This is a genomic window from Streptomyces sp. WAC03905 (assembly GCF_057371075.1).
This window is the reverse complement of record NZ_JBXYDZ010000003.1, coordinates 2,282,616-2,327,500: the sequence shown is the minus strand read 5'-3', so window position 1 is coordinate 2,327,500 and position 44,885 is coordinate 2,282,616. Positions and strand designations below refer to the sequence as shown.

Here is a 44,885-nt window from a genome sequence, read left to right as displayed (position 1 = left end):
AAAGGTCCGGCGTAGAGGGTAAGACCCCCGTAGACGAAACATCAGCGGCTTGCTTGCTCATCTCCCAAGTAGCACGGGGCCCGAGAAATCCCGTGTGAATCTGGCGGGACCACCCGCTAAGCCTAAATATTCCCTGGTGACCGATAGCGGATAGTACCGTGAGGGAATGGTGAAAAGTACCGCGGGAGCGGAGTGAAATAGTACCTGAAACCGTGTGCCTACAAGCCGTGGGAGCGTCGCTGTATGTGCTTGCACATGCAGTCGTGACTGCGTGCCTTTTGAAGAATGAGCCTGCGAGTTAGCGGTGTGTAGCGAGGTTAACCCGTGTGGGGAAGCCGTAGCGAAAGCGAGTCCGAACAGGGCGTTTGAGTTGCACGCTCTAGACCCGAAGCGGAGTGATCTAGCCATGGGCAGGTTGAAGCGGAGGTAAGACTTCGTGGAGGACCGAACCCACCAGGGTTGAAAACCTGGGGGATGACCTGTGGTTAGGGGTGAAAGGCCAATCAAACTCCGTGATAGCTGGTTCTCCCCGAAATGCATTTAGGTGCAGCGTCGTGTGTTTCTTGCCGGAGGTAGAGCACTGGATAGGCGATGGGCCCTACCGGGTTACTGACCTTAGCCAAACTCCGAATGCCGGTAAGTGAGAGCACGGCAGTGAGACTGTGGGGGATAAGCTCCATGGTCGAGAGGGAAACAGCCCAGAGCATCGACTAAGGCCCCTAAGCGTACGCTAAGTGGGAAAGGATGTGGAGTCGCAGAGACAACCAGGAGGTTGGCTTAGAAGCAGCCACCCTTGAAAGAGTGCGTAATAGCTCACTGGTCAAGTGATTCCGCGCCGACAATGTAGCGGGGCTCAAGCGTACCGCCGAAGTCGTGTCATTGCAGCAATACTCCCAACGGAGGCTGTGATGGGTAGGGGAGCGTCGTGTGCCGGGTGAAGCAGCAGCGGAAGCTAGTTGTGGACGGTTCACGAGTGAGAATGCAGGCATGAGTAGCGATACACACGTGAGAAACGTGTGCGCCGATTGACTAAGGGTTCCTGGGTCAAGCTGATCTGCCCAGGGTAAGTCGGGACCTAAGGCGAGGCCGACAGGCGTAGTCGATGGACAACCGGTTGATATTCCGGTACCCGCTTTGAAACGCCCAATATCGAATCAGGCGATGCTAAGTCCGTGAAGCCGTTCCGGACCCTTCGGGGAAAGGAAAGTGGTGGAGCCGACAAACCAGACTTGTAGTAGGTAAGCGATGGGGTGACGCAGGAAGGTAGTCCAGCCCGGGCGGTGGTTGTCCCGGGGTAAGGGTGTAGGCCGAGGGGTAGGCAAATCCGTCCCTCATACAAGGCTGAGACCTGATGCCGAGCCGATTGTGGTGAAGTGGATGATCCTATGCTGTCGAGAAAAGCCTCTAGCGAGTTTCATGGCGGCCCGTACCCTAAACCGACTCAGGTGGTCAGGTAGAGAATACCGAGGCGTTCGGGTGAACTATGGTTAAGGAACTCGGCAAAATGCCCCCGTAACTTCGGGAGAAGGGGGGCCATCACTGGTGATCGGACTTGCTCCGTGAGCTGGGGGTGGCCGCAGAGACCAGCGAGAAGCGACTGTTTACTAAAAACACAGGTCCGTGCGAAGCCGTAAGGCGATGTATACGGACTGACGCCTGCCCGGTGCTGGAACGTTAAGGGGACCGGTTAGTGACCTTTCGGGGTTGCGAAGCTGAGAACTTAAGCGCCAGTAAACGGCGGTGGTAACTATAACCATCCTAAGGTAGCGAAATTCCTTGTCGGGTAAGTTCCGACCTGCACGAATGGCGTAACGACTTCTCGACTGTCTCAACCATAGGCCCGGTGAAATTGCACTACGAGTAAAGATGCTCGTTTCGCGCAGCAGGACGGAAAGACCCCGGGACCTTTACTACAGTTTGATATTGGTGTTCGGTTCGGCTTGTGTAGGATAGGTGGGAGACTTTGAAGCCCCAACGCCAGTTGGGGTGGAGTCGCCGTTGAAATACCACTCTGGTCGTGCTGGATGTCTAACCTCGGTCCGTGATCCGGATCAGGGACAGTGTCTGATGGGTAGTTTAACTGGGGCGGTTGCCTCCCAAAGGGTAACGGAGGCGCCCAAAGGTTCCCTCAGCCTGGTTGGCAATCAGGTGTTGAGTGTAAGTGCACAAGGGAGCTTGACTGTGAGACCGACGGGTCGAGCAGGGACGAAAGTCGGGACTAGTGATCCGGCGGTGGCTTGTGGAAGCGCCGTCGCTCAACGGATAAAAGGTACCCCGGGGATAACAGGCTGATCTTCCCCAAGAGTCCATATCGACGGGATGGTTTGGCACCTCGATGTCGGCTCGTCGCATCCTGGGGCTGGAGTCGGTCCCAAGGGTTGGGCTGTTCGCCCATTAAAGCGGTACGCGAGCTGGGTTTAGAACGTCGTGAGACAGTTCGGTCCCTATCCGCTGTGCGCGTAGGAATATTGAGAAGGGCTGTCCCTAGTACGAGAGGACCGGGACGGACGAACCTCTGGTGTGCCAGTTGTCCTGCCAAGGGCATGGCTGGTTGGCTACGTTCGGGAGGGATAACCGCTGAAAGCATCTAAGCGGGAAGCCTGCTTCAAGATGAGTATTCCCACCTCCTTGAGAGGGTAAGGCTCCCAGTAGACGACTGGGTTGATAGGCCAGATGTGGAAGCCCGGTAACGGGTGAAGCTGACTGGTACTAATAGGCCGAGGGCTTGTCCTCAGTTGCTCGCGTCCACTGTGTTAGTTCTGAAATAACGAACAGCTGTGATTACACACCAGCGTTCAAATTTCATAGTGTTTCGGTGGTCATAGCGTTAGGGAAACGCCCGGTTACATTCCGAACCCGGAAGCTAAGCCTTTCAGCGCCGATGGTACTGCAGGGGGGACCCTGTGGGAGAGTAGGACGCCGCCGAACAACCCGCCCTTTTAGCTCAGTCGGTAGAGCGTCTCCATGGTAAGGAGAAGGTCAACGGTTCGATTCCGTTAAAGGGCTCCAATGAAAAGGCCCCCGCCATTCGGCGGGGGCCTTTTTGCGTTCTCGGGGCTCAGTAGTAGCCCTTCTCGCCGTCCGCCAGTTCGCGGATCGCGTCGAGGTGGCCGGCATGGCGGGCGGTCTCCTCGATCATGTGGAGGAGTACCCAACGCACCGAGGCGGCACCGGCCTTGAACTCCGTGTTGCGGCCCGTGTCGTCCAGGGACAGCGCGGCGACGATCTCGTTGGACACCGCGCACTGCCGGTCGTACTCCTCCAGCAGCCGGCCCAGGGGGATGCCGTCGACCTGCATGTCCGCGTCCTCCACCTCCCCGAACTGCGGGTTGGTGTCAGTGGGCCGGTCCAGCAGCATCACCTCGAACCAGCAGTGCTCCACCCAGCGCATGTGCGAGACGAGACCCGCCGCCGTCATCAACGGGGAGGACGGCAGGACGGGGCGGTGGGCGTCCTCCTCGGAGAGGCCCTCGCACTTCCAGCGGATGATCGAGCGCTGCATGTCGAGCCAGCCCAGGAGCTGGGTGCGTTCGTCGGCGGTGTAGTCAGGACGCTTACGAGAAAGGGGAGTCGGCATGGGCGCCGAGGCTAGCCCAGAGCGCGGCCGACCGCACCGCGATTAATCGCCCGCCCGCGGATGGGGCACCCGGAAGGCCAGGATCGCCATGTCGTCCGAGGCGGGCTCGGCCGCGAAGCGTTCCACAGCGCGCAGGACACGGGAGGCGACCGCACCGGCGGTCAGCCCCGTACAGGTCGTCAGGACCTCCGTGAGGCCGTCGTCCCCGAGCATCCGGCTGCCCTCGCGGCGCTCCGTCACACCGTCCGTGACGCACAGCAGGACGTCGCCCGGGTCGAGGGTGACGGTCTGCTCGTACAGGTCCAGGTCCTCGATCACACCCAGCAGCGGCTGCGGTTCCGCCGCCGCGTCGACCATGCCGTTCGGCCGCAGACGGAGCGGCAGCGGATGGCCGGCGCAGACCACCTTCATCAGCGCGCCGCCGTCCGGCTGGGGGTGGAGCTCGCCGTAGAGGAGGGTGAGGAAGCGGCTGCGGGCGCCCTCGTCGAGGATGGCCGCGTTGAGGCGCTCCAGGACGGCCGGCCCGCCGAGGCCCTCGCGGGCCAGCAGGCGCAGGGCGTGCCGTGCCAGGCCGGTCACGGCGGCCGCCTCCGGGCCCGTGCCGCAGACGTCGCCGATGGCGAAGCCGTACGCGCCGTCGCGGATCGGGAAGACGTCGTAGAAGTCGCCGCCCACCTCGTTGCCCTCGCCCGCGGCGCGGTAGATGACCTCGACCTCCATCCCGGGGATGGCGGGGGAGCCGGGCGGCAGCAGGCTGCGCTGGAGCGAGCGGCTGATCGCGGTGCGCTCCGAGTAGAGGCGGGCGTTGTCCAGGGCGAGGGCGGCCCGGCGGGAGAGGTCCTCGGCGAGTTCGAGGATCTCCTGGCGGAAGTGCTCCTCCCGCGGCTTGCCGAGGGTGAGCATGCCGATCACGCGGTTGCGGGCGAGGAGGGGCAGGACCACCGTCTCACCGCCGACCGCGAGGGCGGCTTCCGGCCAGGGGCGGGCGCCGGCCTCGCGGACCGGTTCCGGCGGACTGACCCTCGACAGCAGCGCCTTGAGGCCGTCGATGCGGTCCTCGTCCTCGTGGAGCACGTAACTGAGGTACGGGTCCGAGGACTGGTCGGCGATGGTGTAGACCGCGCACCAGGTCGCCAGCGTCGGGACGGTCATCTGGGCCATCAGCGCGAGGGTCTGGTCTCGGTCCAGGGTGCCGGCCAGCAGGTCGGAGGCCTCGACGAGGAAGGACAGCGAGCCGCGGCGCAGCCGTTCCAGTTCGCCGAGGCGGGCGGACTCCACCGCCAGCGCGATGCGGTCGGCGGCGAACTGGAGGTGGAGCGCCTCCTCGTTCGAGTAGCGGCCGGCGGCCTCGGCCGCGACGCCGAGGGATCCCGTGAGGCGGCCCTCGACCTTGAGGGGGACGGTGACCGCGGAGCGCATGCCGGTGGCCTCGAGGAGCGGAACGGCTCCGGGGACGGCGACGAGGTCGTCGTGGACGGCGGGCATGCGGGCGGAGCCGTAGCGGTTGGTGCCGGCCTCGACGGGGACGCGGGCGAAGCGCTGGCGGGTGGAGGGCAGGCCGGTGGTGGCCCGGACCTCCAGCTCGGTCTCGTCGTCGGTGGCGAGCAGCAGGAAGGCGGCGTCGGCGTCGAGGAGGTCGCGGGCACGCTCCACGGTGCGCTGGAGCAGGCCGTCGAGGTCGTCGGGGGCGGGGGAGCCGATGAAGACCTCGAAGGGGTCCGCGGCCCGGGGCTCGGTGAAGTGGCCGCTGTCCGCGGAGGGGACCCGTACGGGGCTCTGGAGGAGGGCGCGCTCGTCGTCGTGGACGAGCAGGCAGACGGTGGACGGCTCGCCGTGGGCGTCGCGGACCCGCAGGTGGGAGGCGTAGACGGGGATGACGCGCCCGTCGGCGCCGCGGACGCCGTAGCTGCCCTCCCAGCGGGACAGGCGCAGGGCCTCGGCGATGCCGGTGCCGGTGCCCGGGGTCTGCGGCCAGGCGGCGAGCTCGGCCAGCGGGCGGCCCACGGCCTTCTCGGCGGGGTGGCCGAAAATGTGCTCGGCGTCCTCGTTCCAGGCCGAGACGGCGTCGGCCGAGTCGATCTGGAGGACGGCCACGCGGACGCGGCTGTCGGCGAGGGGGAGCAGCCGGTCGGGGACGACGGGTCCGGCCGAGCGCGTACCGACCGGCCGGTCCGGCAGGTCGAGGCGGAACCAGACGTGCTTGTGGGTCGCGGTGTACTCCACTCCCCAGCGGGTGGCCAGCGCGGCGCAGAGCATCAGCCCGCGGCCGTTCTCGCGGTCGGGGTCGGCGTAGGGGCGCTCGCCGGGGTGCGCGAGCGGCAGCTCGCGCTCCGGGTAGCGGTCGGCGACCTCGACGCGGACGCCGTCCTCGGTGCGCAGGCAGAGCACTTCCGCCCGGGTGCCGGCGTGGACCACGGCATTGGTGACGAGCTCGCTGGTGAGGACCACCGCGTCGTCGACGATGTCCGCGAAGCCCCAGCCCTGCAGGGTGTCGCGGACGAACGCGCGAGCGGCGGCGACCGAGCGCCCGAGGGGGTCGAAGCTGGCAGCCGCCCGTGCCGTGATCACGAATCTCCTTCGACGCGGTTGGACATCGGTTGCCAGGTTACTTACCTTCGCGGACGGCATGGTGCGCTCGTCCGGGAATCCACTCGCAGGGTACGGCGGGTGTGCGATGGTGCCGAAGTGTTATGGCCGGGTTCGGCCAGGGTGAAACACTGGGCAGGCTTGCAGTGCCGGCTTGTGATGAGTCAGGTGTCCGGTGGAACAGCGGTCGACCCTTTCGGGAGGGACACGGTGGAGTCTGGCGCAGTGGTGCGGCGTACGGGAACGCGGCCGAAGGGCGGGCGGTCCCGGCGCGGCGGCACGACAGAGGTCGATACCGCCGCTCTGAACCGGCTGCTCACGGCCCTGGTGTCGATGCGGGACGGAAACTTCCGCAAGCGGTTGACGGTGTCCGGCGACGGCGTGATGGCGGAGATCGCCGCCGTCTACAACGAGGTCGCGGACCGCAATCTGCACCTGACCGGGGAACTGTCCCGGGTCCGGCGGATGGTGGGCCGCGAGGGGAAGCTGAGCGAACGGCTGGAAACGGGTGCCTGCGAGGGCTCCTGGGCGGCCGCGATCGACGCCTCGAACCAGCTGGTCGACGACCTGGCCCGGCCGGTCTCCGAGGTGGGACGGGTGCTGTCGGCGGTGGCCGAGGGTGATCTGGACCAGCGGATGGACCTGCGGACGCAGGCCGCCGAGGGGGCCGGGCATCCGCTGCGCGGCGAGTTCCTGAAGGTCGGGCGTACGGTCAACAACCTGGTCGACCAGCTGTCCGCGTTCACCGACGAGGTGACGCGCGTGGCGCTGGAGGTGGGCACCGAGGGCAAGCTCGGCGGGCAGGCCCAGGTGCGCGGAATGTCCGGTTCCTGGAAGGATCTGACCGACTCCGTCAACACGATGGCGTACCGGCTCACCGCGCAGGTGCGTGACATCGCTCTCGTCACGACGGCCGTCGCCAAGGGCGATCTGTCGCGCAAGGTCACCGTGCACGTGGCCGGCGAGATGCTGCAGCTGAAGAACACCGTGAACACCATGGTGGACCAGCTGTCGTCCTTCTCCTCCGAGGTGACGAGGGTCGCCCGCGAGGTGGGCACGGAGGGCGAGCTGGGCGGCCAGGCCAAGGTGCCGGGCGTCGCGGGTGTGTGGAAGGACCTGACCGACTCCGTCAACACCATGGCCGGGAACCTGACGGCCCAAGTGCGCGGGATCGCGCAGGTGACGACGGCGGTCGCCAACGGCGACCTGTCGCAGAAGGTGCGGGTCAGCGCGCGCGGCGAGGTCGCGCAGCTGGCCGAAACGATCAACCAGATGACGGAGACCCTGCGGACCTTCGCGGACGAGGTCACGCGCGTGGCCAGCGAGGTCGGGGCCAAGGGCCTGCTCGGCGGGCAGGCGCAGGTGCCGGGCGCGGCGGGCACGTGGAAGGACCTCACCGACTCGGTGAACACGGTCTTCCGCAACCTCACCACGCAGGTGCGGGACATCGCCCAGGTGACGACCGCGGTGGCCAACGGCGACCTGTCGCAGAAGGTCACCGTCGACGTGGCCGGCGAGATGCTGGAGCTCAAGAACACCGTCAACACGATGGTGGACCAGCTGCAGTCCTTCGGTGCGGAAGTGACGCGCGTGGCCCGTGAGGTCGGCGTCGAGGGCGAGCTGGGCGGCCAGGCGCAGGTGCCGGGAGCGGCCGGGACGTGGAAGGACCTCACCGACTCGGTGAACACCGCCTTCCGCAACCTCACCGGGCAGGTGCGCAACATCGCCCAGGTGACCACGGCCGTGGCCAACGGCGACCTGTCGCAGAAGGTCACCGTCGACGTCTCCGGCGAGATGCTCCAGCTGAAGAACACCGTGAACACGATGGTCGACCAGCTGTCGTCCTTCGCGGACCAGGTCACGCGGATGGCGCGGGACGTGGGTACGGAGGGCCGCCTCGGCGGTCAGGCCCGGGTGGAGGGGGTGTCGGGCACCTGGAAGGAGCTGACCGACTCCGTCAACTTCATGGCCGGCAACCTGACCTCGCAGGTGCGCCAGATCGCCCAGGTGACCACGGCGGTGGCGCGCGGTGACCTGTCGCAGAAGATCGACGTGGACGCCCGGGGCGAGATCCTGGAGCTGAAGAACACCATCAACACGATGGTCGACCAGCTCTCCGCCTTCGCCGAGCAGGTGACCCGGGTGGCCCGGGACGTGGGTACGGAGGGCCGCCTCGGCGGCCAGGCGCAGGTGCCCGGCGTGGCCGGCGTGTGGCGCGACCTGACGGATTCGGTGAACGGCATGGCCGGGAACCTCACCTCTCAGGTGCGCAACATCGCCCAGGTCGCCACGGCGGTGGCGCGCGGTGACCTGTCGCAGAAGATCGACGTGGACGCCCGGGGCGAGATCCTGGAGCTGAAGAACACCCTCAACACCATGGTCGACCAGCTCTCGAACTTCGCGGAGCAGGTGACCCGGGTGGCCCGGGAGGTGGGTACCGAGGGCATCCTCGGCGGTCAGGCCGAGGTCAAGGGTGTCTCCGGCACCTGGAAGGACCTCACCCAGTCCGTCAACTTCATGGCGAACAACCTCACGTCCCAGGTGCGCAACATCGCCGAGGTGACGACGGCGGTCGCCATGGGCGACCTCTCCAAGAAGATCACCGTCGACGCCAAGGGCGAGATCCTCGAACTCGTCACGACCGTCAACACGATGGTCGACCAGCTGTCCTCCTTCGCGGAGCAGGTGACGCGGGTGGCCCGCGAGGTGGGCACCGAGGGCATCCTCGGCGGCCAGGCCCGGGTCCGCGGGGTCACCGGCATCTGGAAGGACCTCAGCGACAACGTCAACACGATGGCCGGGAACCTGACGGCCCAGGTGCGCGGGATCGCCCAGGTCTCGGCGGCCGTCGCCAACGGCGACCTGACGAAGAAGGTCACCGTCGAGGCGCGCGGCGAGGTCGCGCAGCTCGCCGACACCGTCAACACGATGGTGAAGACCCTGTCGTCCTTCGCCGACGAGGTCACGCGTGTGGCCCGTGAGGTGGGTACGGAGGGCCGGCTGGGCGGACAGGCGCACGTGCCCGGGGTCTCGGGGACGTGGAAGGACCTCACCGACTCGGTGAACTTCATGGCCTCCAACCTCACCGGTCAGGTGCGGCAGATCGCCATGGTCACGACCGCCATCGCCAAGGGCGACATGACCAAGAAGATCGACATCGACGCCCGGGGCGAGATCCTGGAGCTGAAGACCACCATCAACACCATGGTCGACCAGCTCTCCTCCTTCGCCGACCAGGTGACCCGGGTGGCCCGGGAGGTGGGCACCGAGGGCATCCTGGGCGGCCAGGCGCGGGTGCGCGACGTCGACGGCACCTGGCGGGACCTCACGGAGTCCGTGAACGAGATGGCCGGGAACCTCACCCGGCAGGTGCGCGCGATCGCGGCCGTGGCCACCGCGGTGACCCGCGGCGACCTCAGCCTGAAGGTCGACGTGGACGCGGCGGGCGAGATCCAGGTCCTCCAGGACAACATCAACACGATGATCGTCAACCTGCGTGACACCACCCTGGCCAACAAGGAGCAGGACTGGCTCAAGGGCAACCTGGCCCGCATCTCCGCACTGATGCAGGGCCGCCGCGACCTCGACGACGTCGCGTCGCTGATCATGAGCGAGCTGACCCCGGTGGTCTCCGCGCAGCACGGCGCCTTCTTCCTGGCGGTGCCGGCCGGCGGCACCACCGAGATCGGGACGGAAGGCGGCGCGGACGGCTCGTACGAGCTGCGGATGCGCGGGAGCTACGCGTACGCCGGCGGCCAGATGCCCATCTCCTTCCGGCCGGGGGAGGGGCTGATCGGGGCGGTCGCCGAGGAGAAGCGGACGATCCTCGTCGAGAACACCCCGCCCGGCTACCTGAAGATCTCCTCGGGCCTCGGCGAGGCACCGCCGGCGCACGTCATCGTGCTGCCGGTGCTGTTCGAGGGGAAGGTCCTCGGCGTCATCGAGCTGGCCTCCTTCACGGGCTTCACGCAGATCCAGAAGGACTTCCTCAGCCAGATCGCCGAGATGATCGGTACCAGCGTCAACACCATCAGCGTCAACTCCAAGACGGAGATGCTGCTGAAGCAGTCGCAGGAGATGACCGAGCAGCTGCGCGAGCGTTCCGACGAGCTGGAGAACCGGCAGAAGGCCCTGCAGGCCGCCAACGCGGAACTGGAGGAGAAGGCCGAGCTGCTGGCCCAGCAGAACCGGGACATCGAGGTGAAGAACACCGAGATCGAGGAGGCGCGGCAGGTCCTGGAGGAGCGTGCCGAGCAGCTCGCCGTTTCGATGCGCTACAAGTCCGAGTTCCTGGCGAACATGTCGCACGAGCTGCGCACCCCGCTCAACTCGTTGCTGATCCTGGCCAAGCTGCTCGCCGACAACGCGGACGAGAATCTGTCGCCGAAGCAGGTGGAGTTCGCCGAGACCATCCACGGCGCGGGTTCCGACCTGCTGCAGCTGATCAACGACATCCTCGACCTGTCGAAGGTCGAGGCGGGCAAGATGGACGTCTCGCCGACCCGGATCGCGCTGGTCCAGCTCGTGGACTACGTGGAGGCGACCTTCCGGCCGCTGACGGCGGAGAAGGGCCTGGACTTCTCGGTCCGGGTCTCCCCGGAGCTGCCCGCCACCCTGCACACCGACGAGCAGCGGTTGCTGCAGGTGCTGCGCAACCTGCTGTCGAACGCGGTGAAGTTCACCGACACCGGCGCGGTGGAGCTGGTGATCCGGCCCGCCGGGGCCGACGTGCCGACGGCGATCCGCGAACAGCTGCTGGAGGCCGGCTCGCTCCGGGAGGCGGACGCCGACCTGATCGCCTTCTCGGTCACCGACACCGGCATCGGCATCGCGGCCAGCAAGATGCTGGTGATCTTCGAGGCGTTCAAGCAGGCCGACGGGACCACGAGCCGCAAGTACGGCGGCACCGGGCTGGGGCTTTCCATCAGCCGGGAGATCGCCCGCCTGCTGGGCGGCGAGATCCACGCGGCCAGTGAGCCCGGCCGCGGCTCCACCTTCACGCTGTACCTGCCGTTGCACCCGAGCGAGCTGCCGCCGCAGGGGTACGCGCCGCCCACCCCGGGGGGCGCCCGCGGTGAGCTGTACCGCCGGTCGCTCGACGGGGCGCGCCCCGGGCTGCCGGTGCTGCCGGCCGGGCCGTCGGACGTACCGGCGGCGCCGGCGCAGCCCGCGCGGTCCGCGTCGCCGGAGCCGTCGGCGGCCGGAGCGGGACAAAGCGGCGGGACCGGGCTGTTCCGGCGCCGGCGCAAGGCCCTCAGCGACCTGGAGCCGCGTACGGCGGTGCCGGGGCAGCCGAACGCGACGGGGGCCGAGGACGGCTGGGACAACGCCGAGGAGGAGCTTCCGGCGGCGGCGCGGACGTACGACTTCCGCGGCGAGCGGGTGCTCATCGTCGACGACGACGTCCGCAACGTCTTCGCGCTGACCAGCGTGCTGGAGCAGCACGGGCTGGCGGTGCTGTACGCGGAGAACGGCCGGGAGGGCATCGAGGTCCTGGAGCAGCACGACGACGTGAAGGTCGTGCTGATGGACATCATGATGCCCGAGATGGACGGGTACGCCACGACCTCGGCGATCCGGCGGATGCCGCAGTTCGCGGGCCTGCCGATCATCGCGCTGACGGCGAAGGCGATGAAGGGGGACCGGGAGAAGGCGATCGACTCCGGTGCTTCCGACTACGTCACCAAGCCGGTCGACCCCGACTACCTGCTGTCGGTGATGGAGCAGTGGATGCTCGGGAAGTGACGGGAGGGAGGGCGGACGGGCGCCGTTCGCTGACGCACTGTGGCCGGAGCGGTGTGGGACAGCGGTAAACGGGGAACCTTCTGCTCTCCCACCACGTTTCTGCTTCGTGCACAGTGACATCCTGGTGACAGGGTGTGGCGATCTCGGGACTGGGGCTACGATGACCGGCACAAGGACGGACGGCGCACGGGTGTCGTCCCTTGGGGCGGGGCCCGGCGCACAGGCCGGTGCCAAGAGCCGGGGAGGCCCCGTGCCGGGGCGAGGAGGACAGGGCATGGTGCAGAAGGCCAAGATCCTCCTGGTCGACGACCGGCCGGAGAATCTGCTGGCGTTGGAGGCCATCCTCTCCGCGCTCGATCAGACACTGGTCCGGGCGTCGTCGGGTGAGGAGGCGCTCAAGGCGCTGCTGACGGACGATTTCGCGGTCATTCTGCTGGATGTGCAGATGCCGGGCATGGACGGGTTCGAAACGGCCGCGCACATCAAGCGGCGCGAACGCACCCGGGACATTCCGATCATCTTCCTCACCGCGATCAACCACGGTCCGCACCACACCTTCCGCGGTTACGCGGCGGGTGCGGTCGACTACATCTCCAAGCCGTTCGACCCGTGGGTGCTCCGGGCCAAGGTCTCCGTCTTCGTGGAGCTGTACACGAAGAACTGCCAACTGCGCGAGCAGGCGGCCCTGCTGAGGCTCCAGCTGGAGGGCGGCGGATCGAACGGCATGGACGCCGGCAAGGAGACGGCGGGCCTGCTGGCCGAGCTGTCCGCCCGGCTCGCGGCGGTCGAGGAGCAGGCCGAGGCGCTGACCAAGCAGCTCGGTGAGGATTCCGCCGACGCCGGCGTCGTCGCGACCGCGGCCCATCTGGAACGCAAACTCACCGGACTGCGACGGGCACTCGACGCGCTGGAGCCCGGCAGCGCCGGAGGCGCTCCCGCCCTGCCCTCCCAGAACTGACCGCGCGGGCGTCCGGCTTGGCGGAGCGTCACGACATCCGCTCCTGCGGCGACACGAACGGGTGAAGGGGTGGGCACGCGTGTCCACCGGCGTGCGCACCGGTAACCTCGGGCCCATGGCCTCACGTACGTCCGGCAAGGGTTCCCCGAGCACCGCGGGCACCGCGAAGGGCCGCACCGGCCGTACGGCGGCGCCCGCCAAGAAGGCGGCGCCCGCACGCAAGCCCCCGGCGAAGAAGGCCGCGGCGGCGAGGCGCGCCCCGGCGAAGAAGGCCGCGGCCAGGCCCGCGCCGTCCCCGACGAGCGGCGTGCTGCGACTGGTGCGGGCCCTGTGGCTCGGGTGCGCGCACGCGGTCGGCGCCGTCTTCCGCGGGATCGGCCAGGGGGCCAGGAACCTCGACCCCGCCCACCGCAAGGACGGCCTGGCACTGCTGCTGCTCGCCCTCGCGCTGATCGTCGCCGCCGGTACCTGGTCGAACCTGAGCGGTCCCGTCGGGGATCTGGTGACCATGCTGGTCACCGGTGCCTTCGGACGACTGGACCTGCTCGTCCCGATACTGCTCGGCGTCATGGCGGTACGTTTCATCCGCCACCCCGAACAGGCCGACGCCAACGGCCGGATCGGCGTCGGACTGTCCGCCCTCGCCATCGGCGTCCTCGGGCTGGTCCACATCGCCTGCGGGGCGCCCGGCCGGGACGAGGGCACCACCGCCATGCAGAACGCGGGCGGGCTCATCGGCTGGGGCGCCTCCAAGCCGCTGATCTTCACCATGGGGGCGCCGCTGGCGGTGCCCATGCTGGTGCTGCTCACCGTCTTCGGCCTGCTCGTCGTCACCGCGACCCCGGTCAACGCGATCCCGCAGCGGCTGCGCCGGCTCGGCATCCGGCTCGGGATCATCGCCCCGAACGAGTACGACGAGGGCTACGGGGAGGACGGGGGCGCCGCCGCCCGGCACGACCCCGAGCAGTGGCGGGCCCGGACCGGGGCCGGAGCGGGCTCCGGGGACCCCGCGGACGCCGCCGAGGAGGAGGCCCTGGCCCGGCGGCGCCGGCCGCGCAAGACCGCCGCCCGACCCGAGATGGACCGCGGGATGGACGCCGTCGACGTGGCCGCGGCGGCCGCCGCCGCGCTGGACGGGGCGGTCTACGGCGGCATGCCGCCCTCCCCGCTCGTCGCGGACCTCACGCACGGGATCTCCGCCGAGCCCGACGGCGTCGAGGTCACCGCGCCGGTGCCGACCGCCCGGGGCGGCCGGCCCGCCGCGAAGACCGCCATCGAGGTACCCGGGGCGCCCGAAGCGCCCACCGTGGCCGCCGTGCCGCCCGCGGCCGGGACCGGCGCGGAGCCCGCCGAGCAGCCGCACGCCACCACCGCCGCGGCCTCCGGGACCCTCGCGGTGCCCGACCTGACCAAGGCCGCGCCCGAGGCCCAGCCGCTGCCGCCCCGCGCCGAGCAGCTCCAGCTGCGCGGGGACATCACGTACTCCCTGCCCTCGTTGGACCTGCTGGAGAAGGGTGGGCCCGGCAAGACGCGCAGCGCCGCCAACGACGCCGTGGTCGCCTCCCTGCGCAACGTGTTCACCGAGTTCAAGGTGGACGCCGACGTCACCGGCTTCACCCGGGGCCCGACCGTCACCCGCTACGAGGTCACCCTCGGCGCGGCCGTCAAGGTCGAGCGGATCACGGCCCTGACCAAGAACATCGCCTACGCCGTGGCCAGCCCCGACGTGCGGATCATCAGCCCGATCCCGGGCAAGTCCGCGGTCGGCATCGAGATCCCCAACACCGACCGCGAGATGGTCAACCTGGGCGACGTCCTGCGCCTCGCGGACGCGGCCGAGGACGACCATCCGATGCTGGTCGCGCTCGGCAAGGACGTCGAGGGCGGCTATGTCATGGCCAACCTCGCCAAGATGCCGCACGTACTGGTCGCCGGCGCCACCGGCTCCGGAAAGTCCTCCTGCATCAACTGTCTGATCACCTCGATCATGGTGCGGGCCACCCCGGAGGACGTCCGGATGGTCCTCGTCGACCCCAAGCGGGTCGAGCTGACGGCGTACGAGGGCATCCCGCACCTGATCACGCCGATCATCACCAACCCCAAGCGGGCCGCCGAGGCCCTCCAGTGGGTCGTGCGCGAGATGGACCTGCGCTACGACGACCTGGCCGCCTTCGGCTACCGGCACATCGACGACTTCAACCGGGCCATCCGGGACGGGAAGATCAAACTCCCGCCGGGCAGCGAGCGCGAGCTCAACCCCTACCCGTACCTGCTGGTGATCGTCGACGAGCTCGCCGACCTGATGATGGTGGCCCCGCGCGACGTCGAGGACTCCATCGTCCGCATCACCCAGCTGGCCCGCGCCGCCGGCATCCACCTGGTGCTCGCCACCCAGCGGCCCTCGGTGGACGTGGTCACGGGCCTGATCAAGGCGAACGTGCCCTCGCGCCTCGCCTTCGCCACCTCCTCCCTCGCCGACAGCCGGGTCATCCTCGACCAGCCCGGCGCCGAGAAGCTCATCGGCAAGGGCGACGGGCTGTTCCTGCCGATGGGCGCGAACAAGCCGGTCCGCCTCCAGGGCGCCTTCGTGACCGAGGAGGAGATCTCCGGGATCGTCCAGCACTGCAAGGACCAGATGGCGCCGGTCTTCCGGGACGACGTCACGGTCGGGCAGAAGCAGAAGAAGGAGATCGACGAGGACATCGGCGACGACCTGGACCTGCTGTGCCAGGCGGCCGAGCTGGTCGTCACCACGCAGTTCGGCTCCACCTCCATGCTCCAGCGCAAGCTGCGGGTGGGCTTCGCGAAGGCCGGCCGGCTCATGGACCTCATGGAGTCGCGGGGCATCGTCGGCCCGAGTGAGGGTTCGAAGGCGCGCGACGTCCTGCTGAAGGCGGACGAGCTGGACGGGGTGCTCGCGGTCATCCGCGGCGAGACGCATTCGTAGCCGTTTGGCGGGCAACCGTTTCCCTTGGGGCCGCGTCAAGTTGAAGAGAGGTGGCGGGACCGCGCACGACGTCTTGTACGGCGTGGGTCCGCCGCGCCGGAGGGGCCCCGCCCACGCCATTCGGATGGCGTAGGAAGAGCACCCTCCGGTTGCTCCACCCTTTCGTCACCCCCCTAGACTGGACTTCCAGCAGGTGGCTACACGCTCGAAAGGCGCCCTTGTGTCCATCGGCAACTCCAACTCCCCCGAAGAAGAGCGGTCTTCGACCGACGACCGGTCCGAGGACCGTCTCGTCGAACGTTCCGTCGAAGAGCCGTCCATCGGGACGGCCCTCAAGAAGGCCCGGATCGCCGCCGGGCTCACAGTCGACGAGGTCAGTTCCCTCACCCGCGTGCGCATCCCGATCGTGCACGCGATCGAAGAGGACGACTTCACGCGGTGCGGCGGCGACGTCTACGCCCGCGGCCACATCCGTACGCTCGCCCGCGCCGTCCACCTCGACCCGGCACCCCTGGTCGAGAGCTACGACGCGGCCCACGGCGGCCGGCCGGCACCCACCCCCGCCGCGCCGATGTTCGACGCGGAGCGGATCCGCCCCGAGCGGCAGCGGCCCAACTGGACCGCCGCCATGGTCGCCGCGATCGTCGCCGTCATCGGCTTCGTCGGCTTCACCGCCTTCGGCGGCGACGGCGAGAAGGAAAAGCGCCCGATGGCGGAAGGTTCCGCCTCCCCCAAGCCCGCACCCAAGCAGACCGGCGGCAAGCCCGCCGCGCAGCCCTCCCAGGTCCCGCCGGCCGCCAAGCCGGAGCCCTCGGACAGCGCCATCGCCGCCGCGCCCAAGGACCTCGTCACGGTCGTCCTGACGGCCGACACCGGCGAGAGCTGGATCTCCGCGAAGGACTCCACCGGCCGGCTCCTCTTCGACGGCACCCTCGTGCAGGGCGAGTCGAAGACGTTCACGGACAAGGAGTCCGTCGACCTCGTGCTCGGCGACGCCGGGGTCGTGAAGCTCTTCGTGAACGGCAAGGAGATCAAGGACGACTTCCAGCCGGGTCAAGTGGAACGCCTCACATACACCAAGGAAGACCCCTCCCGGGACCAGCCCCAGGCGGGCTGACCGAGGGGCCGCCCCAGGGCGGAAGGCGTGGACCGGGATCCCCGGGGTGCTGCTCGCACCCCGGGGATCCCGGCGTACGGGGACGTGCGGCCGGGGCCGACGCCGGGACGAAGTAGTCTTGAGTCCATGCCCGAACGCCGTACCGTCGCCCTTGTCACTCTTGGCTGCGCCCGTAACGAGGTGGACTCGGAGGAGCTCGCAGGCCGCTTGGCGGCGGATGGCTGGGAGCTCGTCGAGGAAGCCGCTGACGCGGACGTAGCCGTCGTCAACACCTGCGGCTTCGTCGAAGCCGCCAAGAAGGACTCCGTAGACGCCCTGCTGGAAGCCAACGATCTCAAGGACCACGGCAGGACCCAGGCCGTCGTCGCCGTCGGCTGCATGGCCGAGCGCTACGGCAAGGAGCTCGCCGAGGCCCTTCCCGAGGCCGACGGAGTCCTCGGCTTCGACGACTACGCCGACATCTCCAACCGCCTCCAGGTCATCCTCAGTGGCGGCAGCGTCGAAGCGCACACCCCGCGCGACCGCCGCCAGCTGCTGCCCATCAGCCCCGCCGCCCGCCAGGCCGCCGACGTCGCCCTCCCCGGGCACGCCCAGGCGCCCGCGGAGGCCCCCGCCGACCTGCCCGAGGGCCTCGCGCCCGCCTCCGGCCCGCGCGCCCCGCTGCGCCGCCGCCTGGACAAGAGCCCGGTGGCCTCGGTCAAGCTGGCCTCCGGCTGCGACCGGCGCTGCTCCTTCTGCGCCATCCCGTCCTTCCGCGGCTCCTTCATCTCCCGCCGTCCCAGCGACGTGCTGGGCGAGACCCGCTGGCTCGCCGAGCAGGGCGTCAAGGAGATCATGCTGGTCTCCGAGAACAACACCTCGTACGGCAAGGACCTCGGCGACATCCGGCTCCTGGAGACGCTGCTGCCCGAGCTCGCCGCCGTCGACGGCATCGAGCGCGTCCGCGTCAGCTACCTCCAGCCCGCCGAGATGCGCCCGGGCCTGATCGACGTACTGACCTCGACCCCCAAGGTCGTGCCGTACTTCGACCTCTCCTTCCAGCACTCGGCCCCCGACGTGCTGCGCGCCATGCGCCGCTTCGGCGACACCGACCGCTTCCTGGAGCTGCTGGACACCATCCGGTCCAAGGCCCCGCAGGCCGGTGTCCGCTCGAACTTCATCGTCGGCTTCCCCGGCGAGTCGGAAGCCGACTTCGCCGAGCTGGAGCGTTTCCTCACCCACGCCCGCCTCGACGCGATCGGCGTGTTCGGGTACTCGGACGAGGACGGCACCGAGGCCGTCACCTACGAGAACAAGCTGGACGAGGACACCATCGCCGAGCGCCTGGCGCACATGCAGCGGCTCGCCGAGGAGCTGACCGCCCAGCGTGCGGAGGAGCGGATCGGCGAGACCCTGGAAGTGCTCGTGGAGACGGTCGTCCCGTTCGACGAGGCCGAGGACGGCGAGGGCGCCTACGGGCGCGCCGCCCACCAGGCCCCCGAAACGGACGGCCAGGTGGTCTTCACGGACGGCACCGGCCTGGTCCCGGGGCGTATCGTCACGGCGAAGGTCGTCGGCACCCTGGGAGTGGACCTGGTGGCCGAGCCCCTGGACATGGACTTTGAGGAGGCGACCGGATGACCGGTGTCCCGGCATCTGCGGCGGGCGGGACCGGCCGCCGGCCCGTACCCGGCGCGAAGCTGGGGGCCGCGGCGGTCGATCAGGCCAGCCTGTGGAACATCGCCAACATCCTGACGATGATCCGGCTCGTGCTGGTGCCGGGGTTCGTCCTGCTGCTGCTCGCCGACGGCGGGTACGACCCCGCCTGGCGGGCGTGGGCCTGGGCGGCGTTCGCCGTGGCCATGATCACGGACATCTTCGACGGGCACCTGGCCCGGACGTACAACCTGGTCACGGACTTCGGCAAGATCGCCGACCCCATCGCCGACAAGGCGATCATGGGGTCGGCGCTGATCTGCCTGTCGTGGCTGGGTGACCTCCCGTGGTGGGTGACCGGGGTGATCCTCGGACGGGAGCTCGGGATCACGCTGCTGCGCTTCTGGGTCATCCGCTACGGGGTGATTCCGGCCAGTCGCGGCGGCAAGCTGAAGACGCTGGCCCAGGGCACGGCGGTCGGCATGTACGTCCTCGCGCTGACCGGTGCGCTGGCGACGATGCGCTTCTGGGTGATGGCGCTCGCGGTCGTGCTGACCGTCGTCACCGGTTTGGACTACATCCGGCAGGCGGTCGTGCTGCGCCGCCAGGGACTGGCCGCGGAGCGGGCCGCGCGGTGACGTACGGGGCGGGGGATTCTCCGGTGGCGCGGGGGCGCTCCGGAGCGAGCGAGGGGCGCACGGCCGCTGCGTACGCGCTCCAGCTGCTCGCGGAGAGTGACCAGACCGTCGCGGTCGCCGAATCCCTGACGGGCGGCTTGGTCGCGGCCGAGCTGACGGCCGTCCCCGGAGCCTCCCGGTCGTTCCGCGGATCGGTCACGGCGTACGCGACGGAGATCAAACACCTGGTCCTCGGAGTGGACGCGGACCTGCTCGCGGCCGAGGGGGCGGTGAACGCCCAGGTGGCCGCCGAGATGGCCGCCGGGGTGCGACGGGTGATGGGCGCTTCGTGGGGGATCGCGACGACCGGGGTGGCCGGTCCGGAGCCCCAGGACGGCCGGCCGGTGGGCACGGTTTTCATCGCCGTGGACGGTCCGGCGGGCAGGAAAACGGCCCAGCTGCGGTTGAACGGCTCCCGGGCGGAAATTCGTAGGGAGAGTGCACGCACAGTGCTCGGGCTTCTCGCGGACGAACTCCGGGAGAATGCGCGGGGGCAGGATACGGAACAGAACGGGGGGATTTGATGTTTGCAGCCCTGAGTGAACACGACATCGCTCCCCGCACGGCCGCGGCGCGAGGCGGTACGGTGGGGCGTGAAGGATGCGGCTACACGGTCAGAGGAGGGAGCCACCGATGATTCTGCTCCGTCGCCTGCTGGGTGACGTGCTGCGTCGGCAGCGCCAGCGCCAGGGCCGTACTCTGCGCGAAGTCTCCTCGTCGGCCCGAGTTTCGCTCGGCTATCTCTCCGAGGTGGAGCGGGGGCAGAAGGAGGCATCCTCCGAGCTGCTCTCCGCGATCTGCGACGCGTTGGACGTACGGATGTCCGAGCTGATGCGCGAAGTCAGTGATGAACTGTCGCTGGCTGAGCTGGCGCAGTCGGCCGCGGCAAGCGAACCGGTCACCGTACCGGTCCGCCCGATGCTCAATTCGGTTTCGATGGCGTCGGTCGCGGGTCCGGAACGGGTGACCATCAAGGCGCCTGCGGAAGCGGTGAATGTAGTAGCCGCCTGAGCGAGCACGCGCGTGTCAGAGCTTGGCCGGAGCCCCGGCCGGTGCGTGGAGCACCGGCCGGGGCTCCCGGCCGTTCTGGGTGCGGGGGCGGGGGGCGTACGAGACGATGGGGCCGTCCGGGTCCCGGCCCCTGGAGGTGGCAGTGCGGACGTCGCTGCGCATACCCGTGCTGTCGGCCCTCGCGCTGACGGTGGGGGCCCTGTGGTGGTGGGCCGTGCTGCGGCTGGTCCTGGCGCCCGCGGAGTCGGGAGCCGTGGAGGGCGCGGTGGCGGTGGGCGGCTGGGGACTGGGGCTGCTGCCGGTGCACTGCGTGCCGGCGCCGCTGCGCAGGGCGCGGGGCCGGCCGCCGGCGAGGACGCGGCACCGCCCGGACCGGGGGCGGTCACCAGGGCATCGACACTCCGCCGTTCGGACGCAGGATCTGGCCCGTCATGAAGGACGAGGCGTCGGAGGCCAGGTAGAGCACCGCCTGCGCGATGTCCTCCGGCTCGCCGACCCGGCGCAGCGGTGACATGCGGACCATGGCGGCCTCGGTCTGTTCCTGGACCTCGGGGCTGTGGCGGCCGGTCATCGGGGTGCGGATCCAGCCGGGCGCGACGGCGTTGACCCGTATGCCGTGCGGCCCGGTTTCGGTGGCCAGGGTCTTCGTGAGCTGGACGACGGCTGCCTTGGCGGCGCTGTAGCAGAGCAGGCCGGGCTGGGCGGCGTCCACGGCTCCGGAGGCCATGGTGACGATCGATCCCGGGCGGCCCGCAGCGATCATGGAGCGGGCCGCCTCCTGGCAGGTGCGCAGGACCCCCTTGAAATTGATGTCCAGGACTCGGTCGAGGTCCTCGTCGGCGGTCTCCAGGACGCTGCTGGTGTGCATGATCCCGGCGATGGCGGCGGCGATGTCGAGCGGGCCCGCCGCGGCGACGGCCGCCCGGATCGCCGCCCGGTCGGTGACGTCGAGGCGGTGGACGCTGGCGCCGCCATCGGTCGCGGCGGCCTGGTCGGCCAGGGCGGCGGTCTCGGCCAGCCCCTGTTCGTCACGGTCCGCGCAGTGCACGTGGGCACCGGCGGAGGCGAGGAGGACGGCGGTGGCCCGTCCGATGCCGCTGGCGGCTCCGGTGACCAGGGCGGTGCGGCCGGTGAGGTCGTACGGGGCTGTGGGTGTGGGCATGCCGGGACGGTACGACCGGATCTGACGGATCGTCAATTGGCGGGAGCAGGTCCGGGTGCGGCCGTTTCGCTCAGGGAGTGGGCCCCGGCTGGCACTGCGGGCACCAGTAGGTGGGCCGGTCGTCCTGGGAGATCTTGCGGACGGGGGTGCCGCAGCGCAGGCAGGGCCGGTCGCGGCGGCCGTAGACGAAGAGCTCCTGACCGGGCCGGTGGATTCCGGTGGTGTTGCGGTGGCCGGGCCGGTCCCCGATGTTCGCCGACAGCAGCCGGTGGGACGCGGCGGCCAGCCGCAGCAGCGTGGGCTCGGGAAGGCCGCCGACCGGCGTCCAGGGCGTGACCTGGGCGAGGAAGCAGAGCTCGCACATGTAGACGTTGCCGATGCCGGCGAGGTTGCGCTGGTCCAGCAGGGCCTCCCCCAGGGGGCGCTCCGGGGCGGCGAGGAGGTTCGCGGCGGCGCGTTCGGGGTCCCAGTCCGGGCCGAGGATGTCAGGGCCCAGGTGACCGACGACGCGGTCCTCCTCGGCGGTGCGGATCAGCTCCAGGACGGGGAGGCGGTAGCCGACGGCCGTCATCGCGGCCGTGCCGAGGACGGCGCGGATCTCGTAGTCCGGGCCGCCGCGCCACTTCTCGCCCGCCGCGAAGACGTGCCAGGCGCCGTCCATGCGGAGGTGGCTGTGCAGGGTGAGGCCGCCCTCGAAGCGGGCGAGCAGGTGCTTGCCGCGAGGGGTCACGTCGAGGGTGAGGCGGCCGGTGAGGTCCGCCGTGGCGAAGCGGGGGACGCGCAGGTCGCTGCGGGTCAGTTCGCGGCCCGCCAGGGCCGCGTGCAGGCGGGTCGCCGCGCGCCGGATGCTGTCGCCTTCGGGCATGCCCCCATTGTCGCCCACGCCCCGGGGGTGCCCGCCGCGGAGGGCGCCCCCACGGGCCGCGGGGGCGGAGGGACTCGGGTCGGGAGTGGCCGAGGGCGGGCAGTGCGGGGGAAGGCGTCCGGGGAACGGCGCGAGCCCCTGCGCCGGATTGCGGCCGCAGGGGCTCGGTGGATCACGAAAGGGCCGGACGGGCGGAGGGGCCGGAGGGGCCGCAGGGGCCCTCTCGTCACTTCCAGACGAGGCCCTTGTTCGGGTAGCTGTAGGGGTTGCCCCAGTACTCGGCGGCGGTGACCTTCGTCTGGGCCGACGGGGCGAGCGCCAGCGCGCAGCTGGTCTGCGTCCGGCCGTTGGTGAAGCCCTTCGGCAGCGACTCGTTCGCGCACTTCTCGAACTTGCCGATGACCGACACGCGCTGCGCCTCGGTGCCGTCCCCGAGCAGGCCCTTGATCTGGGTGACGGAGGAGTACGACAGGTCCGTGGTGCCGGTGTTCTTGACCGAGTAGCGGATGTAGTAGGGGATCATCCCCTTCACCTTGTCGCCGAGCTTGAGGGGCTCCAGGTCGGCGGGGTCGCCCTGCTCGATCGCGGTGACCGTGAGGGCGATGTGGCCGCCCTTGGTGTTCCCGTAGCTGAACGGCACCTCCGCAGCCTCGCCGATCCTGAAGGTCTGACCGGACGTGGCCGTGCCGTTCGCCCCGGCGGGGGCGTCGCCGCCGCCCGTGGTGGCGCTGGGGCTGCCCGCTCCGGACGGGGCGGTGGCCGAAGGGGACGCGACGCCGGCCGAGGCGGACTCGCTCGGCGGCGCGGGGGCCAGCTCTTCGTTGCCGTTCTTGCAGCCCGTCAGGGCCAGGGTTGCGGCGACCGCCATGCCGACCGCGCCGAGGGTGGTGGTACGCATGCTGATGGTGCTCACTCTTCTGCTCCCCCATGACTGTGCATCGCTCGTGCAATGCCTGTGATCATCTTGATAAAGGATGAATAAGCGCCTGTGCCAGCTCAGAGGCGGTCGGCGACAGTCCTGTGACATGTCCAGGACGTGAGCGGAACAGTCGCGGCTGTTTGCGTTGCTCAGGAACGCAAGCGCAAACTTCTCGGAGTGGCACGGAAGCCGGCCGCCTCCAGGGCCCGGTGCGGTCACTGCCGCAGGCGCAGCCCCCGGGGCGTGGCGTGGAAGCCGGCGGATTCGAGCGGGGGCCCCAGGGGCGAGGTCAGCGCGGCCGCCGCGTTGATCCGCTCCACCGTCAGGGCCGGCAGGCTGCCCGAGCGGCAGCCCGCGGCCAGGGCGGCCACCGCCGCCGTCAGCCGCGGGTCCTCCGGGCCGGGCCAGGCCAGCAGGGTCTTGCCGCCGCGCTCCAGGTACAGGGTGAGTTCCCCGTCCACCAGGACCACCAGGGAGCCCGCCTTGCGGCCCGGCTTGTGGGTGGCGCCGGCCGGGGGCTCCGGCCACGGCAGGGCCGCGCCGTACGCGTTCGCCGGGTCGGCCGCGGCCAGCACCACAGCCGCCAGCGGGGGCGGGGTGCGCTCGGCGGCGCGGAGCCGGTCCACCGCGCCGTCCATGGCGAACTGGGCCGCGCCCAGCCCCTCGACCACGTAACCCCGACGGGCCTGGCCGCTGTCCTCGAAGGCCGACAGGACGCGGTAGACCGCGCTGAAGCCCCCTTCCACGCCCTCCGCGGCGACCGCGCCGCGGGTCACGACCCCGTGCCGGTCCAGCAGGGTGCGCGCCAGGGCGTGGGCGCGGTGCGTCGGGTCGGGCGCCTGGGACGGCAGCAGCGACCAGCGCCCGGACACCGTGGGCGGTCCCGTGCGGGACGCCGTCGCGCTCAGCGTGCCGTACCGCCCGCGCGGGACGGTGCGGCGGGCCCGGTGGGCGGTGGAGCCCGCCGTACGGCCCGAGCCGAGCAGTGAGCGCAGCGGGGCGAGGGTGTCGTTGGTGAGCCGTCCCGACCATGCCAGGTCCCACACCGCATCGGAGAGGGCGAGGTCGGACGCCTCGGGGAACTCGACGCGGACCGCCTGCGCGATCTGCCGGAAGAACAGCCCGTAGCCGCCCGAGAGGGCCGCGAGGACCGCCTGGTGGAGCGGGCTCGGCTCCAGCGGATGCGGTGGCGGCAGGAGCAGGGGGGCGGCGTCCGCCAGGTACAGCGACACCCAGCCGTCCTTGCCCGGGAGGGCTCCGGCTCCCGCCCAGACCACCTCGCCCGTCGTGGTCAGCTCGTCCAGCAGGCCGGGGGAGTAGCCGGACACCCGCGACGGCAGGATCAGCCGCTCCAGCGCGGACGCCGGGACCGGTGCGCCCTGGAGCTGCTCGACCGCCCGCGCCAGGCCGTCCAGGCCGCGCAGGGCTCCGCCCAGGTGCTGCCACTGCGGCAGGAACGTGGCCAGGGAGGTCGGCGGAACCGGCTCCAGCTCCTGCCGGAGCGCGGCCAGGGAGCGGCGGCGGAGCCGGCGCAGCACCGTCGCGTCACACCACTCCTGGCCGATGCCCGCCGGATGGAACTCGCCCTGCACCACGCGGCCCGCCGCCGCGAGACGGTTCAGGGCGCCCTCGGTCACCGCCGCGCCCAGACCGAAGGCGGTGGCCACGGCCGCCGTGGTGAACGGGCCGTGGGTGCGCGCGTACCGCGCCAGCAGATCGCCCAGCGGGTCCTTGACCGGCTCGGTGAACGCCTCCGGGACGCCGACGGGCAGCGCGGTGCCCAGCGCGTCCCGCAGCCGGCCCGCGTCCTCGACCGCCGCCCAGTGGTCCGCGCCGCCGATCCGGACGCGGATGGCGCGTCGGGCCGCGGCCAGCTCCTCGGCCCAGGCCGGATCCGCGCCGCGCCGCGTCAGCTGCTCCTGCGTCAGCGGGCCCAGCAGGCGCAGCAGGTCGGCCACCGACTCGGCGTCCTTGGCCCGCCGGTCCTCGGTGAGCCACTGCAGCTCCTCCTCCAGCTCCTCCAGGACCTGCGCGTCGAGCAGCTCGCGCAGCTCCGCCTGGCCGAGCAGCTCGGCCAGCAGGCGGGAGTCCAGCGACAGCGCGGCCGCCCTGCGCTCCGCCAGCGGGGAGTCCCCCTCGTAGAGGAACTGGGCGACGTAACCGAAGAGGAGGGACCGGGCGAAGGGCGACGGCTCCGGGGTGGTGACCTCGACCAGGCGCACCCGGCGCGCCTCGATGTCTCCCATCAGCTCGGTCAGCCCGGGCACGTCGAAGACGTCCTGCAGGCATTCGCGTACGGCTTCCAGGACGATCGGGAACGAACCGAACTCGGAGGCCACCTGGAGCAGTTGGGAGGCCCGCTGGCGCTGCTGCCACAGCGGGGTACGGCGGCCCGGGCTGCGGCGCGGCAGCAGCAGGGCGCGGGCCGCGCACTCGCGGAAGCGGGAGGCGAACAGCGCCGAGCCGCCCACCTGGTCGGTGACGATCTGGTTGATGTCGCCGTGGTCGAAGGCGACGTCGGTGGCGCCCAGCGGAGCCTGCTCGTCGTCGAACTCGAAGGACGCCGGCCCCGCCGGATCGTGGTCCAGCAGGTCCATGGACAGCAGGTCCGCGTCGGGCAGGCGGAGCACGATGCCGTCGTCGGCGTGCATCACCTGCGCGTCCATGCCGTACTTCTCCGCGAGGCGGGCGCCGAGGGCCAGCGCCCACGGCGCGTGCACCTGCGCGCCGAACGGCGAATGGACCACGACCCGCCAGTCGCCCAGCTCGTCGCGGAACCGCTCCACCACGATGGTCCGGTCGTCCGGTACGTGGCCGCAGGCCTCGCGCTGCTCGTCCAGATAGGCCAGCACGTTCTCCGCGGCCCAGGCGTCCAGCCCGGCCGCCGCCAGCCGCAGCCGCGCGTCCTGCGCGGAGAGGCCGCCGAGCTCGCGCAGGAACGCCCCGACCGCGCGGCCCAGTTCGAGCGGACGGCCGAGCTGGTCGCCCTTCCAGAAGGGCAGCCGGCCCGGCACCCCGGGGGCGGGCGTGACCAGGACCCGGTCGCGGGTGATGTCCTCGATGCGCCAGGTGGTGGTGCCCAGGGTGAAGACGTCCCCGATCCGGGACTCGTAGACCATCTCCTCGTCGAGCTCGCCGACCCGGCCGCCGCCCTTCTTCGGGTCCGAGCCGGCCAGGAAGACCCCGAAGAGCCCGCGGTCCGGGATCGTGCCGCCGGAGGTGACCGCGAGGCGCTGCGCCCCCGGCCGCCCCGTGATCGTCCCCGCCACCCGGTCCCACACCACGCGCGGCCGCAGCTCGGCGAAGGCGTCCGACGGGTAGCGGCCGGCCAGCATGTCCAGCACGGCGGTGAACGCCGACTCCGGGAGCGCCGCGAACGGCGCCGCCCGCCGCACCAGCGCGAGGAGGTCGTCCAGCTGCCAGGTGTCCATCGCGACCATGGCGACCAGCTGCTGCGCCAGGACGTCGAGGGGATTGGCGGGGATGCGCAGGGACTCGATCGCCCCCGTCCGCATCCGCTCGGTGACCACCGCAGCCTGCACCAGGTCGCCCCGGTACTTGGGGAAGACCACCCCGGTGGAGACCGCGCCCACCTGGTGCCCGGCCCGGCCCACCCGCTGGAGGCCGGACGCCACCGACGGCGGGGACTCCACCTGCACCACCAGGTCCACCGCGCCCATGTCGATGCCCAGCTCCAGGCTGGAGGTGGCGACCACGGCCGGCAGCCGGCCCGCTTTCAGGTCCTCCTCGACCAGGGCCCGCTGTTCCTTGGACACCGAGCCGTGGTGCGCACGTGCCAGCAGGGGCGGGGCGCCCAGCGCCGCGCCCGACTGGGCCATGACCTCGGCGGGTGACGCGTGTTCGGGCATCTTCTCGCCGACCGCGCGCTCGTACGCGATCTCGTTGAGCCGGTTGCACAGCCGCTCGGCGAGACGGCGGGAGTTGGCGAACACGATCGTCGACCGGTGCGCCTGGACCAGGTCCGCGATCCGCTCCTCCACATGCGGCCAGATCGACGGCTTGTCCCCGCCCTCCCGGCCCTCCGCCGCCGGGGAGCCGCCCAACTCGCCCATGTCCTGCACCGGGACGACCACGGACAGGTCGAACTCCTTGTCCGACGGCGGCTGGACGATCTCCACCCTGCCGCGCGGCGCGAGGTACCGGGCCACTTCCTCCACCGGCCTGACCGTCGCCGACAGCCCGATCCGGCGCGCAGGCCGCGGCAGCAGCTCGTCCAGCCGCTCCAGTGACACGGCCAGGTGCGCGCCCCGCTTGGTCCCGGCGACCGCGTGCACCTCGTCCACGATCACCGTCTCGATCCCGGAGAGGGCCTCGCGCGCCGCCGAGGTCAGCATCAGGAACAGCGACTCGGGCGTGGTGATCAGGATGTCCGGCGGCCGGGTGGCCAGCGCCCGCCGCTCCGCCGCGGGGGTGTCGCCGGAGCGGATCCCGACCCGGATGTCCGGTTCGGGCAGCCCGAGCCGGACGGACTCCTGCCGGATCCCGGTGAGCGGGCTGCGCAGGTTGCGCTCGACGTCGACGGCCAGGGCCTTCAGCGGCGACACGTACAGCACCCGGCAGCGCTTCTTCGACTCGGCGGGCGGCGGGGTCGAGGCGAGCCGGTCGAGGGCGGCGAGGAACGCGGCCAGGGTCTTGCCGGAGCCGGTGGGGGCCACCACCAGCACGTCCGAGCCCTCCCCGATCGCGCGCCAGGCGCCTTCCTGCGCACCGGTGGGCGCGACGAAGGCCCCCGTGAACCAGGAGCGGGTCGCGGGGGAGAACGAGTCGAGCGCAGCGCCTGCCATGCCCCCATCGTGCACCCCACCACTGACAACGCCCCGGACCTGCGCGAACACGCGTCGGCGCGGGGGCGCAGAATGGGGGGATGGGGACGGACGCAGGCCGCGGGGAGTGGGCCCGGCACTGGCAGTATCCGGAACTGCCGGGGCTGGACCTGCTGCGCGCCCACTACGTGCGCCACACCTTCCCGCGTCACGCGCACGACGGCTACGTCATCGCGGCCGTCACCGGCGGCATCGAAGAGGTCGGCCTCCCCGGCCACACCGTGCGCGCCGGACCCGGCAGCGTGGTCCTGATCAACCCCGAGGTGCCCCACACCGCCCGAGCCGGAGCGCCCGAAGGATGGGCGTACGCCACCCTCTACCCCTCCGCCGGGCTGATCGCCGAGGTCGCGGCCGAGATCGGCACGCTGCGCGGCACCCCCGGCTTCACCGCCGACATCGTCGCCGACCCGCAGGCCTCGCGCACGATCACCGAGGTGCACCGGGCCGCCGAGGCGGGCAACGCGCTGGCCGCCGACACCCTCCTGCGCGGTGTGGTCGCCCGGATGCTGACCCGGTACGCCGGCCCGCTGCCCGCCCGCCCCCTCCGCGGCACCGGCGGCCCCGAAGCGGCGGCGGCCCGCGCCGTGCTGGAGGAACGCCTCGCCGACCCGCCGTCCCTGGAGCAGCTCGCGGCCGAGCTGGGCACGAGCCCCTTCGCCCTGCTGCGGTCCTTCCGGGAGCGGTACGGGATGCCGCCGCACACCTGGCTGACGGACGCCCGGGTCCGGCGGGCCCGCCGGCTGCTCGACGCGGGCACCCCGCCGGCGGAGGCCGCGGTCGCCGTCGGCTTCACCGACCAGCCCCACCTGAACCGGCACTTCACCCGCATCGTGGGGGTCCCGCCGGGCGCGTACCGGCGGGAGCGGTCCCGCTAGGCCCTGTCGTCAAAGTTGCACCTGGCCCGCGGCGCCCGGCACCGCACCTCGCCGCGTTGTCGGGGCGCCCACGTACGTCCAGTACTCGGGCGCCCCTCCGCCTTGCGATGCACGGCACCGGACACCGCGGGCCTGACCGGCGCCACTTTGACGACAGGACCTAGGCGGCCCCAGGGGGGTCCGGCACCGCGCGCAAGAACGTACAAGACCATCCGGCACCGCCCCGCGTACTTTCGGGGTGTGGGAGAGAAGCAGCTGGTCACAGAGCCAGAGATACATGAGACAGCGGCGCCGGGCGGACGGCCGCGGGCGGCGGTCGTCCGGGACGCGCTCGGTGTCGGCGTCGCCGTCGGCCTGTCCGGTTTCGCCTTCGGCGTGACCGCGGCCGGAGCCGGCATCAGCACCCTGCAGGCCTGTGTGCTGAGCCTCCTCGTTTTCACCGGGGCCTCGCAGTTCGCCCTGGTCGGGGCGCTGGCCGCGGGAGGCAACCCGTTCACCGCCGCCGCCGGGGCGTTCTTCCTCGGGACCCGCAACGCCTTCTACGGGCTGCGCCTGTCGCAGCTGCTCCGGCTGCCGCGCGCCGTGCGGCCGCTCGCCGCGCACTGGGTGATCGACGAGACCACCGCCGTGGCACTGGCGCAGCCCGACCGGAAGTCCGCCCGGCTCGGCTTCACCGTCACCGGGCTCACCCTCTACGCCCTCTGGAACGTCACCACCCTGCTCGGGGCGCTCGGAGCCGAGGCCATTGGCGACACCAGGGCCTGGGGGCTGGACGCCGCCGGCCCCGCCGTGTTCCTGGCGCTGCTGGCGCCGATGCTGAAGACGGCCACCGAGCGGGCGGTCGCCGCCCTCGCCCTCGTCCTGGGGCTGGGCTTCCTGCCCGTACTGCCCGCCGGGGTGCCCGTGCTGATCGCGGCCCTGGCCGCACCCGTCGTGCTGTGGATGAAGGGACGCCGCTCGTGAACGTCTGGATCGCCATCGGCCTTACCGTCGTCGGCTGCTACGCCGTGAAGTACGCGGGGCTGCTCGTGCCCGCCGGCGCCCTGGAACGACCGCTGGTGCGCCGCCTCGCCGCGCTGCTGCCGGTCGCGCTGCTCGCCGCGCTCACGGCCCAGCAGACCTTCTCCACCGGGTCCGCGCTCGTCGTCGACGCCCGCGCCGCCGGGCTGGCGGCCGCCGGGCTCGCCCTGCTGCTGCGGGCCCCTTTCCTCGTCGTGGTCGCGGCCGCCGTCGTCGTCACCGCGGGGGTACGGGCCCTGGGTGGCTGACCGGGGCCGGCAGGCGGCCGTAGGCCCGCAGGGTCAGCAGTGCCTCCAGCGTCGCGATCGGCCGCCGCTCCAGGGAGCTGCCCGGTGCCCAGGCCTCGCGGCGGACCGGCCAGCCGCCGTCCGCCTGCTGCGCGGCCGCCAGGAAGTCCAGGGAGCGGCGCATCTCCTCGTCCGTGAACCAGGCGCGGGCCAGCGACTCCGGCCGCCGCGCGACGTCGTGGGGGAACAGCTGCTCGCCCGGTGCGTAGCCCGGGGACGGCGGGAACTCCGCCCGCCGCCGCGGATCCAGCACCACGAGGCGCTGCTCGCGCACCATCCGTCCCAGCCGGTCCGCGGCCGCCACCGCGCGCGCCCGGTCGGGTACGCCGTCCAGGAAGGCCACGGCGCTCTGGACCTCGTACGGGTGCGTGCGGTGCAGGTTCTCCACCCGGTCCCAGCAGAAGTCCGTGGCCCGGAAGAGCCAGGCGTGCCAGACGCGGTTGCGGTGCAGCAGGCCGACGACCGGGCCGGTCGTCAGGAGCTCGCCGGGCGGGTCGTCGTGCATCGGGTGGTACGGGGCCGCCGGGTAGTCGCGCGGGGCGGGGAAGACCACCGGGAGCGCGCCGTCCGGGGTGGAGACCCCCGTCAGGTGGCGGCAGAGCCGCTCGATGCGCTGCCCGGCGCAGCGGCCCAGGCCGTCCAGCACCCGCAGGGCGTACGCGGTGTGCAGGGGCTGGCTCAGCGGGCCGCGCAGGTCCGGATCGAGGGCGTGGCCGTAGCCGCCGTCCGGATTGAGGTACGAGCCGAGGGCGGTGTCCACCGGATCGGCGTCCCCGCCGAGGAAGTGGAAGGCGAACCGGCGCTGCTCCAGCACGCGGGCGGTGAGCCACATGAACCGCTCGGCGCGGTCCAGCGCGGGCAGCGGGTCCGAGGGCGACCGGGGGGCGGGCGGGGTGTGCGCGGGGGCCTGTGGGGGGCGCGGGGATCGTGGGGATGGCGCGCTCTGCGGGGAAGCTTCGTCTCCGGGCATGCGTGCAACGTAGGGCGCGGTGACGCCGGGGCGCGGGCCGAACGCCGCCGGTGCACTCTCCCGGGGCGGGATACTGGGGGCATGCGGTTGACGATTTTCTGGGAGCGGATGGCCGAGCACTTCGGCGCCGCCTACGCCGACTCCTTCGCGCGGGACCACGTCATGACGGAACTGGGCGGCCGTACCGTCCACCAGGCGCTGGAGGCGGGCTGGGAGACCAAGGACGTGTGGCGCGCGGTGTGTTCGGCGATGGACGTACCGGCCTCGCTGCGCTGACGCCCCCGGGGGCCGAGGGGCGCCCCTTTTCGCGGCACGGGCCGTCGGTGGGACAGACTTGGCGGCGTGGGAGCCACCGAAGAGACGACCGACCAGCCCGTAGCCGCCCAGGGCGCGCTGCCGCCACCGCGGGCGGCCGACCGGGACGCCGCCGCCCCCGCCGCACGGGACGCCGCCGGCCGGGAACCGGAACCGGACTCGGGCCCGTCCGCCGCGGGCACGGGCGCGACCGGAACGGCGGCGGCCCGGCCCGCCGGCCCCGCAGCGCCCGGCGGCCCCGGCACGCCCCCGGCCGGACCCGCGCAGGCCGGGGGAGACGAGCGCATGCCGCGCTGGCTGCCGCGCGCGGTGGTCCTCGTACTGGCCCTCGTCGCCTGCTTCCAGCTCGGCAGCTGGGCCTTCCACCAGCTGATCGGGCTGCTCGTCAACATCCTGATCGCGTTCTTCCTCGCGCTCGCGATCGAACCCGCGGTCGCGCGGATGGCGGCCGGCGGCATGCGCCGCGGCTTCGCCACCTTCCTGATGTTCACGGCGGTGGTCGTCGTCACGGCGGGATTCCTGGCCCTGCTCGGCTCCCTGCTCGCCGGCCAGATCGTCGCCATGGTGGAGGGCTTCCCCGGCTATCTCGACGCCGTGATCAAAGCCATCAACTCCACCTTCCACACCGACCTGTCCCGGCTGGAGATCCAGGAGAGCGTGCTGCGCTCCGACTGGCTGCGCAAGTACGTGCAGAACAGCGCGTCCGGGGTGCTCGACGTGTCCGCCACCGTGCTCGGCGGACTCTTCAAGCTGCTGACGATCGGGCTGTTCTCCTTCTACTTCGCCGCCGACGGACCGCGGCTGCGGCGCGCGCTGTGCTCCGTACTGCCGCCCGCCAAGCAGGCCGAGGTGCTGCGCGCCTGGGAGATCGCCGTCGCCAAGACGGGCGGCTACCTCTACTCGCGCGGGCTGATGGCGCTGATCTCGGGCGTCGCGACCTACATCCTGCTGGCGGTGCTCGGGGTGCCGTACGCGCCCGCGCTCGCCGTGTGGGTGGGGCTTGTCTCGCAGTTCGTCCCCACCATCGGCACCTATCTCGCGGGCGCGCTGCCGGTTCTGCTCGCCTTCACCGTCGACCCCTGGTACGCGCTGTACGTCCTCGGGTTCGTGGTGGTCTACCAGCAGTTCGAGAACTACGTGCTCCAGCCGAAGCTGACCTCGAAGACCGTCGACATCCATCCCGCGGTGGCCTTCGGATCGGTCATCGCGGGCACCGCCCTGCTCGGCGCGGTCGGGGCGCTGATCGCCATCCCGGCCGTCGCCACGCTGCAGGCCTTCCTCGGCGCGTACGTCAAGCGCTACGAGCTGACGCGGGACGCGGACTCCTCTACTTCGCGTCCCCGCCGCCGAGTACGGTTGCCAAGGCTTCGTTGACGGTCGCCTCGGCGGCCGCCTTGTCGAGGCCGAGGCCGCTCAGCAGGCCCTCGCCGTTCTCCAGCTCCAGGAGCGCGAGCAGGATGTGCTCGGTGCCGACGAAGTCGTGGCCCAGGCGCAGGGCCTCACGGAAGGTCAGCTCCAGGGCCTTCTTCGCCGGGGCGTCGAAGGGGACGAGGGCCGGGATCTCGTCCTGGGCAGGCGGGAGCGCGGCGCTCGCGGCGGCCCGTACGTCGTCCGGCGAGACCTCCTGGGCGCGCAGGGCGACCCCCGCGAGGCCGTCGGGCTCGGCCATCAGGCCCAGGACCAGGTGCGCCGTGCCGATCTCGCTGTTGCCCGCGGCGCGGGCCTCGTTCTGCGCGGTCACGACCACGTTGCGGGCGCGGGGGGTGAAGCGGCCGAAGCCCGCGTTCGGGTCGAGGGCGCCCGCGCCCTCCTTGTCCGGCTTGGGGACGAAGCGCTTCTGGGCCGCCTGGCGGGTGACGCCCATGCTGCGGCCGATGTCGGTCCAGGAGGCGCCGGAGCGACGGGCCTGGTCGACGAAGTGGCCGATGAGGTGGTCCGCGACGTCCCCGAGGGCCTCGGCCGCGACGACGGCGCCGCTGAGCTGCTCCAGGGGGTCGGTGTGGACCTTGTTGATGGCCTCGATCAGGTCGTCGAGGCGTACCGGATTGGTCATGCGAACGGGTTCCACCGAAGGGTTCGTCATAGAGGCAACCCTAGGTTGACAGTCGCAGGGGTGTCAACCTTGGGTTGTCAGTCGGTGGCGGTCCCGGCCCGTCCCGGCCGCCGGTGCCATGCTGGGGAGCACCGAGACGGAGGCTGTGATGGGTTTCTACGCCGAACGGGTCGTCCCGCGGATCATCGACCTCGCCTGTGGGGCGCAGTCGGCCCGCCCGCTCAGGCGTCGCGTCTGCGCGGGCCTGGCCGGGGAGGTCGTGGAGATCGGTTTCGGCACCGGCCACAACGTGCCCTTCTACCCGCCGGGCGTCACCGGCGTGGCCGCGGTCGAGCCCTCCGACCTGGGGTGGAAGCTCGCCGCCGACCGCGTGGGCGCCTCGCAGGTCCCGGTGCGGCGGGCCGGCCTCGACGGGCAGGCGCTGCCCTTCGCGGACGACACCTTCGACGCCGCCCTGTCCACCTGGACGCTGTGCACCATCCCGGACCCCGCGGCGGCGCTGCGCGAGGTGCGGCGCGTGCTCAAGCCCGGGGGCGGCCTGCACTTCGTCGAGCACGGCCTCGCCCCGGCGGGGGACGCCGGCGTGCGCCGCTGGCAGCGGCGGATCGAACCGCTGCACAAGCGGCTCTGCGGCGGGTGCCACCTGACCCGGCCGACCGTCGAGCTGCTGACCGCCGCCGGCTTCACGGTCACGGAGCTCGACGTCTTCTACGAGGAGCGGGCACCGAGGCCGTTCGCCGCCGACTCGCTGGGCGTCGCGCTCTCGCCCTGACCGCCCCGGCGGGGGTGTCCGGCGGGCGGTCGGCGGCGGCTCAGTAGGTGACGGTGATCCGCCGGGCCGGACCGTCCACCCGGATCCGCCCGCCCACGGGGATCACGAGCTGCGGATCGGTGTGGCCGAGGTCCACGTCGAAGACCACCATCGTGTCGGGCGCGTACTGCCGCAGCGCCCGCAGGACGGCCTCGCGCTGGTCCGCGCGGTACCGCTCCTTCCGGGCGGAGTCGAACCGGTTCTCGAACGACCAGCTCTTCGCCCTGCCCATCAGCAGCGCGGGGAACCGGCCCAGCAGGCCGCGCTCGCCCATGTTCCGGAGCATCCGGTAGACCTCCTCGGCGGTCGGCATCTCCTCGGAGGTCTCCAGGAAGAGCACGTCGCCGGCGTACGACTCGGCGGGCAGCACCGCGCGGTCGGCCGCCATCATCCAGGAGATGACCTCCAGGTTGCCGCCCCAGCCGGCGCCCTCGACCACCCGGTGGTCGTGGTGCCAGGTCCAGCCGTAGGAGCGGTCCATCACCGGCTCGGAGTCGAAGGTGCCCGGGTCCTCCCAGGGGCGGTTCTCGTCCCCGTACTCGCCCGAGCGGTTCAGCTCGTAGGCGCCCGAGGTGAACAGCGCCGCCCGGAGGGAGGCGGCGGTGGCCGGGTGCATCGCCCCGGGCCGGCCGAGCTCGACCATCACCGAGGCGCCGTGGTAGCCGACGATGCCGAGGTTGCGCAGGAACAGCAGGAGGTTGGTGTTGTCGCTGTAGCCGAAGAAGGGCTTGGGATGGGCGCGCAGGAGGTCGCCGTCGAGGTGGGGGAGGACGGTGATCTGGTCGTCGCCGCCGATGCTGGCGATCACCGCCTTGATGCCGGGGTCGGCGAAGGCGGCGTGGACGTCCGCGGCCCGCTCCTCGGGCGTCGAGCCCATCCTCCGCGTCGTCGGGTACTCCACGGGCTCCAGCCCGAAGTCGTCCCGGAGCCGGCGCAGCCCCAGCTCGTAGGGGAGCGGGAAGAGCCCGGGCAGCCCGGACGAGGGTGACAGGACCGCGACGCGGTCCCCCGGGCGGGGCTTGGGCGGGTAGCGGAATTCGATCATGCGGAGAGCGTATGAGCCCTGGGCCTGCGCGCCGCGGCAGTGGTTCCGGGCGCGGTACGGCCGTGCCGGGGCGGTCGTCTACGGGGCCTCCGCGGCTCCGGGGCCGCGGAGGCGGACGGCGAGGGCGGCGATGTCGTCGTCGAGGCGGCCCCTGCTGTAGCGCAGCAGGTCGCGGTGGAGGGCCGTGAGCAGCTCGTGGGGCGGTGTCGGGGGCTGCCGGCCCATCCAGGCCGCCAGCGGGAAGAACTCGCCGTCGCGCGCACGGGCCTCGGCGATCCCGTCGGTGTAGAGGAGCAGCAGGTCGTCGGGGGCGAAGTCGAAGGTGTCGATGCTGTACTGGTCGCCGATCAGGTCCGCGAGGCTGAGCAGCGGCGACGGCGTGACCGACTCCAGGGACCGGAGTCTGCCGCGGTTCAGGAGCAGGGGCGGTGGATGTCCGCAGTTGAGGATGTCGATGCGTCCGCCCCCGTGCGGGATCTGGACGAGGAGCGCGGTGGCGAACCGCTCCATCGGCCCCTCGGGCGGGAAGGCGGCGTTGTAGCGCATGCTGCTGGCGTCCAGCCGGCGCGCGACGTCGACCATGTCGGTCTCGCCGTAGGCGGCCTCCCGGAAGGCGTTGACGATCGCGGCGGCCGCGCCCACGGCCGGCAGGCCCTTGCCCCGTACGTCGCCGATGAGCAACCGCACCCCGTACGGCGTGTCGACCACCTCGTAGAAGTCGCCGCCGATGCGTGCCTCGGCGGCGGCCGCGAGGTAGAGCGATTCGATCTCGATCATGCCGAAGCGGCGCGGCAGGGGGCTCAGGACCACCTGCTGCGCCGCGTCGGCGACGAGCCGCACCTGGAAGAGCGTGCGCTCGCGCTGGAGCCGGACGTGGCTCCCGTACGCGGCGGCCACGGTGACCGCGATGATCCCGGCGGCCGTCCACCACGTGCCCAGGTCGGGGAAGACGAGGCTGAGGCCGATCATCAGGACGAGGCAGACCGTCCCGAGCAGGACGGTGGGGAGCACCGGCCACATGGCGGCGGCGAGGGCCGGCGCCGCGGGCAGGAGGCGGCTGAAGGCCATCTCCGGCGGAGTGTTGTATGCCAGGCTGGCGATGACGACGGTCAGGATGACCGGCGACAGCCGCACGAGTCTTCCCGGGCCGGGGCGCCTACGAAGTCGTGGCCGTCCAGACTCGATCACACTTCATAGGATATCTACGTAATCGGGGCATAGCGCTCCGGCGTGGCGAGCTTGACAGGGAAATCGAACATCCATTCTGATGAGTTATCCACAGCCGAACCGGTCGTGGAGGCGCATTGTCAGTGGCAGGCATTAGCGTCAGTGGCGTGAAGCGATCGACTCAAGCAAACCGGGTGGAACCCATGGCAGGCACCGACCGCGAGAAGGCTCTCGACGCCGCGCTCGCACAGATTGAACGGCAATTCGGCAAGGGTGCGGTCATGCGCCTCGGCGACAAGCCGAACGACCCCATCGACGTCATCCCGACCGGGTCGACCGCGCTGGACATCGCCCTCGGTGTCGGCGGGCTTCCCCGCGGCCGCGTGGTGGAGGTGTACGGTCCGGAGTCCTCCGGTAAGACGACCCTGACCCTGCACGCCGTCGCCAACGCGCAGAAGGCCGGCGGAACCGTCGCCTTCGTGGACGCCGAGCACGCGCTCGACCCCGAGTACGCCAAGGCCCTCGGCGTCGACACCGACAACCTCATCCTGTCGCAGCCGGACACCGGTGAGCAGGCGCTGGAGATCGTGGACATGCTCGTCCGCTCCGGTGCCCTCGACCTGATCGTCATCGACTCCGTGGCGGCCCTCGTGCCGCGCGCCGAGATCGAGGGCGAGATGGGTGACTCCCACGTGGGTCTCCAGGCCCGTCTGATGAGCCAGGCCCTCCGGAAGATCACGGGTGCGCTGAACCAGTCCAAGACCACCGCGATCTTCATCAACCAGCTCCGCGAGAAGATCGGTGTGATGTTCGGCTCGCCGGAGACCACGACCGGTGGCCGCGCGCTGAAGTTCTACGCCTCGGTGCGCATCGACATCCGCCGCATCGAGACCCTGAAGGACGGCACGGAGGCGGTCGGCAACCGCACCCGCTGCAAGGTCGTCAAGAACAAGGTCGCGCCGCCGTTCAAGCAGGCCGAGTTCGACATCCTCTACGGCCAGGGCATCAGCCGCGAGGGCGGTCTGATCGACATGGGCGTGGAGCACGGCTTCATCCGCAAGGCCGGTGCCTGGTACACGTACGAGGGCGACCAGCTCGGCCAGGGCAAGGAGAACGCCCGCAACTTCCTCAAGGACAACCCGGATCTCGCGAACGAGATCGAGCGGAAGATCAAGGAGAAGCTGGGCGTGGGCGTCCGCAAGGACGGCGACGAGGACGCGGCCGGCGCCACGCCCGCCGCACCCGCCGATGCCGCGGCGGTGCCCGCGCCCGCGTCGAAGGCCAAGACGACGGCCAAGGCCGCCGTGGCCAAGAGCTGACCCGTGCGAGAGCAGGAAGGGGGCGGCGGGAGCCGAGGAGGCCGTGAGGGCCGCCAGGAGCTGCCGCCCCAGAGCCCCGAGGAGCAGGCGCGGGCGATCTGCCTGCGCCTGCTCACGGGGAGCCCGCGCACCCGTCGCCAGCTGGCGGACGCCCTGCACAAGCGGGGCATCCCCGACGAGGTGTCGCAGGAGGTCCTCTCCCGGTACGAGGAGGTGGGCCTGATCGACGACGCGGCGTTCGCCGGAGCCTGGGTCGAGTCGCGCCACCGCGGCCGCGGCCTGGCCCGTCGGGCGCTCGCCCAGGAGCTGCGGACCAAGGGGGTGCACGCCACCCTCGTGGAGGAGGCCCTGGAACAGCTGGACTCCGACCAGGAGGAGCAGACCGCCCGCGAGCTCGTGGAGCGCAAGCTCCGCTCCACCCGGGGTCTGGAGCGGGACAAGCGGATCCGGCGCCTCGCCGGGATGCTCGCCCGCAAGGGATACCCGGAGGGCATGGCCCTGCGCGTGGTCCGTCGCGCCCTGGAGGCGGAGGGCGAGGACGCCGACGACCTCGGGTACGGGGACTGAGCACACCGACTTCACGCTTCCCGTCCACCGCACGCCGTCCACCGCACGCCGGCCGCCGCAGGTCGGGGGCAGCGCCCGGGGCCGCACGTACGGTGCGGCCCGCGGACACCGGCTAGGAACGCGGGGGCACGACACCCGCGACGACCACCGGGAGGCCGGCCGCCCTCCACGCCTGGAAACCACCGGTCAGGTCGGTGGCGCGGTGCAGACCCAGAGCGTGCAGCGAGGCCGCCGCGAGGCTGGACGCGTAGCCCTCGTTGCAGATCACCACCACCCGCAGGTCGTGGCTCGTGGCCTCGGGCGCACGGTGGCTGCCCGTCGGATCCAGCCGCCACTCCAGCTCGTTGCGCTCGACCACCAGCGCCCCCGGGATCAGGCCGTCGCGCTCCCGCAGGGCCTGGTAGCGGATGTCCACCAGCAGCGCCCCCGCCGACGCGGCCGCGTACGCCTCCTGCGCGTCGACCCGGGTGTACCCCGCCCGGACGCGCTCCAGCAGCTCGTCGATGCCGACCGGGGCGCTCACTGCCAGTCCGCCGGACGCTCGACGTGCTCCAGGTGCAGCACCGGCCCACTGCGGCTGTACCGGCGGATCAGCGGCAGCGGCGGGTAGTAGGCGTGGACGGAGACCGCGTGCTCCTGCGGGGACTCGTTGAGGACCTCGTGCACGTGGTGCCGGCCGAAGGCGCGGCCGCCACCCGCCGCCAGCGTGCGGCTGCGGTCGACGTCGGGGGCCAGCTCCAGCGACCGCCAGCCCTCCGAGGGCAGGCGTACGGCCAGCGAGCGCTCGGTGAGCCGGCCCCGGGCGGTGGCGAACGCGCCGAGCGATTCGGCGTGGTCGTGCCAGCCGGTGCCGGTGCCCGGCGGCCAGCCGATCAGCCAGGCCTCGCTGCCGCCCGGCCCGTCGAGGCGGATCCAGGTACGGCCCTCGGGGTCGAGCGGCAGCGAGGCCACGAGGTCGGGGTCGCCAGCGGCTCGGAGGGCGAAGTCGAGGAGCTCGGTGGCCGTCGGGCCCCCGGCGGGCACGGACGCAGGGGTGTACGCGGGTGCGGGTGCGGATGCAGACATGGAGGAGGACCGTTCCTGGGTTCGCGGAAAATGCGCGCAGGCCGGTGGACGGCACGGGGCGCGCAGGGGGAAAGGGCGAATCAGCAGGAAGGGCGACACACGCAGCCCGCGTAGCGGAGCAGGTCCATATGGACCCTCCGCCACAGGCGTACGTCGTTGCCGGTCATTTCGCGAGTGAACCACGCGCGCCCGCGCACGGTCAATCGATCACACGGTCGGCGAGGTCGAAGCGGACGTCGGGGCCGACGACGAGGCCGACGTGGAGGCGGCCGAGGAGGGCGCGGGGACCCGGCGCTCGGGCGCACCGGCCCGCAGGGCGTCCGCGGCCTCGTACAGTTCCGCCGGGCGGACCCCCGCGAAGGTCGCCGCGAGGTGCCCGTCCGGCCGCACCAGCAGCACGGTGTGGGCCGGGGCGCCCGGATAGCTGTCCGCGACCAGCAGGTCGGTGCGGACCGGCAGCGCGCTGACCGCCGCCGCCAGACGGGGCATCAGCCCGGCGCCCAGCCAGTGGCGCCGGTCCCAGACCCCGGTGCCGGGAGCCACCAGGACCACCAGCAGCCGGCCCTGTCCCAGCAGGTCGCGCAGCGGCACGGTCGCTCCGTCGGGCGCGGTGACCGGGACGTTCGCCACCGGACCCCCCGGTTCCGTGGCCGTCGGCACCTCGCGCACGGCAACGGGCGGGGCGTACGTCGGCTCCGCGCCCAGCGGCCCCCGTCCCAGGTGCCCGTCGGCGAGCAGGGACTCGGCGGAACGCGAGGCCCCCGGGAGATAGGTGCGCAGCCCGCCCCCGGACCGCAGCGCCGGCATCGCCTGGTCGGCCGCGCGCAGCCGGGCGGCCACGGCGGTGCGCCGCTCGCCCTCGTATCCGTCCAGCAGCGACTCGGAGGCACCCTGGTGCCAGGCCAGGGAGAGCCTCCACGCGAGGTTCTCCGCGTCGCGGAGCCCCTCCTCGACCCCCTGGGTGCCCAGTGCGCCCAACAGGTGGGCGGCGTCGCCGGCGAGGAAGGCCCGCCCGTCGCGCCAGCGCCGGGCCAGCCGGTGGTGCAGCGTGTGCACGCCGGTGTCCAGCAGGTCGTACGGGGGAGTCGTGCCGCCGCACCACCGCGCGAGAGTGTCGCGGATCAGCGTGACCAGCGCGTCCGGGGTCACCAGGTCGCCGCGGGCGGGGAGCAGCCAGTCCAGCCGCCAGACCCCGTCGGGCAGCGGTCGCGAGGTGGTTTCCTGCTGTGCGCCCCGGTGCAGCAGGGCCTCTCCGGGCCAGGGCAGTTCGGTGCGCAGCGCGGCCACGGCGTGGCGCTCGACCGCGGTGCGACCCGGGAAGCGGATGCCGAGCAGCTTGCGCACGGTGGAGCGGGCTCCGTCGCAGCCGACCAGGTAACTCCCCCGCCACCAGGTGGTCTCGGCGCCCCGGGTGTGCGCGGTGACGCCCCGGTCGTCCTGTTCCAGGGAGTCCAGCCTGCTGTCGAAGACCAGCTGGACGAGGGGGTGCGCGGCGGCCGCGTCCCGCAGTCCGCGGGCCAGGGCGTGCTGCGGGACGTGCAGGGGGGCCGGGTGCTCCTCGAAGGTCAGCCGGTGGGTGTCACGGCTGCGCCGCATGGTGCGCCAGGCGGCGAAGTACGCCCCCTCGTCGCGCAGCGTCGTACAGCCCAGCCGGTGCGCCATGGCGGCGGTGTCCGCGTGCAGCACGACCGAACGGGCCGGACGGACCTCGTCCTTGCCCGGACCTTCGTCGAGCACGACGGAGGGCACGCCCGCGCCCGCGAGGGCGAGCGCCAGGGACAGCCCGACGGGGCCCGCGCCGACGACGATCACCGGGTCCATGGCGCGGCTCCCGATGTCCGGTATGTGATCACAGAAGTATGCAACCGACTGAAGGTTCCTGCGTCAAGTGACACCCGACGGCGCACAGCAGTGTGGTGCGGCGGATGAGCTCCGCCGCACCACACGGGGTACGCACTACGACTGACCGTACGTCAGGCCCCGGCAAGTTGTTGCTCCGAGCATATCCGCACCCATGCCGACCGCCGGGCCGCCGATGGGTCGACCTCTCCGCATCGGTCCGCTTGCCGCCGCTCGATGCCCGCGCCGCGATTCGCACGCCGGCGAGGTGTTGCAGACACGCAGGCCCCAGAATGCCGGCTGCGTGAGGGGGTCGTTACATGCTCCGGCTGATTCAAGTCATCGCCTGGCTCAAATCTCCGCATTGTTAATTTCGGTCCAATGCGGCTTGAATTCACCACCTCGAAATCAGGTCATTTCGACCGGAATTAATCCTGTCAATTAATCGAGCGGGGTGGCTATGGCGCGGTTTGCCTCGCTTTTTCTCCCACTCCGGGCATTCCGAGGCTCAAATAACCCTCAGAACGTCGTTATCTCGCTTGCTCTGACCCAATGGGGCGTGGAATTGTCGTGGCTGTGCGGGGGTGGAGATGGACCACCGTGTGCAGGGGTGAGATTTGGAAAGCCATCCCTGCTGTCCTCTCGGAAGGCCTATTGAGTGCTGGTCGCTCAGATCGAAGGGTGAAGGAAATTGTTGAAGAGTGCTCGCAGTCGTCGGATAGCTCTCGCGCCGGCGCTCGGAGTCATGCTGGCTGGTTTCTTATCGCTTAGCGGAGGGGCGACGGCATCGGCATCCGAGGCTGGCGTCATGGCGCATCCCACCGGTTGCCTCGCGGAGAAGCCTGAGGGGCACTGGGGGGCGGTCGCCAGGTGTCAGAACGCTAACGGCGGCTCCTATCGGGCCGTCGCCAACTGTAGGAGCACCGATACCGGACAGGTGGAGATGTTCTACGGCGATTGGAGGCAGGTTGGGTTCTCCTACGCCTACTGCCAAGGCTCCTATCGAGCCTTTTCCGCTGGACTTGAGTCGTCTCCGAGGAACAACACCTGACCGCGTCTGGATCGATCGCGAAAGGCTCAATGAGAATGAAGAAGATTTACACGGCAGTACTCGCCGGTGCGGCAATGGCGCTACTCGGTCTCCAGGGTACGGCGACTGCGGCTCCCATGGGCTGGCCGGAAGGATGCAGTAGCGTCCAGACTCCGGCCGGTGGGGGGTGGATGGCCACGTGTAAGCATCCCAATGGCGGACGCTTCAAGGCGACCGTTACGTGTGCGCGTTGGGATGACAACGGCCTCGTCGAGCGGGATGCGGGGGATTGGTCAAGCAGCGGGTACTCCTTCGCGTTCTGCCCGCCGAACACTGCTGTCAGGGGCGGCAACGTCTGGACAAGGTCCTATTAGCAGGATGCTCGCCTGACACACTCCTGTGTTCGCAGCGCGTCCCTGGGAGCCGAACAGCCGACGTGGTCCGGCGCGCGGCGTCCGAGCGGACCTTCCGGGTGGGCCGCCGCGTGCGAGCAGCACCTCTCGCACGGTTCGCAGTCTGAGGCATCGACATGTCACGAAGGACCTGCAGCTTGATCGGGGCGCCGCTGCCGGGAGCCTGAGACCCGGGCATCCCCGTCGCACGCGAGCCACGGTGCAGTGGGACGGCCGGCCGGGCCTCAACGCAGTGTGTGGTGCGGCGGATGAGATCCGCCGCACCACACATGCCATGCCGTTGTGCTGAGTGGTTGTCAGCCCCTTTCGGGCTGCGCCTCCTCGTGCAAGTCGAGGCATCCCGACCGGAGGCCCCTACTTGTTGTTCCGCCGGGTGGGTCAGGGGGCCTTGCCCACGCCGGCCGCGCCGCCCGCGTCGACCTCGGCCACGTCGCCCTCGACGACGGCGCCGGTGCCCTTCTTCGACTGCCGCAGCCGCTTCTCCAAGAAGGAAGCCAGGGTGGTCAGGGCGAAGTTCACCGCGATGTAGATCACGGCGATCACGACCATGGTCGCGATGGTGTTGCTGTAGTTGGCGGAGATCTGCCGGTTCATCGACATCAGGTCTGCGAAGCCCAGGACGGCGCCACCGAGGGCCGTGTCCTTGAGGATCACCACGAGCTGACTGACCAGCGCGGGCAGCATCGCCGTGACGGCCTGCGGAATCAGGACGTACAGCATGGTCTGGCCCTTGCGCATGCCGATCGCCTTGGCCGCGTCCGTCTGGCCGCGGGGCAACGACAGGATGCCGGCCCGGACGATCTCGGCGATGACCGAGGCGTTGTAGAGCACAAGACCGGTGACCACCGCGTAGAGCGGCCTCAGGTCGGAGCTGACGGTCCCGAGCATCACGTACAGGGCAGAGCTGAAGATCATCAGGATGAGGACCGGGATGGCGCGGAAGAATTCCACGACCGCGCCGACCGGCACGCGCACCCATGCGTGGTCCGAGAGCCGGGCGATACCGAGGAGCGCGCCCAGCGGCAGGGCGATCACCATGGCGATCAGACCGGCCTTAAGCGTCTCGCCGAGGCCGGGCAGCAGGAACGTCGTCCAGATCTGGCTGTCGGTGACGAAGGGGGTCCACTTGTCGGCGTCGAGCTGGTTCTTCTCCGCCATGCGGGCGAGGACCCACCACAGAGCCAGCCCGAGGAGCACCAGAAAGACCCCGGTGTAGATCCAGTTGCGCGCTTTGGCCTTGGGGCCGGGGGTGTCGTACAGAACGGAGCTCATCGCTTCACCGCCACTCGCTTGGCCACCCAGCCCAGCAGCAGGCCGGTGGGCAGGGTCAGCAGGACGAAACCGAGGGCGAAGACCCCGAAGACCGCGAAGAGCGCGTCCGCCTCGTTCTCCAGCATTTCCTTCATCAGCAGGGCCGCCTCGGCCACGCCGATGGTCGCCGCCACGGTGGTGTTCTTGGTGAGGGCGATCAGTACGTTGGCGAGCGGGCCGACGACCGCCCGGAAGGCCTGGGGGAGCACGATCAGGCGGAGTACCTGGAAGAAGCTCAGCCCCAGAGCGCGAGCCGCCTCGGCCTGGCCGACGGGCACGGTGTTGATGCCGGAGCGCAGAGCCTCGCAGACGAAGGTGCCCGTGTAGGCGATCAGGCCGAGGACGGCGAGCCGGAAGCCGGCCTCCTTGGAGGTGTCACCGCCCAGGTTGATGCCGAGGGTCTGGTACAGGCCCAGCGAGCATCCGAGGATCAGCAGGGTCAGCGGCGTGTTGCGTACGGTGTTGACGTACGCGGTGCCGAAGGCCCGCATCAGCGGGACCGGGCTGACCCGCATCCCTGCCAGCAGGATGCCCCAGATCAGGGACCCGATCGCCGAGTAGAGGGTGAGCTGAACCGTCACCCAGAAGGCTCCGAGCACGTCGTACTGCCCGGAAGTAAGAAAGTCGAACACGTTGCCCTGCGCTCTCCCCAGGATGGCCGGTGAGGCGCGCCGCCGCCCGCGGCAGGCGGGCGGCGACGCTCCTCACCGATGAATCAGCTGCCTTCGGTGATCTGCGGGGCCGGGTCGGCCTTG

The 44,885-nt window shown here is 71.1% G+C and carries 34 protein-coding genes, 1 tRNA gene and 2 rRNA genes (2 of these 37 cut by a window edge); 19 read left to right on the top strand and 18 right to left on the bottom strand.

Features of this window, described 5'->3' with window-relative positions; genetic code table 11:
- From AC2RP6_RS12780 to AC2RP6_RS12770, 3 genes are all read left to right on the top strand, one after another.
- A 23S ribosomal RNA gene (locus AC2RP6_RS12780) occupies nt 1-2,733 on the top strand; it begins 391 nt to the left of the window's first position.
- Nucleotides 2,734-2,811: 78 nt separating this feature from the next.
- Nucleotides 2,812-2,928: ribosomal RNA gene (rrf, locus tag AC2RP6_RS12775) — 5S ribosomal RNA — on the top strand.
- Nucleotides 2,929-2,933: 5 nt separating this feature from the next.
- Nucleotides 2,934-3,009: transfer RNA gene (locus tag AC2RP6_RS12770), tRNA-Thr, on the top strand.
- A gap of 49 nt (nt 3,010-3,058) precedes the next feature.
- Here AC2RP6_RS12770 and AC2RP6_RS12765 read toward each other — a convergent pair.
- Nucleotides 3,059-3,577, bottom strand: coding sequence for a DinB family protein (locus AC2RP6_RS12765; RefSeq protein WP_486446350.1), 519 nt, complete (start codon nt 3,575-3,577; stop codon nt 3,059-3,061).
- A 42-nt stretch (nt 3,578-3,619) separates the two neighbouring features.
- Nucleotides 3,620-6,205 carry a SpoIIE family protein phosphatase gene (locus AC2RP6_RS12760; RefSeq protein ID WP_486446349.1) on the bottom strand — a complete coding sequence of 862 codons (2,586 nt, stop codon included), beginning with the start codon at nt 6,203-6,205 and terminating at the stop codon, nt 3,620-3,622.
- Nucleotides 6,206-6,373: 168 nt separating this feature from the next.
- Here AC2RP6_RS12760 and AC2RP6_RS12755 point away from each other — a divergent pair, with 168 nt between their 5' ends.
- From AC2RP6_RS12755 to AC2RP6_RS12720, 8 genes are all read left to right on the top strand, one after another.
- Nucleotides 6,374-11,908, top strand: coding sequence for a HAMP domain-containing protein (locus AC2RP6_RS12755; protein WP_486446348.1), 5,535 nt, complete (start codon nt 6,374-6,376; stop codon nt 11,906-11,908).
- Between the two features lie 274 nt (nt 11,909-12,182).
- Complete coding sequence (locus tag AC2RP6_RS12750; RefSeq protein WP_486446347.1) at nt 12,183-12,866, top strand: response regulator; 684 nt, start codon at nt 12,183-12,185, stop codon at nt 12,864-12,866.
- 115 nt (nt 12,867-12,981) lie between these two features.
- Entirely contained in the window at nt 12,982-15,813 is a 2,832-nt protein-coding gene (locus AC2RP6_RS12745; protein ID WP_486446346.1) for an FtsK/SpoIIIE family DNA translocase, read from the top strand.
- A 220-nt stretch (nt 15,814-16,033) separates the two neighbouring features.
- The gene (locus AC2RP6_RS12740; protein ID WP_486446345.1) at nt 16,034-16,930 is read left to right on the top strand and encodes a helix-turn-helix domain-containing protein; all 897 of its coding nucleotides are present in this window, start codon (nt 16,034-16,036) and stop codon (nt 16,928-16,930) included.
- A gap of 126 nt (nt 16,931-17,056) precedes the next feature.
- Nucleotides 17,057-18,550 carry a 30S ribosomal protein S12 methylthiotransferase RimO gene (gene rimO / locus AC2RP6_RS12735; RefSeq protein WP_486446344.1) on the top strand — a complete coding sequence of 498 codons (1,494 nt, stop codon included), beginning with the start codon at nt 17,057-17,059 and terminating at the stop codon, nt 18,548-18,550.
- Nucleotides 18,547-19,203 (top strand): CDP-diacylglycerol--glycerol-3-phosphate 3-phosphatidyltransferase, encoded by a 657-nt coding sequence (pgsA, locus tag AC2RP6_RS12730; RefSeq protein WP_486446343.1) that lies wholly within the window; start codon nt 18,547-18,549, stop codon nt 19,201-19,203. The genes rimO and pgsA overlap by 4 nt, the downstream gene beginning before the upstream one ends.
- A gap of 23 nt (nt 19,204-19,226) precedes the next feature.
- Entirely contained in the window at nt 19,227-19,766 is a 540-nt protein-coding gene (locus AC2RP6_RS12725; protein ID WP_486446342.1) for a CinA family protein, read from the top strand.
- A gap of 109 nt (nt 19,767-19,875) precedes the next feature.
- Complete coding sequence (locus tag AC2RP6_RS12720; protein ID WP_030664971.1) at nt 19,876-20,253, top strand: helix-turn-helix domain-containing protein; 378 nt, start codon at nt 19,876-19,878, stop codon at nt 20,251-20,253.
- Between the two features lie 15 nt (nt 20,254-20,268).
- Here AC2RP6_RS12720 and AC2RP6_RS12715 read toward each other — a convergent pair whose 3' ends face one another.
- The 5 genes from AC2RP6_RS12715 to AC2RP6_RS12695 form a co-directional block, all read right to left on the bottom strand.
- Nucleotides 20,269-20,415 (bottom strand): hypothetical protein, encoded by a 147-nt coding sequence (locus AC2RP6_RS12715; RefSeq protein WP_486446341.1) that lies wholly within the window; start codon nt 20,413-20,415, stop codon nt 20,269-20,271.
- A gap of 220 nt (nt 20,416-20,635) precedes the next feature.
- Entirely contained in the window at nt 20,636-21,415 is a 780-nt protein-coding gene (locus AC2RP6_RS12710; protein ID WP_486446340.1) for an SDR family NAD(P)-dependent oxidoreductase, read from the bottom strand.
- A 70-nt stretch (nt 21,416-21,485) separates the two neighbouring features.
- On the bottom strand, nt 21,486-22,280 hold the full coding sequence (locus AC2RP6_RS12705) for an Fpg/Nei family DNA glycosylase (RefSeq protein ID WP_486446339.1): 795 nt from the start codon (nt 22,278-22,280) through the stop codon (nt 21,486-21,488).
- Between the two features lie 226 nt (nt 22,281-22,506).
- Complete coding sequence (locus tag AC2RP6_RS12700) at nt 22,507-23,193, bottom strand: hypothetical protein (protein WP_486446338.1); 687 nt, start codon at nt 23,191-23,193, stop codon at nt 22,507-22,509.
- 221 nt (nt 23,194-23,414) lie between these two features.
- Nucleotides 23,415-28,004, bottom strand: a complete 4,590-nt coding sequence (locus AC2RP6_RS12695) for an ATP-dependent helicase (RefSeq protein WP_486446337.1) — start codon at nt 28,002-28,004, stop codon at nt 23,415-23,417.
- Nucleotides 28,005-28,084: 80 nt separating this feature from the next.
- Between AC2RP6_RS12695 and AC2RP6_RS12690 the strand changes: the two genes are divergently transcribed.
- The 3 genes from AC2RP6_RS12690 (at nt 28,085) to AC2RP6_RS12680 (ending at nt 30,186) form a co-directional block, all read left to right on the top strand.
- On the top strand, nt 28,085-28,918 hold the full coding sequence (locus tag AC2RP6_RS12690) for an AraC family transcriptional regulator (RefSeq protein ID WP_486446336.1): 834 nt from the start codon (nt 28,085-28,087) through the stop codon (nt 28,916-28,918).
- A gap of 255 nt (nt 28,919-29,173) precedes the next feature.
- Nucleotides 29,174-29,881, top strand: coding sequence for an AzlC family ABC transporter permease (locus AC2RP6_RS12685; RefSeq protein ID WP_486450315.1), 708 nt, complete (start codon nt 29,174-29,176; stop codon nt 29,879-29,881).
- Nucleotides 29,878-30,186, top strand: a complete 309-nt coding sequence (locus AC2RP6_RS12680; RefSeq protein ID WP_030664986.1) for an AzlD domain-containing protein — start codon at nt 29,878-29,880, stop codon at nt 30,184-30,186. Before AC2RP6_RS12685 ends, AC2RP6_RS12680 begins: the two co-directional genes overlap by 4 nt.
- Here AC2RP6_RS12680 and AC2RP6_RS12675 read toward each other — a convergent pair.
- Nucleotides 30,155-31,195 (bottom strand): hypothetical protein, encoded by a 1,041-nt coding sequence (locus tag AC2RP6_RS12675; protein ID WP_486446335.1) that lies wholly within the window; start codon nt 31,193-31,195, stop codon nt 30,155-30,157. The genes AC2RP6_RS12680 and AC2RP6_RS12675 overlap by 32 nt on opposite strands.
- 81 nt (nt 31,196-31,276) lie before the next feature.
- Here AC2RP6_RS12675 and AC2RP6_RS12670 point away from each other — a divergent pair, with 81 nt between their 5' ends.
- Entirely contained in the window at nt 31,277-31,471 is a 195-nt protein-coding gene (locus AC2RP6_RS12670) for a DUF3046 domain-containing protein (protein WP_486446334.1), read from the top strand.
- 324 nt (nt 31,472-31,795) lie between these two features.
- Entirely contained in the window at nt 31,796-32,884 is a 1,089-nt protein-coding gene (locus AC2RP6_RS12665) for an AI-2E family transporter (protein ID WP_486450314.1), read from the top strand.
- On the opposite strand, the gene AC2RP6_RS12660 is transcribed toward AC2RP6_RS12665, so the two are convergent.
- Nucleotides 32,838-33,593: a Clp protease N-terminal domain-containing protein gene (locus tag AC2RP6_RS12660; RefSeq protein WP_486446333.1), complete on the bottom strand. Its 756-nt coding sequence runs from the start codon at nt 33,591-33,593 to the stop codon at nt 32,838-32,840. The two genes, AC2RP6_RS12665 and AC2RP6_RS12660, sit on opposite strands and share 47 nt — an antisense overlap.
- 118 nt (nt 33,594-33,711) lie before the next feature.
- Here AC2RP6_RS12660 and AC2RP6_RS12655 point away from each other — a divergent pair, with 118 nt between their 5' ends.
- Nucleotides 33,712-34,335, top strand: a complete 624-nt coding sequence (locus AC2RP6_RS12655) for a class I SAM-dependent methyltransferase (protein WP_486446332.1) — start codon at nt 33,712-33,714, stop codon at nt 34,333-34,335.
- A gap of 40 nt (nt 34,336-34,375) precedes the next feature.
- Here AC2RP6_RS12655 and AC2RP6_RS12650 read toward each other — a convergent pair whose 3' ends face one another.
- Together AC2RP6_RS12650 and AC2RP6_RS12645 are read right to left on the bottom strand one after the other, a co-directional pair.
- Nucleotides 34,376-35,419, bottom strand: a complete 1,044-nt coding sequence (locus AC2RP6_RS12650; protein ID WP_486446331.1) for a S66 family peptidase — start codon at nt 35,417-35,419, stop codon at nt 34,376-34,378.
- Between the two features lie 78 nt (nt 35,420-35,497).
- Nucleotides 35,498-36,553, bottom strand: coding sequence for a PP2C family protein-serine/threonine phosphatase (locus AC2RP6_RS12645; RefSeq protein WP_486446330.1), 1,056 nt, complete (start codon nt 36,551-36,553; stop codon nt 35,498-35,500).
- Between the two features lie 236 nt (nt 36,554-36,789).
- On the opposite strand from AC2RP6_RS12645, the gene recA reads away from it, so the two are divergent.
- Both recA and recX read left to right on the top strand, forming a co-directional pair.
- The gene (gene recA, locus AC2RP6_RS12640; RefSeq protein WP_486446329.1) at nt 36,790-37,905 is read left to right on the top strand and encodes a recombinase RecA; all 1,116 of its coding nucleotides are present in this window, start codon (nt 36,790-36,792) and stop codon (nt 37,903-37,905) included.
- A gap of 3 nt (nt 37,906-37,908) precedes the next feature.
- Complete coding sequence (gene recX / locus AC2RP6_RS12635; RefSeq protein ID WP_486446328.1) at nt 37,909-38,472, top strand: recombination regulator RecX; 564 nt, start codon at nt 37,909-37,911, stop codon at nt 38,470-38,472.
- Between the two features lie 112 nt (nt 38,473-38,584).
- On the opposite strand, the gene AC2RP6_RS12630 is transcribed toward recX, so the two are convergent.
- The 7 genes from AC2RP6_RS12630 to AC2RP6_RS12600 all read right to left on the bottom strand — a co-directional run.
- Nucleotides 38,585-39,001 carry a rhodanese-like domain-containing protein gene (locus AC2RP6_RS12630; RefSeq protein ID WP_486450313.1) on the bottom strand — a complete coding sequence of 139 codons (417 nt, stop codon included), beginning with the start codon at nt 38,999-39,001 and terminating at the stop codon, nt 38,585-38,587.
- Complete coding sequence (locus AC2RP6_RS12625) at nt 38,992-39,537, bottom strand: cupin domain-containing protein (protein WP_486446327.1); 546 nt, start codon at nt 39,535-39,537, stop codon at nt 38,992-38,994. Before AC2RP6_RS12625 ends, AC2RP6_RS12630 begins: the two co-directional genes overlap by 10 nt.
- A gap of 80 nt (nt 39,538-39,617) precedes the next feature.
- Nucleotides 39,618-39,704, bottom strand: coding sequence for a putative leader peptide (locus AC2RP6_RS12620; RefSeq protein ID WP_311318651.1), 87 nt, complete (start codon nt 39,702-39,704; stop codon nt 39,618-39,620).
- A gap of 40 nt (nt 39,705-39,744) precedes the next feature.
- The gene (locus AC2RP6_RS12615; RefSeq protein ID WP_486446326.1) at nt 39,745-41,358 is read right to left on the bottom strand and encodes an FAD-dependent monooxygenase; all 1,614 of its coding nucleotides are present in this window, start codon (nt 41,356-41,358) and stop codon (nt 39,745-39,747) included.
- Nucleotides 41,359-43,197: 1,839 nt separating this feature from the next.
- A complete protein-coding gene (locus AC2RP6_RS12610; protein WP_486446325.1) occupies nt 43,198-44,091 on the bottom strand; it encodes an amino acid ABC transporter permease in 894 nt (297 codons plus the stop codon).
- Nucleotides 44,088-44,762, bottom strand: coding sequence for an amino acid ABC transporter permease (locus AC2RP6_RS12605; protein ID WP_030650261.1), 675 nt, complete (start codon nt 44,760-44,762; stop codon nt 44,088-44,090). The genes AC2RP6_RS12610 and AC2RP6_RS12605 overlap by 4 nt, the downstream gene beginning before the upstream one ends.
- Nucleotides 44,763-44,845: 83 nt before the next feature.
- Nucleotides 44,846-44,885: the 3' portion of a glutamate ABC transporter substrate-binding protein gene (locus AC2RP6_RS12600; protein WP_030650263.1), read on the bottom strand. 812 nt of this gene lie beyond the right edge of the window; 40 of the gene's 852 nt are visible here — the last part of the coding sequence; the start codon falls outside the window, past its right edge — the gene reads right to left on this strand; it ends in the stop codon at nt 44,846-44,848.

Coding starts and splice junctions, on each gene's coding strand:
- AC2RP6_RS12765 (WP_486446350.1), bottom strand. CDS start 3,577: ATGCCGACTCCCCTTTCTCGTAAGCGTCCTGACTACACCGCCGACGAA.
- AC2RP6_RS12760 (WP_486446349.1), bottom strand. CDS start 6,205: ATGCCGTCCGCGAAGGTAAGTAACCTGGCAACCGATGTCCAACCGCGT.
- AC2RP6_RS12750 (WP_486446347.1), top strand. CDS start 12,183: ATGGTGCAGAAGGCCAAGATCCTCCTGGTCGACGACCGGCCGGAGAAT.
- AC2RP6_RS12745 (WP_486446346.1), top strand. CDS start 12,982: ATGGCCTCACGTACGTCCGGCAAGGGTTCCCCGAGCACCGCGGGCACC.
- rimO (WP_486446344.1), top strand. CDS start 17,057: ATGCCCGAACGCCGTACCGTCGCCCTTGTCACTCTTGGCTGCGCCCGT.
- pgsA (WP_486446343.1), top strand. CDS start 18,547: ATGACCGGTGTCCCGGCATCTGCGGCGGGCGGGACCGGCCGCCGGCCC.
- AC2RP6_RS12720 (WP_030664971.1), top strand. CDS start 19,876: ATGATTCTGCTCCGTCGCCTGCTGGGTGACGTGCTGCGTCGGCAGCGC.
- AC2RP6_RS12715 (WP_486446341.1), bottom strand. CDS start 20,415: ATGCGCAGCGACGTCCGCACTGCCACCTCCAGGGGCCGGGACCCGGAC.
- AC2RP6_RS12710 (WP_486446340.1), bottom strand. CDS start 21,415: ATGCCCACACCCACAGCCCCGTACGACCTCACCGGCCGCACCGCCCTG.
- AC2RP6_RS12705 (WP_486446339.1), bottom strand. CDS start 22,280: ATGCCCGAAGGCGACAGCATCCGGCGCGCGGCGACCCGCCTGCACGCG.
- AC2RP6_RS12695 (WP_486446337.1), bottom strand. CDS start 28,004: ATGGCAGGCGCTGCGCTCGACTCGTTCTCCCCCGCGACCCGCTCCTGG.
- AC2RP6_RS12690 (WP_486446336.1), top strand. CDS start 28,085: ATGGGGACGGACGCAGGCCGCGGGGAGTGGGCCCGGCACTGGCAGTAT.
- AC2RP6_RS12675 (WP_486446335.1), bottom strand. CDS start 31,195: ATGCCCGGAGACGAAGCTTCCCCGCAGAGCGCGCCATCCCCACGATCC.
- AC2RP6_RS12670 (WP_486446334.1), top strand. CDS start 31,277: ATGCGGTTGACGATTTTCTGGGAGCGGATGGCCGAGCACTTCGGCGCC.
- AC2RP6_RS12665 (WP_486450314.1), top strand. CDS start 31,796: ATGCCGCGCTGGCTGCCGCGCGCGGTGGTCCTCGTACTGGCCCTCGTC.
- AC2RP6_RS12660 (WP_486446333.1), bottom strand. CDS start 33,593: ATGACGAACCCTTCGGTGGAACCCGTTCGCATGACCAATCCGGTACGC.
- AC2RP6_RS12655 (WP_486446332.1), top strand. CDS start 33,712: ATGGGTTTCTACGCCGAACGGGTCGTCCCGCGGATCATCGACCTCGCC.
- AC2RP6_RS12650 (WP_486446331.1), bottom strand. CDS start 35,419: ATGATCGAATTCCGCTACCCGCCCAAGCCCCGCCCGGGGGACCGCGTC.
- recA (WP_486446329.1), top strand. CDS start 36,790: ATGGCAGGCACCGACCGCGAGAAGGCTCTCGACGCCGCGCTCGCACAG.
- AC2RP6_RS12625 (WP_486446327.1), bottom strand. CDS start 39,537: ATGTCTGCATCCGCACCCGCACCCGCGTACACCCCTGCGTCCGTGCCC.
- AC2RP6_RS12620 (WP_311318651.1), bottom strand. CDS start 39,704: ATGACCGGCAACGACGTACGCCTGTGGCGGAGGGTCCATATGGACCTG.
- AC2RP6_RS12615 (WP_486446326.1), bottom strand. CDS start 41,358: ATGGACCCGGTGATCGTCGTCGGCGCGGGCCCCGTCGGGCTGTCCCTG.
- AC2RP6_RS12610 (WP_486446325.1), bottom strand. CDS start 44,091: ATGAGCTCCGTTCTGTACGACACCCCCGGCCCCAAGGCCAAAGCGCGC.